This window comes from Capnocytophaga sp. oral taxon 326 str. F0382 (assembly GCF_000318295.1).
GTDB classification, from domain to species: domain Bacteria; phylum Bacteroidota; class Bacteroidia; order Flavobacteriales; family Flavobacteriaceae; genus Capnocytophaga; species Capnocytophaga periodontitidis.
The window spans coordinates 1-45965 of the sequence record NZ_KB291356.1; the positions used below are offsets into that span (position 1 = coordinate 1).

Here is a 45965-nt window from a genome sequence, read left to right on the forward strand (position 1 = left end):
GGGGATGGGGTGGGAGCGGTGGGAGAGAAACTCGGAGGGACTAGGAGAAACTTGGAGGGACTGAGAGGGGTGAGAGTTTTTTCGGGGGATGTGAGTGATGGGAGTTGTGGGAGTGGTGAGAGCTGCGGGAGTAGTGAGAGCTGTGGGAGCGGTGGGAACGGTGGGAGCGGTGGGAGCGGTGAGAGCGGTGGGAGTTGTGGGAGTTGTGGGAGGGATGGGATAACCCCCGACTCACTTACTCGGCAAGTTGCCGACAACCCCGAAGGGGGACTAGCCGGAAAATGAAGACTGAAGGTGGGAGGGTTGAGAATAAAAAATAATTTTTATTAGTAGAAATTTTAAAAATAGCTTCTTAGATATAAGTTATTTATAAAGGAGTACAACTATCTCGTACCACAGCTAAATTCTCTCAATGCTGATTTAGGTATACTCTTCCCTGTGCTATCGTAATATTTTACTCCTTGCTCATTCTCTACCTCAACTGCTAAATTAATTAAATGAGCGTTTTTTATCTTTCCACAATTCAGTTTTTGAAAGAATTGGTTATAAATATTTACCTCTTCTTTATTTTTAGTAATGATAAAAGTATCATTCCTAATAATAGTGTCATAGGTTCCCAAAAGAGCTTTATTCTTAAAAATGTCTATAATTTCATATTTCTTACCCTTAGGAAATACTTCAAAATAATCATCAAAATCACGAGTACTATAACGATAATTTTTTAGATTATATATTTCTGATGTGATTTTTCTAAAAGTGTACTTAGCTTCATCTATCAAAACTATTTTATCTCCCATAGGAATAAATACTTTCTCCAAATCTCCATTCTCCTTAATAAACAGATATATTTGTTTACTATCTTTTAGTTTTAGCACCAAAATAGCATATTGCTCTGTATCAAAAGTAAGCCAACGAGGTGTATCTTTATGATTATCAATAATATAATGACCAAAACCATAAGTGGGTATCTTATTAGCTATACGTGCCAACACTGCGGTATGATTATTTACCATTTCACAAATAATATGTCCCTCTTCTCTCTCTTCAGAGGATATTATTGTATCACACAAATACGTTTTTCCTACAAAATCCTGAAATGAAGTTTTACTTATATCTTTAGTAAATATTATTTCAGTATTGTCTTCTAAAATCTCTTCTTCAGAATACTCATCATCATCTTTCCTCCAATAAGGAGATAAAAAATTAAAGAAATTATCTTTTATGGGGTATTTAACATCAAAATCTAAATCTAAAGCCCTATAGTTTCCATTTCTTAATTTCTGGAAGAATGTATAATTACCACTATCATCATAAGCGATAGCATCTACTTCAGGTGCATTGAAAGCTGCTTGTGCGCAAAGGGTTGTAGAAAAAAGAGATAATAAAATAAATAGTATTTGCATATCACTAAAAATTAGGAATAAATATAAAAAAATAGCCAAAGAGACGAACTTTTGGGATTATTCATATCTTTGGCAAAGTGTAGATTGTTTTTATTCTTCGTCATCACCATCCCAGTATTCTAAAAACTCTTTAATGAGTTTGGCGGGATTGGCTTTTTTAGTCCAAAGAATTGGAGTTTCTTCAAAATCTTGCTGATGAATAATAATAGGAATATTACGACCGAATATTTTCTCTATTTCACCTTCATCTAACAATTGTTTGGCGAGGGCGATCACTTCTTTTATAAATTCTTTGCAAAATCTATCTCCTTTTTTGAGGAGTTTATCGTACAAATCCTCGTCTTCTTCAATAGCACGATCATTTTCTTCATCGGTGTAAAAGTGAGGGGTTTTGGCAAACCATTGTTTAAGCAGTTTATCTTTTTTACCTCCTATAGTTTCCATTTCAGTTTGTAACCAATAATCAAAATTCCACTTGGCTTCTTCTTTAGAGGCAGCATTGTAGCTTTCTTCTTTTACATTTGAAAGGGTGTTATAGCTCAGTGTAATTTTAGGGAATCGCAAATCGTCGTCGTCACAGGTGTAGCAAAAAGACAGTGCGTATACATCTTTTTTATCCTCCTCATTCACAATCTCTTGAATTGCATTTTTCAACTTCTCGTAACTCTTCTCTGTAAATTTTTTTCGTTCCTTTTCCACTATTAATATTGCTGTTTTAGTGTTATTTATTTGTAATGCTTTTTTTAAAATGATTGCAAAAGTAGTTATTTTATTTTACATAGCGCAATTTTTTTAACTATTTTTTTTCATTTTACACAATGAGTAAAGAAACGAACTTCTTAAGATAGTATTTTGTATAAATTCGTAAGTTTTAATGCTACTGTTTCATCAAAAGAGGTAGTATTTTTCACTTGTATATCGGCCTCTTTATGTTGAATAGCGAGCGTAAGTTGCAACATAGGATGAGTTATAGGGTTGATAAGTGCCATAAACTTTACATTAGTTGTTTTGACTAAGAAGAGTTTATGTTCTGTAATTTCCTCGGTGAGGTTTTTGATGATTTGCATCATACACACCCCTGGTGTGATAGGGTTGTTAGGAAAATGCCCTTCGAAAATAGGGTGTTGAGGATTTAGGGTAAGGGTACAGAGGTAATTTTCTGCATCTTGTTTTTCTAAGTTATTGAGGGTATAAAAATCTTTTAACATCTTTAACAATTGACAATTAAGAATTAACAAGGGGTTCTAAAACTATTTTAATGGTAAGGGTGTGGTGCTCTATGGTTATGTTGTTAGGATTGTATATAAAGGTAGTATACAACCTTTTACCTTGTATATTGAGTTGCTTTTGGAGTGTATCTTCTGAGGTAAACAGATAAACTGTATCATTCCCATCTTTGCTTTGTTCCACCACTATAGTGTTATTTATGTATTTTTGGGTAACCTGCCAATGGGTTTTCAGTAGGTGATTAAAGTCGGTATTGAAGGTACGAATAATGATTTTTCTATTGAGATCAGGAGTTATATAGTTGGTTTTTATCTTTCCGTTTTGGTTTTCAAAATCGAAAAGCGTGTTGCCAAAGTCGGTAGTGAGGGCTACTCGCCACGTATTGTCTGCGGTAATTTTAGCTGCTAAGAGTCCGCTAAAAGTGTGACCATAAGCAGTAATAGTAGCTCGATAGAGATACTCCTCCCCTACTCTTATGTGGGGATTGGCTATCGTTGTTGGCGTTGTAGCCATTGATTGGTATTCAGCAGGGAGGTTATAAGAAGGTGAGCAACTACCGAGCCATATAGCAAACAGACTACATTTTAAAATTTGCTTCATCAATTTTTGTATTTAGTTTTTTATTGCTGAATAGGATTTCGGTATAGTCTTTAGAAGGTTCAATGAGTTTTACACGTTCCACGACACTATCAACATCGAAATAAAGATGAATTTCACTCACATATTTTAAGAGAGTCTTATCCTTAGGCAATAGTTTTACCAATGTACTTTTGCCCGATTTAGCAAAGGTCATTGCAAATTCTTTCTCGTTGAACATATCACCACTGATAGAACTCACTATCAAGTTGTTTATTTTTTTGAAGACCTTATTATCGGCTTTTATCTGTGAGACATTACCTGCATCGTTCACCGTGATTTTATCTTTCTGAAAAATAATGCGATACTGGTAAGGTTTAGTGTATTGCCAATTCAGTTTATCGGGTTTAGCGAATGCCATTTTTCCAAAAGTCTCAATGTCCTTACTCATAAAATCCAAGTGTTTTTTCTGAGTAAAATCGGCTTGCATTGTTTGGATTGACTTGTTTTTAGCAATAGTTTGCGTTTTGAAGTCGCGTATTTGGGCTTCAGTAAGGGCTTGGGCACTGATTGTTAAAGGTGCAACACAAATAAGAAATATTAAGAGTTTTTTCATTCTAAATTGTTTGTAATTGTATAGTTATTTTCTTTGAGGTACTGCAATAAGCGTTCCAAAACGGTAAGGGTATGGGGCAGACGGTCGTGCATTAATATGATATTGCCATTGGTAAGTTTGCGCACAATGCGATGAAAAAGCTTATCTTCATTGAGTATTATAGTATCTAATGAGCGTACATCCCAGCCTATAGCTTTTTTAGCTGTTGCCCGAATTGCTCTAGCAACGGGTGGTGAGGTGATTCCGTATGGAGGTCGGAAATATGGGGTGACAATATCCAAGTGCGCCAATACTTCATCGGTATGGCGAATTTCGTTGGCAAGGGCTTTTGCGTGCAGAATATTTTTAGGCTGATGTGTAAAAGTATGGTTTGCCACTAAATGACCTTCAGCTTGCATACGTTTGACGACCTCTGGATACTTTTGTATTTGTTCACCTACACAAAAAAAGACTGCTTTGGCGTTGTATTGCTCCAAAAGGTCTAAGAATTGTGGTGTGAGTTCTGAGGGACCATCATCAAAAGTTAGTGCTATTGTTTTTGCTGGACGCCCCTTTAAGAAGTATTGTGTTTTAACAAAATAAGAGAGGCGGATATCGAATACGCCCCAAGAGGTAATGCCTAAAAATAGAATTACTAATAGAATATAGACATATAGGGGGGCTTGCCATAGGGGGCAAGTTCCTATGGCAATTACAAAAATAACAGAGGTGTAAAAGTGTTTATTCAATGGTTTAAATAGTGAATACTTTAGTTTTTCTACAATAAAAGTTGTTTTAGTATGGCAAAAGTAACATACATTTTACTTCCTTACAAATATTTGAGTTATTTTTTTCTCTAAGCGTAGGAATTTAGCTTTTATTAAGGGAATTTTATTTTTACTTTTTTCGATGTAAAATTTTCTTCGTTTGAAAATAAGTTGTACATTTGTCGCGAATTTAAAAACATTATTAACAGCATAAAACACTTACCTAAACTATTACTCTAAAATTATGAAAGATGAATTAGAAGAAATAGATAATGAGATACAACGTTTAAAACAAAAGATGTCTGATTATCTGAAATTTACCAAAGTTTTTGACGAAGCTCCTGAGAAAATAGAAATTCAAATCAACATTATGCTTGATGACTTATACAAATTGATAGAAAAACGCAGTGAGTTACAAAATAATGAATACTAATCTAAAAAATATCTAAAATGGAAACACTCAAAAAAGATTTACAAGCATTAATGCAATTTTCGGGCAGTGCTTTGTTTGACAGTAAGTTATTAGAATTAAAAAACACTTATACTACTACTGAAGAGCGTTCATTTATATACCATTTTTTCTTATCGGATATGGAAAGAACACATAATACTATTAAGGATATTTCTAAGCGATTAGAAACTATACGAGTAGCTGAAACGGCATAAGTAGTAGAAAGAAAACAGAATAACAATTACATAAAGACATAAATTAGCGTTTCGCTTTACAATTTCCTAACTTCAGAAAATACGACCATATTTTTTATACCAAGGAAAGTGAAGTGGAAATGCCTGCGTTATAAGCGTGGGCATTCCTTTTGCTTTTGGTATAAGCCTTTGGTCGGGCTTCTGAAGTTGAGCAATAAGGAATGTTTCACGTTTTTTTATGCGTTTATATGAATGATAAAGGCGGAAACCGAAAAGCCTGTAAGAGAGTAGGAATAATAAACTAAATTTTTTATTTAACAAATGAGAAAAGTAATTTTAATGGCAGTAGCTGTGTTGGTTGCAATAACTATTAGCAATTGCGGAAAAGAAACCGAAAAAGTAATTGAACGTGTAGAAGTTCAAAAAGGCAGTCAAATTCTTTCAGGTAATGATGTACCAACGACTTCATTAGGAGCTGTAGGAGACTATTATCTAAACAAAACTACAATGGAACTCTACGGTCCTAAAACAACTGAAGGATGGGGAAATGCCATAGGTCTAAAAGGAGCTCAAGGTGAAAAGGGAAAAGGTGGAGCAACTATTCTATCTGGAATTACAGCTCCTACTACTTCACAAGGAAAAATAGGAGATTGGTACATTGACACTCAAAACAAACATCTTTACGGACCTAAAACAGAAAGTGGTTGGGGCACAGGAATTAGCTTGATAGGCAGCGGCAGTGGTACTACACAAAAAGCAGATTTTTTAGTAAGTGACGATGGCACAACACTCTTGCAATGGAGAAATAAAAATTCTACAAGTATTGATATGACGGCTATCCCTGAATTGGCTACTGTTACTAAAATAGGGAATAGTGCCTTTTATGGTTGTGGAGATTTATCATCGATTAAACTTACTGAAAAAATAACTACTATAGGGCATTCAGCATTTGAAGATTGTGGTATAGAAGAAATTCGTTTACCTAAGAATATTACTTCACTTGGTCGTTATGTTTTTGAAAATACAAATATTAAGAATATTTATATAGAAGCAACTACTCCTCCCATACTTTATAATGCAAGAGGTGGCAATAATCCTTCTTTAGGAAAGATAGATTTTCAGTTGAAAAATGTGTATGTTCCTGCAAGTAGTTTAAACGCTTATAAGAATAATGCTCAATGGAAATATATTACTGATATAACAGGATATGACCCTAATACCCAACAACAAGTAGTAAAAGGTACTAAACTAAAAGCTATGCCTTAATTTTCATCAATAATAGAAACAGAAACTGCAACACCTACTTATTGTAAGTGTTGCTCTTTTTTTATTTCTTCAACAATACAAAACTAAAATCTTTGCCTCTATACGAATTTACTAATAAAATATATTGTATAGGGGTGGAGAGAGTGAGTTCGCAAATGGCAGGAAGGGTTTGCTTTTGTAGTACTTGGCAAGCCAACCAAAATCCGAAAGCTGAAGCTGTGTAATACTCACTACTCAGGGTTTTATAATGCAAGGTAGGGCGTTGCCAAGAACGGTTTTCAACTTCGCCAGTAAGTATCAAATCTATATTAGAGAGAGTAAGATGGTGGCGAGAAAGAAAGTCGTTAAGGGCTGTTTGTTGTTGATCGGGGGTGAGTTCATTGTACAAAGCTACATCTACAAGTTCTCCATAGGTATTGGGGGTAGCCTCTGTAGATAAAGCAAAGAAACTTGCGCCTTCTCCTTTTTGGTCAAGCCCTACTAAATCATATAAATACAAAGTGTGTGGACTGTGTTCATCTACACCTCCTACCAAAGCCGTATTGATAGTGTCTTGTTCCATTTGCATTTTAGCATCTAACAAAGCTGATTCAAATGATACAGCCCCATTTACATAGGTAAAGTTTTCTCCTTTGCACTGCAACAAAAGAGCTATTTGCCCTGCAACAGTATTGTGGGTAGATTGTATAAAAGCCGTGGGAGTAAGGTGTTCTTCATTATCGTTGATAAGCGCTGTAAGGAATTTTTCAGAATCTTGCAAGCACCCCATACCTGTACCCACCAAAATAGCATCGGGGGTAGTGATATGTGCTTCTTTAAGAGCTTCAGTAGCTGTAGCTATACCCATTTTTACACCTTTAGCCATACGACGACTAGCATTAGGGGCAATATATTCTTTATAAGAAGGTTCTTGAGCGTAACACACTTCCTCTGGAGTAACCTTTATGGCTTCATCGAGGAAATGAGGAGTTAAGAAAGTAGGTTGAGCCGATATGCAGGCTATTCCGTTGATATAAGACTTCATTCAATTAACAATTTACAATTTACAATATAATAATTAACAATTTAGGGGTTAGAAATTAGGAATTAGTATTAGAGTTCGGCAAAACTTGTGATGCATTTCTCACTCTCAAATACGATACCAGTCCTAACAACAGTACTATACCCACAACATAATAGATGAAGGTAGGGGTGATAATTTTGTCACCAGTGGCATAGCTGTGCATACCTGTAAGGTAAAAATTCACGCCAAAATAAGTCATTAGGATACTGCCAAAGGCAATGATACTCATAAAGTTGAACGCCCATCGTCCGCGCCAATAGGGTATCAAGCGCAGGTGTATCACCAAGGCGTAAATCATAATGCTAATCAATGCCCAAGTTTCTTTGGGATCCCACGCCCAATAACGTCCCCAGCTTTCGTTTGCCCACATACCGCCCAAAAAGTTGCCTATGGTAAGCATCACGAGCCCGACTGTAAGAGCTAATTCGTTTACGATAGTTAGTTCTTGTTGTATGAGGTTGATTTTATAAGCGTTCTTGCGAGTAGTGACTATCATCAGTAGGAGGTTGATAACACCTAAGAGCATTCCTAAAGCAAAAGGTCCATAACTACCTACAATCACAGCAACGTGTAGCATCAGCCAATAGCTATTGAGCACGGGTTGGAGGGTACCAATAGCAGGATCCATCCAATTCCAGTGGGCTATCATCAGTATCATAGCGGTTACAAAAGCCGTAGCTGCAACCGTAAGAGGGGAACGTCGCGAAAAGAAAAATCCTACCCCAATAGCCGACCATCCTACATATATCATACTCTCATAAGCATCGCTAAAAGGTGCGTGACCTGAAAGATACCAACGTACAACAAGTCCTACAGTATGCAGGATAAAACAGAGCCACAACAAGGCTATACCTATTTGGGTAAGTCTTCTAAAAATTTGTTTTGGTATAAAAATATGCCATAGTAATACTATAAATAACACTGTACCAAGATACAAATACGCTTGAAAGAGTTGTTCAAAAATGTTGATGCGATTGTACCATAATTCGGTTTGTATTTTGGCAGGTGAGGGCAATACCTCAGCCGAGTAAAACTCTTGTTGTAGTTTGATATTGTTGAGCACCTTATCAGCTTTGCTATAATCGCCTGTTTCAGTGGCTTGTTGTAGCAAAATAAGGTAAGCTGGTAATGCGTTTTTTACAAATTGTTTGTACAGTGGGTCGGTGATTTGGAGGGTGTCGTTTACGTAATCTAAGTGCGAAATCCACTTATGATTAGGGTCATTAGGCACAGGGAAGACCTTAAAGATATCGCCTTGTAATGCTCTGTTAAGCAACCCAATACGTTGGTCTACTTCCTTAAAATCTTTTTGAAATTGGTTAGGAGTATTTGTATTGTAAATATCTTTTAATAAAGGGGTGAGCTTGTACTGTCCATTTGCATCAAAAAAATCTTTGGGCTTCACCCATTTGGTTCCTTTGGGGACTCCCAAAAAGTGATGTAAACTGTCATTAGCTTTTTTCACATAGATAATGTCCGACTCATACCACGCTTGCGGACTGAGGAGCATAGAAAGCAAAACTTGATCGGAAGTTAAACCTTTATAAGTATCGTGTTTGCTAAGTTTTCGTAAGAGTTCTGAAGAGAAGGTATTCACAGGCTTAAAGCGCCCATCATCTTGAATGAGCATTGCACCAAATTTTTCAGCGTGCGCTTTGTTGGGTACTACCATAGGAGTTTGGGCAGTAGCCAAAGAGCCAAAACATAATGCCAAAACTATTGCAATTCTTTTAGCTTGTAGGTCTTTGAGTTGCTGATTGAGTTTCCTGAATCGGGATTTGCCTACAAACATAAATGCCAGCAGACTGCCGAAGAGCAGTATATAACCTACGTAAGTGATGAGGGTACCCCAAAAGTCGTGGTTTACCGATAGTATAGTACCTTGTTCATCGGGGTGAAAAGAAGATTGGAATAAACGATAACCTTGATAATTGAGAATATGGTTCATCTCAATATCATAAGGAAAAGTCTTCCCTCCCCCACTCACGGTTACTTTACTTTTAAAGGAAGCATAACTATTCTCGGTACCAGGGTATTTTTCGGCTATAAAATCGTTTAGAGTAAGACTGAAAGGCAACTTCTCTTCACGTGCTCCATAACTTAGGTGAAACTGCAAGCCGTTCAAATCTATAGTAGTAGGAGGGTGTTGCACACCGCGTTTGCCCATCACCGTTACTTCTTTGCGCTGATTGCCTGAAACAACTTCCAATACTAGGACATTCATCTCCTTGCCTATGGGTTTAAACGATTTATACGTAATACTAAAAGGTTTGCCTTTAAAGTCAGACGACCACTGATAATGATTAGAGGTATATGAAGAAAAAAGCACCTCTTTTTGTTTCTTTTTGCGCAAGAGAGCTCCTTGATAAGTGCCATCTACCATTACAGTGATATAAGTGCGATCGGAAAGGTAAGTATTTGTAGTTTCTCCTTCGCGTAGAGAAATCATACCTTCATCACCAAAATAACGCGTAACTCCAGCCCCTACGATGATAAACACCCACGAAAGGTGTAACACCAGCACTGCCCAATTCTCTCTTTTGAGCAATCGATAGCGAGAGATATTCCCTATAAAATTTACCACAAAAAGCCCCATTATCGCCTCAAACCACCAAGTGTTATACACCCAAATGCGGGCGGTATCGGTAGCGCAGTCGTTTTCTACAAAAGTTCCTACTGCCATAGCTATAGCAAAAGCAATGAAGAGAATTGCCATCAGCTTGGTAGAATAAATGAAAGATATGAGTTTCTGTATTGTCATAAATCAGGGGGCAAAAGTATAGATAAATTAGTAATTTAGCAATTTTTTCAAATAAAAACTACCCTATAATTCTTTGCTGTTTCATAAGTATTTACTAATTTTGCAAATTGAAAATGATAAAAAGACAATCGTTACATACGCGCATCTTCGCCTTTCTGCTACTTTTATGTATGCTGAAAGTTGCTTTTCCAGTGGGCGAATTCTTTCATAATCACCACACTAAGGAAGAGTTATGCGCTATAGCCACAGGCGATGAGTGCCATCACCAAGCACACTTCTCCGCTACCGACACTCATTTTGATTGTATCTTTTTACAACTTCACCAATTCTTTGCTCCTTCTTTTTTTACTTACCACTTGTGGGAGCAAACTATTTCAACTGTATTTTTCTTCATTGAAAAAGGCATCTCTCAAACTGCCTTTAGCATTCCTTCACGGGCTCCTCCTGCTAATTTATCAATGAGTCAATTTGCCAATTAGCAAATTGACAAATCGGCAAATTTGCTAATTTTCAAATTAAATTCTTATGCAAAAGATATTATCTCTTCTGCTACTCTTGTGTGCGCTTTCTTCTTTTGGACAAAGCCAATTACAACTGCAAGTAGAAGATACACACCAATTGCCTTTGGTAGGGGCAGTGGTGCACTTTATGGGCAAACACTACCTCACCGATAGCAATGGGAAAGTAACTATTGAGAAAACACCTAAAGGAACTTACCCTATCAAAATTACCTATCTCGGCTATCACGATTACGAAGCAACTATCAGTATACCTATTGCACAACCTTATAAAGTGGTGATGAAAGAAACTGTTAGTCAGTTAGATGCCGTAACGGTAGTGGGTTATGAAACTCCTATTAAAAGTGTAATAGGTTGTAAGCTCTATCCTATCGTTCGGTCAATCGGTAAAGAAGGCTTTCTAAAGTATTCAGGAGATGAACTGACTAAAATACTTACTCAAGTAGCAGGTATCTCAATGATACAAACGGGAGCTACCATTGCCAAGCCTGTCATTCACGGCTTGCACAGCAATCGTATCTTGATACTCAACAACGAGGTACGCCAAGAAGGACAACAATGGGGTGCCGACCACGCTCCTGAAATAGACCCTATGGTAGCTGACCAGATAACCGTGGTAAAAGGCGCGGATGCCGTGCGCTACGGATCCGATGCACTGGGGGGGGTAATTCTCATAGCTCCTAAAAAGCTACCCTATGGAGATGGCGTGCACGGCAGATTACTTCCCTCTTTCGCTTCCAACGGTAGAAAAACAGCCTTAACAGCAAGTGTAGAAGGTTCTGTACCTAATCTTCATTCGTGGGCGTGGCGCGTACAAGGTACGCTAAAACGCTCTGGCGACCTCAGTACCGCCAACTATTTGCTGAACAATACGGCTGCTCGTGAGGCTGACTTTTCGGTAGCTACAGGCGTACAAAAAAAACAAGGTACTGCCGAGCTGTTTTATAGCCGTTATGAGAATGAAAGTAGTGTGTTCTACGGGTCGCATATTGGTAATTTAGACGACTTATTGGGTAGGTTTGAAATCGGTAGACCTCTCACTACCTATCCGTTTTCGTACACTATCAACGCGCCTAAACAAAAGGTTGTGCATCACTTGTTAAAAGCTAAGGCGTTTTACTATTTGCCTTTTGGTGGCAAACTCACTGCGCAATACGCTTTCCAGAAAGATATACGCCAAGAGTTCAGCCTCCGCCGAATGGATAGAACGCGCATCCCTGCCCTCAATATGGAGCTCACTACTCACACCTTCGATATTGATTGGGAGCACAGCTATGAGCGTTGGCAAACAATGATAGGTGGTAGTTTCGGCAAGCAGGATAACTACAACCAACCGGGCACAGGGGTAGTACCTGTAATCCCTAACTTTGCCTCGCTTAGCTATGGTGCTTTTGGTATACAACGTTATGATTACCAAAAGTGGCTTGCTGAGGTAGGACTTAGGTAAGACTACAAATACCTCAATGCCGATGGCTATGATATGTACTCACAACGTTATGGAGGTGAACATCAGTTTCACAATATCACTTATAGTGCAGGGATGTTATACCGTTGCCATAGATGGATAGACCTTAGCACCAATGTAGGAGTAGCGTGGCGTGCCCCTCACGTAAACGAGCTGTATAGCAGCGGGCTACACCACGGAGCGGGCACTTATGACTTGGGTGATGAGACGTTGCAGTCCGAAACGGGTATCAAGTGGCTTACCAGCTTTGCTTACAAGCACCCCAAGTTATCGCTCAATGTAGATATGTACCTGCAATGGATAAAAAACTATATCTACGATTACCCTACAGGCGAAGTACGCACTCTATTTTCGGGCGTATACCCTATCTTTCAGTATACTCAAGCGGATGCTTTCTTTAGGGGGGTAGACCTTGAGGCAAGATTGCCACTGATAAAATGGCATCGCCTAAGCGACCACGAACTAAGTTATGAGCTAAAAAGTTCTGTAGTCTTTGCCAACGAGATGCAAACCAAGCGTTATTTTCCTTTTATACCTGCTCCGCGTGTGAGTCAGCAGTTAAAATGGAACGTAGACCGCAATGGACGGTTGCTAAGAAACTTTACCGTGGGTATAGGGCATACCTTTGTAGCCAAACAAACCCGCTTTGAACCTTCTCAGGAGTTAGTTTCCACCACCCCCGATGCCTATCACCTTTTTGAAGCTAATATAGGCACTACCTTAAAAATTGGCGACCAACAGACCTTAGGAATAAGAGTCTCCGCCGAAAACCTTTTAAACACCGAATACAAAGAATACACCAATCGTTTTAGATATTATGCTCACGATTTGGGTAGAAATGTATTCGTAAGATTAAATTATAATTTCTAATAAAAACATCAAAAATGAAAAGAATATCATATTTATTAAAAGCTACCAGCTTAATAGTTTTAGTAGCTTTTACATTCAGTAGTTGTAGTAAAGACAACACCCAACCTAAAGCTGCTACTGATGAAACCAAAGACAGAGGTCACGATATGCCCGACAAAGTGCAGTTTATCATCACCGACATAGGCACTAAGGAAGTACAAGAGCGCACCGCAAACAAATCACCTAAAGGAGTTGTATACGACATCAGTAGCCCTATACAATGGCAAGTAGGACACGAATACCATTTCGAAATTGTATATTACAACAACAATGTGCGTATGAACCACGAGTTTGTAACCGCCGAAATGACACCTATCCACCAACATTTCTTTCAGTTATTTCAAGGGAATTACCCCGAAAATAAAGACGGAAGAGATGCGATGGTAACCGCTATGAACAAAGCTGTAAGTTATGAATATCAAGATACCGATCCCGAAAATGGTACTTATGGCACACAAGGAGTAAAATTGCGCTTCCGTACTTGGGACAAAAAACACCCTGAACTACGTGACCCTATCGGTCTAAAAGGCATCTTTCACATCAAAGACGAGGCTACTGCGGGCGATTATAAGTTGCGTATCAAGTTAGCACACTTCCTTATTGCTAATAAACTCAACCCTCAAACCCAAGAAGAACGCCCTTACAACGTTGTGGAGTATTCTAGTGCCTTTCAATTAGACTCCGATATGACACTCCCTATACAAATTAAACAATAACCTTTTTAACATTAAAAAACGATGAAAAATATATACGACCTTTTTAAAATCTCATTGCTCTCAATATTTGTTACTTTTCTTTCTGTCTCTTGCAGTAAAGACGATAATAAAGTAACTCCTTCTACTACTCAATCTTCTACTACTATCGTTACCACAACTTCCACAACCACAGCTACTACCGAAGAGTTTGTAGCTAAGTGGAGTCGACTTGAAGTGCGTTTTACCAAAGGGCATTCTCACGGCTATTTCCACGGCAACCCCGACTACCCCGTGAAATACCTCAAAACAGTACAACGTTTCTATTTTGAGAACAAAAATGGTGTTATTACCCCAGCAAGCGATAATCCTACCGCCATCCGTTGGGAAGGAAGTAATGATCTAGCTGGAGTATCACTCTCTGGAATAGAACTTATCTTCTATGATAAAGAGGGTAAACGTATAAACTCACTGTTGACTACTGGTCAGGCTCCCAATCACTATCAATTCTTCTTTATCGCCGATAATTTCACAGCAGTAGCTAGCAATACTACCATCCCTACTCAAGCAGAAGCCTTACATTACAAATACCGCGATACCAATCCTGAAGAATTGTACATCAAAGGCGGTAATTATGATAAAAATCCAAACGCCCCTAAAGGAGTACTCCGTAGAGAGCAAATAGGATTGAAAGGATTCTTTGAAATCAAAAGAGCTTATGTAAATTTCGATTTGAAAATCGTATTAGGCTATTTCACTACCAAACCCGCTGAATTAACTTATAGTACCCTTCCTGCTAACAAAGTTATGGAGGTGAAAATCCCTATACACATTTACCACGATATCATAGCAGAAGATAAACAAATAGAAGATGCAGTGCGCGAATTTGGCGTGAGTAAAGCTGAAATCGAAAAAGACCAAAACGACATTATAGCTTCTGATCTTTCTCCTGAAAGTAGTGGTACTTTCTTGTAAAAACAAAAAAAATAAACAACAATACTTTGCCAAAGTTCATAACACAACAAACTTTGAACTTTGGCAAAGTTTTTTTATATGATTTCCTTCCTAAATTTTGCTGGTTCAAATAATTGTCGTACCTTAGCCGAAAATTTCTAATTTATTATTAACAACTTAAAACACGAAATAACAATGGGAAAAGGATTTTTTAAAGTACCTAAGGCTGTTAATGAGCCTGTAAAGAGCTATGCTCCCGGAAGTCCCGAGCGTGAAGCGGTGCTCAAAGCTTACAAAGAATTGTGGAACACCCCAGTAGATGCTCCCCTCTACATCGGTAGTGAAGAAGTGCGCACTGGCAACACTGGTGAAATGCACCCTCCTCACGACCACAAACACTGCTTAGGCATTTACCACAATGCCAATAAAGCTGAAGTAGAAAAAGCTATTTCAGTAGCCCTCGAAGCCCGCAAAAAATGGGCTGCTCTCGCGTGGGAAGAACGCGCCGCTATCTTTTTAAAAGCAGCTGACCTTATCGCTGGTCCTTACCGCGCCAAAATGAACGCTGCTACTATGATTGCACAATCAAAAACTGTACACCAAGCCGAAATCGACTCAGCTTGCGAACTTATCGACTTCTTGCGCTTCAATGTCGAATTTATGGCTAATATCTATAACGACCAACCCAACTCTTCTGAAGGAGTTTGGAATCGTGTTGAATACCGCCCACTTGAAGGATTTGTATATGCCGTTACTCCTTTCAACTTTACTGCTATTTCTGGCAATTTGCCCGCCAGTGCTGCCTTAATGGGTAATGTGGTAATTTGGAAACCAAGTACTTCGCAAATCTTCTCCGCTAATATGATAGTCGAAGTCTTCAAAAAAGCAGGCTTACCCGATGGCGTTATCAATGTACTACACGGCAATGCCGCTATGATTACCGACACACTACTTGCAAGCCCTCACTTCGCAGGCATTCACTTCACTGGCTCTACCAATGTATTCCAAGATATTTGGAAAAAAATAGGCAACAATATCCATAATTACCGAACTTATCCTAAAATCGTAGGTGAAACAGGTGGTAAAGACTTTATCCTCGCTCACCCAAGTGCTTGTCCTAAACAAGTGGCTACAGCTATTACTCGCGGTGCTTTTGAGTATCAGGGGCAAAAATGTAGTGCCGCCTCTCGTGTCTACTTGCCTAAATCAAAAGCTAATGAAACCTTAGCCTTCGTAAAAGAAGATGTATTGTCTTTCAAAATGGGTTCTCCCGAAAACTTCGAAAATTTCATCACTGCCGTTATTCACGAACATTCTTTCGATAAATTAGCTAAATATATCGACCAAGCTAAAAAAGATAAAGATGCCGAGATATTCGTCGGCGGTGGCTACGACAAGAGCAAAGGCTATTTCATTGAACCTACCGTGATTGTCACTACCAATCCTCATTATACCACTATGGAAACCGAACTTTTCGGACCTGTAGTAACCGTGTATGTATATGATGACTCTAAATGGGAAGAAACCTTGAAACTCGTTGATGAAACTTCAGCTTATGCGCTCACAGGAGCAATATTTGCTACTTGCCGTTATGCCATAGACGAAGCTGTGAAAGCCCTTGAAAACGCCGCTGGTAACTTCTATATAAACGATAAACCTACAGGAGCTGTCGTTGGGCAACAACCTTTTGGAGGCGCACGTGCCTCAGGTACTAACGATAAAGCTGGATCTGCCCAAAATCTGTTGCGTTGGGTATCGCCACGCCTCATCAAAGAAACATTTGTACCACCCGTAGACTACCGTTATCCGTTCTTAGGATAATAAATAAAATTTTAACTTTGCCAAAGTTCTCTGCCCGTGTGGTTCGCATCTTTGGCAAAGTTTCTCTTAAATTTATATAAAAAACAGTTCCTTTACAAACACTTGTATTTGTTCGGGGCTTAATTAATCATTAAACACTAAACATTAATCATTAAACATTAAATGGAATGGCTTTGGAATTTGATGACTAACCACGAAAGTGTCGCCTACACCGTAATAGTGTATAGCGTAGTCATCGCAGTAGGAGTTGCCTTAGGTAAAATAAAAATATTCGGCATCTCATTCGGGATCGCTTGGGTACTTTTTGCAGGTATCGCTATGGCCGAATTAGGCTTTACTATCAATTCTCACATACAACACTTCATAAAAGAATTTGGACTTATTCTATTTGTATATACCATCGGATTACAAGTAGGACCTGGATTCTTCGCTTCCTTCCAAAAAGAAGGTATCAAACTCAATTTATTAGCTGTACTCTCCATTGTAATGTGTATGTTTACAGTAATTGCTATTCACTACCTCACCCAAACTGATATGGGCACCTTGGTAGGAATAATGTCAGGCGCTGTAACCAACACTCCAGGACTCGGTGCTGCACAAGCTACATTAGAAGATGTATTCAAAGGCGACCCCACTACAATACCTTCCCTCTCTACTGCCTATGCAGTAGCTTACCCATTTGGAGTATTGGGAATCATATTAGTGATGTTAGGACTCAAAGCTTTTCTAAAAGTAAATGTAGAAGCCGAAAAACGCCTCAATGCTGTGCGCCATTCTAAAGATCAAGTAATTATCAATAGATTTGCTATTAAAGTTACAAACCCTGCGCTCTATGGCAAAAAATTAAAAGTCATCAGAGAAACTCTTGATTTTGATTTTACTGTTTCTCGTATGTGTCGAAAAGGCGAAATACTAATGGCTGATGCAACTACTGTTATTCAAGAAGGCGACATCGTACTGATAGTAGTCAATAAAAAAGAAAACGAGAAGTTTCTTACTCTAATGGGCGAAAGTGTTCCTATTCTCGACTATTTCCCCGACGAAAAAGAAATGCGTTACACCTCTCGTCGCATCAATGTTACCCAGCGTGCTATTTTCACTAAAACCTTAGCCGAACTCGATGTGCGCAAGCATTTTGGAGTAACGATTACTCGTGTATTCCGTGCAGGTATTGAGTTTGTACCTTCTGCTCATACCAAGTTGCAGTTTGGCGATACCATTACTGTAATAGGCGACGAAACTCATATACAACTCGTGAGCAAAGAGTTTGGTAACTCCAAACGCCGATTGCAAACCCCTCATATCGCCGAACTCTTTATGGGAATTACCCTCGGAGTACTTTTAGGCTGTATTCCTTTCTCTATCCCAGGAATTCCTGTACCTGTAAAATTAGGATTAGCAGGTGGCCCCCTTATCGTAGCAATACTTATCAGTAGGTATGGAGGTAAATTTTCAGTAACACACTATGTATCTCAAAGTGCCAACCTAATGGTGCGCGAAATAGGTATTGTACTTTTCCTCGCCAGTGTAGGCTTGGATGCAGGAGCTACTTTTGTAGAAACGATCTTGCATGGTCAAGGTTTATATTGGATGGGATTAGGCGCACTTATCACTCTTATACCCCTCATTATCACATCTTTGGCAGCACGTATCAAAGGAAAATTGGACTATTTAGAAATTTGTGGTTTGCTATCAGGTGCCTCTACCGATCCCCCTGCTTTGGCTTTTGCCAATGATATGAATAATTCCGAAGTACCAGCCCTCACGTATGCAAGTGTTTATCCACTTACTACCTTCTTGCGAATAATGGTAGCACAATTATTGATTGTATTTTTTGTGTGATGTTTCAAAAAAAGTTGTACTTTTGCCCTCTGAAAAAATAAAATATTATGTTTGAAGATATGATGGGAATGATGGGAAAACTCAAAGAAACCCAGCAAAAAATAGAAGAGGCTAAAGCACGTTTAAATCACGTATTAGTTGATGAAATTGCCGCTGATGGCAGTGTGAAAGTAACTATTACTGCCAATCGAGAAATTAAAAGCATTCAAATAAACGAGGCTTTATTAGAAGACAAAGAAGCCTTGGAGGATTATTTGATTATCACACTCAACAAGGCTATTGCCAAAGCTACAGAAATCAATGAATTAGAATTAGCTAATGTAGCCAAGCAAGGACTTCCGTTTAACTTTTAAAAACACTAAATCTATGGGTAAAATAATAGCTATTGCAAACCAAAAAGGAGGCGTCGGAAAAACTACTACCTCCGTGAACTTAGCTGCCTCATTAGGCGTATTAGAAAAAAAAGTATTACTCATTGATGCCGACCCACAGGCAAATGCTACTTCTGGCTTAGGTATTGATGTAGATTCTATTGAACACGGCACCTACGAGCTCTTAGAGCACACTATGGAAGCTAAAGATATGATTGTTCACACTAGCTCTCCCAATCTCGACCTTATCGCTGCCCATATCAACTTGGTCGCTATCGAGATTGAGTTAGTTGATAAAGAACAACGTGAGTTTATGCTCAAAAAAGCCTTAGAATCTATCAAAGATGAGTATGATTATATCTTAATTGACTGTGCTCCTTCCTTAGGGCTCATCACTCTAAATGCTCTTACAGCTGCCAACTCAGTGATCGTGCCTATCCAATGCGAGTACTTCGCTCTGGAAGGATTAGGCAAACTCCTCAATACTATTAAAAGCGTACAAAAAACCTTCAATCCCGATTTAGATATCGAAGGCTTATTGCTCACTATGTACGATGCACGCTTGCGACTCTCTAACCAAGTAGTAGAAGAGGTTCAAAAACACTTTAGCGATATGGTATTCAAAACCATTATACAGCGCAATGTACGCCTCAGTGAAGCTCCAAGTTTCGGCGAAACCATTATCAACTACGATGCTACCAGTAAAGGGGCTACCAATCATATCAACTTAGCTCAAGAGATTATCGATAAAAATAAAACTGCATAATGACGAAACCTGCTAAAAAACCTGCCTTGGGGAGAGGTATTTCAGCCATTTTTGGCAATAGCCCCGAAGTGGCTATCAATTCTATAAAAGATAAGAACGCCGATAAAATCGTAGGAAATATCATAGAACTCGAACTCGACCTGATAGAAACAAACCCCTTTCAACCTCGTACTTCTTTTAACGAAGAAGAACTACAAGGGCTCGCTTCCTCTATTAAAGAATTGGGGGTCGTCCAACCTATCACCGTACGCAAACTCGACGGCGAAAACAAATATCAGCTCATATCGGGCGAACGCCGTTTCAGAGCTTCCAAATTAGCTGGACTCAAAACAATCCCAGCCTATATCCGCATCGCCGACGACAACGAGTCGCTTACAATGGCTTTGGTTGAAAATATCCAACGCCAGGATTTAGACCCTATAGAAATTGCACTTTCTTACCAACAACTCATCGAGCAAGTAAACCTCACTCAAGACCAAATGAGCAAACGCGTAGGTAAAAAACGCTCTACAATCACTAACTATCTGCGTTTGCTGAAGCTCGCTCCTATCATTCAAACAGGCATACGCGACGGCTTTATATCTATGGGACACGGACGTGCGATTATCGCTATAGAAGACCCCGAACAACAAGCTGAAGTGTACCAACGAATCATTTCCGATAACCTATCAGTACGTGATACCGAAGAGTTAGTGCGCCGCTTGCAAAACCCCGAAACACCTAATGTGGTAAGTATTCAAATCCCTAAAAGCAATAGTAAAACTGAAGTACCTACTTATATCAAAGAAAATATGAGTAGCTTTAATCATTTTTTTGGCACCAAAGTTGCCGTAAAAATGAACAAAGATGGAAAAGGTAGCCTTACCATCCCTTTTACTTCAGAAGAAGATTTCAAACGTATTCAAAGCTTATTACACAAAAAAGATGAGTAAAACATTTGTTTTCATAATGGCACTCCTTTCCGGAGTGGGTATTTCGTACGCACAAAACAATACAGAGGAAGTGGTAGAAGTACCCTCCGATTCTATACAAGTAGCCGTTATGCAAGACAATATGAAAAAAGTTCCTTGGAATACCGACCCTCTTTCTCCTGCAAAAGCAGCTTTCTATTCAGCTGTCGTACCAGGCTTAGGGCAGATATACAACAAAAGTTACTGGAAAGTACCTTTGGTGTATATCGCTATCGGAACCCCTATATACTTCTATATACAAAACTCTAAGGAATACGATCGTTATCTCTCCGCCTACAAACGTCGTCAACAAGGATTTACCGATGATGAGTTTTATGGCAATCGCCCTGATGGACAGCCGCGCCTCAGCACCGACGGCTTGCGCCGAGGCATACAGTTCTATCGCCGTAATAAAGAACTTTCTATTCTTATAGGAGTAGGCTTATACGCCCTAAACATCATCGAGGCAAATGTCGATGCTCATCTCAAACAATTCAATGTAGATGAACGCCTTACCTTAGAACCTTTCATCCAACACAATTTCTTTACTGAACCTCAATTTGGTTTAACGCTTACCTATAAAACTAAGAAATAATAATGAACACACAAAACCTATTAGAAACCTTGCGCCACATCGTTGGCGCAAAATACGTTATTACCGACCCCTCAAAAACTGAACGTTACCGCACTGGATATCGTTTTGGTACTGGCAACGCAATTGCCGTTGTGCGTCCCGCTACTTTGTGGGAACAGTGGCAAGTACTCGAAGCCTGTGTTGAAGCCGATGTGATTGTAATTTCTCAAGCTGCCAATACAGGAATTACAGGTGGGTCTAACCCTTTTGGCAACGATTACGACCGCGATGTGGTAATCATCAACACAATGCGTAACGACAACATTCAGCTTATCAACGAAGGGGAACAAGCTGTATGCCTCACTGGGGCTACACTCAACCATTTAGAACAAGAACTAAAAGTATACGATCGCGAACCTCATTCTGTAATTGGCTCTTCTTGTATTGGAGCTTCAGTAATTGGAGGTGTGTGCAACAACTCTGGTGGATCTTTAGTACAACGTGGCCCTGCTTATACCGAAATGGCTCTTTTTGCCCAACGCAATGCCGATGGTAAATTAGAGCTCATCAACCACTTAGGCATTGATTTAGGAAGCTCTCCTAAAGAAATTCTCACTAATCTCCAAGAAGGCAAATACCAGCAAAAGGACATCCATTCCACTGACAAAAAAGGACACGACCACGACTATTGTAACCACGTACGCGAAATCAATGCTAATACCCCTGCCCGCTTCAATGCCGACCCCGCTCGCTTATTCGAAGCCTCAGGTAGTGCAGGTCGTTTAGGAGTTTTTGCTGTCCGTGTAGATACTTTCCCTGCCGAGAAAAAAACTGCCGTATTCTATATAGGTACTAACAATACAGCTGTACTCACCAAACTGCGCCGTGATATGCTTGGTACTTTCGAAGAAATCCCTATCTCTGGCGAGTATATCCACCGTACTGCCTTTGATATCGCTGCTAAATATGGTAAAGATACTTTTTGGTATATCAAAAATGTCGGTACTGAATACCTCCCTAAACTCTTCTCTCTCAAAGCGTGGGGTGACCGCGTAGCCAAAAAACTACCTTTTATGCCCAACCATTTCAGTGAAAAATTCTTACAATTCACCTCTAAATTAATGCCTCAACACCTTCCTAAAATATTGTGGGATTACCGCAACCAATATGAACACCACCTTATTCTAAAAATGGGAGGCAAAGGGGTAGACGAAGCACGCGCTTATTTGCAAAAAGAATTTGCCGATAGCACTAAAGGGGCGTTTATAGAGTGTGATGCCAAACTCGCTCAAGCGGCAATGCTCTTGCGCTTTGCAGTAGCTTCAGCAGCTATTCGCTATCGTTCAGTACACGAAGATGAGGTAGAAGATATCGTCGCTTTAGACATCGCTTTGCGCCGCAACGACGAGGATTGGTTTGAAAAACTCCCTCCTGAACTCGATGCTAAAATTCTTCACAAATTGTATTACGGACACTTTATGTGCCACGTATTCCATCAGGATTATGTAATTAAAAAAGGTTACAATTGTGAAGAAATAGAAGAAGAGATGCTGAAAATATTAGATACACGCGGCGCTCAATACCCCGCCGAGCATAACGTCGGACACTTGTATCACGCTAACGACGACCTGAAAAAATTCTACAATTCCCTTGACCCTACCAATAGCTTTAACCCCGGTATTGGTAAAACTTCTAAGAAAAAAGATTGGAAATAAGTAAACACACTATCTTATTAAAAGCTGTTTGATACTTTCGGACAGCTTTTTTTATGAAATTACCTCTTTTATGATCTGTTGATTTACAAACATTTAGAATCTATTAGACGATTTTATACCTTTTTTAGACAACAAAAGGAATCGTTTATGCACGTTATTTATACTTTTGTGTCATCAAACGATACAAAAACAAACAACCATTGTATGAAAAGAAATCTATTTTTATCAGTTCTACTATTATTAGTGAGTTGGAGTTATGCACAACAACGCACCATTCGTGGAACTGTCAGCGATGCTACTACTAAGGAGCCTTTGATGAGTGCTTCAGTAGTAGTGAAAGGAACTACCAAAGGTGTCAGCACCGATATGGATGGTAAATACTCCATAGATGTAGCGGTGGGACAGACCTTAGAAGTCTCTTTTATGGGGTATGTAACCCAGAATGTAAAAGTAACAGCCAATACCCCTGTGCCTTTGCACATTGCTTTGGCTGATGAACAAAAAAAGCTCGAAGAAGTTGTAGTTGTGGGGTATGGAGTTACTAAAAAACGTGACTTAGCAGGTGCTATCACCTCTATTAAAACAGACGATGTGAAAGCTGGGGTAGTAGCCGATATGTCGCAGATGCTCAAAGGGCGTGCATCAGGTGTACAAGTACGTCAGAATTCATTAGAACCTGGTGGTAATGTATCTATCCGTGTACGTGGTGCTTCTTCAGTGAGTGCCGATAATGAACCCTTATATGTAATCGACGGATTTCAAACCGACAATATGTCGCAAATTAGTATAGACGACATCGAGTCTATAGAAATCTTAAAAGATGCTTCTACCACTGCTATTTATGGCGCTCGTGGTGCCAATGGGGTCATCCTTATCACTACTAAAAAAGGTAAAGAAGGTTCTTTCAATGTAGAGTATTCTAACCAAACGGCTTTTAAAAATATGTATAACCCTTGGGATTTACTCGATGCTGGTGAAACCATTGCTCTTACTCGCCGCCTATATAATGAAACTGGGTTAGCTAAATATAATAAATGGACTGCTGCTCAAGCTACTTACCGCGGTAAAGGTACCGATTGGCTCAAAGAAACTACTCACGATGCTTTTACTGTATTACATCAACTTTCAGTATCAGGAGGTACCGACCGCCTTTCTGCTTTTATGTCGGCTAATTACCTCACTGAACCTGGTATATTGCTCAATACTGATTATAGCCGTTACGGCGGACGTGTGAATTTACAGTATAAAATTAGCCCAAAAGTAAGAGCTGGAGCTAATATGAACTTTTCCCAGTCTAAAAAGAAATTCTTAGATATGGGTACTATCTCTTCCGATAAAAATATAATGTACCGTATTTTTAACTTAGAGCCTTGGAAAAACAAAGAAGGTTTTGATGTCTTTGGAATTAAAGCTCGTCGTCCAGCAGTGTTCGAAGAAATGAATGGAGCTCAACTCTATCGCCACTTCAATACGATGTATGCTACCGCTTATGCCGATATTGACCTATTGCCTTCTCTTACTATCAACGGTCGTTACACTTATGCTTACGACCATCTAAAAACCGAAAAATACTATGACCGCTCTACCTCTATCGGTCAAGCTTATAAAGGTCAAGCCTTCCTTAGCCACGAAGAAAACGTAAAACACCAAATTGAAGGTGTTGCTACTTATCACCCTAAAATGGAAGGTAAACACGATATAAAAGTAACCGCAGGTACTTCTTACATTTATCAAAGGGGCAAAGGTGATGAAGTTCAAGCCTATGGTTTCGCTTCTGATGTCTTCTCCTTCAAAAACATCGGCGCTGCCCAACACTTAGATTGGATAGGCTCCGGAGAATCTTCTATCAAAAAAGGTTCTGTTTTTGGTCGTGCCGAGTACATTTTTAACAACCGTTATATCCTAAATGCTTCTGTTCGTGCCGATGGTTCTTCAGTGTTTGGAGCCGACTATCGTTGGGGAATTTTCCCCGCAGGCTCTTTAGCTTGGCACTTAGGCGAAGAAAAATTTATGGCTTGGACAAAACCCGTGATTTCTCGTATCAAATTGCGCACCAGTTACGGACTTAGCGGTAATGATGGTATCCGATTTGGACTCTCTCAATACCAATATTCTGTACGCGATGTGTACATAGGAGGTACTGAAGGCACTAAAGGTATGTATCCTTCCAACCCCTATAATCCAAAACTCCGTTGGGAAACTACCGCACAATGGAATGCCGGTATTGATTTGAATATTGCAAGTGTTGAACTCAGCTTTGATTACTACATCAAGCGTACTCACGATTTGTTAAACCCCGACCCTATTCACCCTTCTGGTGGTTTCCCTAACTATGTAAACGATGGCCGCCGTTTCGAGTATACCGCTATGATGGTAAACGATGGTGAAGTAGAAAATCGCGGATATGAAATAGCTATCAAATCTACTAATATTAATAAAAAAGGATTTACGTGGAATACCGCTTTCAATTTTGCTCACAACCGCAGCGAAGTGTTAAAACTCAATGATGGCAAACCTCGTTTCCAATACATACGCCCTCACGGTTCTTATGAAGAAAAAGAATATATGATGCTCAAAGAAGGTGAACCGCTCAGTGCTATCTATGGTTATGTGTTCGACGGTATTATCCAGCAAGGAGAACAATATGCCCCTCAAATCAAATCTGTGCCTGGTGATCCTAAGTTTAAAGACCTTAATGGCGATGGTAAAATAGACGAAAACGACCGTACTGTACTAGGAACTGGTATCCCTAAAACTATCATTGGGCTCAACAATAGCTTCACTTATAAAGATTTTGACTTCTCTTTCTTCTTTGAAGCTTCTTTAGGTGCTAAAATGCTCAACCTTACACGCATCTACCTCGAAGATAACAATCGTTTAGCCGCCTCATCCGATCGCTGGACTCGCGCTCACGCTTCCAATAGCGTTCCTCGTAACGGCTATCAAAAAAATGACGGTTTGCTTTATGGCTCCTATGTAAACTCTCGCTTCGTAGAAGATGCCGATTTTGTAAAACTCCGCAATATCGAATTAGGGTATACTTTCAATGGTAACAAATGGAATATGAAAACCCTCAAAACAATGCGTATGTTCGTAGGTGGTCAAAATCTGCTCACCTTTACTAAATATCAAGGTTTTGACCCCGATATCAGTACCAATGGTAGCAGTGCCATCGCACAAGGGTTAGATTTGAACTCTTATCCTGCTTATCGCACTATCAACTTTGGAGTGAAATTAACATTTTAACACTAAAAGAAAATGAAAACGAATTACAAACTATATATCTTAGTAGCTGCCTTAGGCTTATCATTTACAGCTTGTGAACTAAAAGAGGATCTCTCCTCTGTTTACAACGTAAATAATGCCTACACTACTGAAGAAAACGCTCAAGAAGGGGTAAATGGTATCTATAGATATTTAAACTCTGCCACTCACCCAAGTACCTTCTACATCAACGACCTTTCTACCGATGACGGATTCAAAGAAGGTAACGACTTCGAAATTTTAAATAATAATGGGCTTACAGGTAACATCCAATTATTAACAAGCTATAATGGCAATTGGCAAATGATAGGTTGTGCCAATACTGCTATTGATAATATAACAATGATACCCGAAACCCGTTTTAAAACCGCCGATAAGAAAGTAGAACTTTTAGCCGAAGCTCACTTTATGCGCGCTTTCGCCTACTATCAGCTCACTAACACTTTCTACCGTGTTCCTCTAATTACCAATGGTTACTATGCTGCTACCGCTAATCCTACTTTAGCTACTGTAGAAGAACTCGATAACCAAATTGAACAAGACTTGCTTATCGCAACTAATAATTTACCTCTAGAGTGGAGTGTAAACGGAAGTGATGCTGGTCGACCTACCAAAGGGGCTGCTTATGGTTACTTAATGCGTCTCTATATGCGTAAAGCAGGCCGCCTACGCGAAGAAGGTAGTGATGCTACTGCTGCTTGGCAAGCGGCTTTAGTTTATGCTAACCAAGTAATCGCTACTGGTAAATACACCTTGCTCGCGCACCCCTTCGATCCTTTCGACCCACGTACACGTGCTTCTCTTTACAACAGCGAAATTATCTTTGCAGTGCGTAGTAGTGAATCAGTACCCTCAGGAGCTTCCGATTTAGCACTCTATTTCACTTCTTGGGATTACAACAAAGGTTGGGACATCTTCAATGTGCCTTTAGAACTCTATTGGCAGTTTGATAGTAGCGACGAACGACTAACCCAATTTATCAAAGGCGAATTTTTAAATGTTAATGATGCCAATCAAAAATATGTCGCTCCTACTTTAACTCAAATGGGCACCCTCAACAACGAGGCTTCAAGCCCTCGTATTACAGAGCTCGCCAATGTGTATACCGATAAGTATTTCTACGAAAAAGCAGGTACTTACAATTATAATACACCCAACAACCTACCTCTATTGCGCTATGCCGATGTACTGCTCTCTAAAGCCGAAATACTCAATGAACTCAATGGCCCTAATCAAGAATCTGTAGATTTGATAAACCAAATACGCCAAAGAGCTTTTCAAGGTAGTTCTCACAATTACATCTTGGCTAATTTCCCTACAAAAGAAGAAATGCGTAGCAAATTGTGCGACGAACGCCTCTTTGAATTTAATATGGAAGGCTTGCGCCGTATCGACCTTATCCGTATGGGCTTGTGGAAAGATCGCTTAGATAAGTATATGGACACTATCAAACAAAAATTAGAAATTAAACAAACTAATCTCAATGCGAGAAGAGACCCTAATGTAGTAAAAAAACCTTACGACTTAAGCCCTCAATGGAAAGTATATCCTAAGTTCAACAGTCCTCTAAAAGTGTACGATATGCGTCGTTATTACCCTATACCAAGCGTATATAGCAATAAATTTCCCGACTTGCAAAATAACCGCTCCTTTAGAGAACAATAATTTTAAACATAACAAAATATGAAAACCTATACTAAACCTATACTAATAGTTGCAGCGATACTCAGCACCATCAGCTGTAGTAAAAGCGATGTTGACGGGCGTTTTAGTGAGAACCCTAAAAGTGAGATAGGCACACCTCAAACAGGCTCCGCTGATACTGCCAAACAAATCAAATGGAATTTCGACAACACCAACGATTGGATCAATGCCAGTCAAGGTGAAAATGCCAATGTTTCACAAACCTCTCTCGAAAGCAATACACAAGCTGAAGACGGTAAAGTAGTGAAAATCTATACCGAAGCCAATACGCAACAACGCAAAAAGCTCAAAACCAAAAAACAATACGGTGCTGGGCTCTATACTTGGCGTACCTATATTTCCGACTTGGGAGCCACTGAACGTGTGAGCATAGGTTCTTGGTTGTGGAATAGCGACAAACACGAACTCGATTTTGAAGTGGGTTCTGGTACCGCTAAAGAACGTGAAACCCTTAAAACTTCCGATGATGAAGTGATTGCATACATCACCAGTCAAGATAATCCTTTTGTACAACAAAAAATAAAAATCAAAAAGAATGCTTGGCATACCTTTAAAATCGACTTGCAATTAATTGGCGATAAATATTTTGCAACTTGGATTATCGATGAGATAAAATGTGCCGCTCAACAGCTTAACTACGGCCAAGAACACCCTTTCCACATCTTCTGTAGTACCGAAAACCTTAAATTTATAGGTGATAACTGGCCTTACCAAGAAAACTATGGTTTGTGGGATTATGTAACTTATACCCCTTATTCTTACTCTATAGCCCCTGTAGAACCTTCTACACAAACAAATCCAATAGACGAAACCCCTGAACCCGATAAAGGAGAAGTAAAACGCTGGGATTTCAATACTTTCCCTAATGATTGGGGCAAATGGACAAATGTAGGAGCCGACGGACCTGCCTTTAGCAAATTAGATAACGGCAAATTAATCCTTACCACCAATTCTTATTGCAATGTGTCAAAAGCATATTACAAACCTCAAGTAGGATATGGTAAATACACTTGCTCTATCCGTTTGCCTGAAGTAAACGAGTCGGCTAAAATACAAATGGGAATGATTCTCTATTTCTATACCGATACCCCAAAAACTATAGAACGCTTGTTCCAAATGGTAGCTCGTTATGGAAAAGATGAAGACCGCACTCGCCTCGGTGCTAAACAAGGTGAAATGCTCTTGTTTATCGCTTCTGCCGAACCTGGTTTGTCAAGCTACAAACAAGTCTTACAACCTAATAAAGATTATAAATTCACCATCGAATTGAAAAAAGCAGGTAATAAATATGTAGCGGTATATTATTTAGATGATAAACCAATACAAACACTTAAAACTAACTTTGGTGAAGATGACTTTAAGTTTGAATTAGGTATCAGTGCCGAATCTAATAGAGGCGATTGGCTACCTGGTAATAAACTGGAAGATCCTACTAAAAAATATAACGCTACTTTCAACTTTATTGAATATACCGCCTATTAGTAGTGAATCAATGTTTATCTCTATAAATGGCAAATTGATTTTTTCCAAAAAGGGGCTATCCTCTCTCATAGCCCCTTTTTCTTAAAAAAGAAAACTAATAAAATTATATGAAACAACTAAACCTATTTTTAACTTTTGCTTTTTTGAGCCTTTGTGCGAGTTGTAGCAAACAATCAAATGATATTCCTGAAGTAACCATTGATAAAACCAAAGTAATGCTATGGGATTTTAAATCTCTCAATGGTTGGTTATTAGGCAATCAGGATGAGGATTACCCGCAAGGAAAGGACAAAGAAACTTATGCTAAAGCAGTAAGTGATTCTTACGCCAAAGATGGATGGGCTATGAAAATATGGACAAAAGCTTATACTGAACAACGCAAAAAACAAAAAACAGTACACCGTTACGGGGCTGGTATCTACACTTGGCGCACCTACATTCCACCAATGGAAACTGGTGCGTGGGCAAGTATAGGCTCTTTCTTGTATAACAGTGAAGGACACGAAATAGATTTTGAAGTAGGCTCAGGTGATGCTAAACGCAGAAAGAAATTAGGCGCAAAAGAAGGTCAGGTCGTAGTGTTTATGACCAGCCAAAATAATCCTTGGGCTCAAAATGCTGAAGTACTTATAGATAGTGACCAATGGCATACTTTCCAAATAAAATTAACTATCAACCCTCAAAATAACCATTACATTGCTACGTGGCTCATCGATGGAGTACAACACCTCCAGAAAGAACTCAACTACGGACAACAATATCCTTTCCGCATCTTTTGCAGTGTAGAAAATATAGATTTTATAGGCGACCACATCCCTACTAAAGACCATTATGCTTTATGGGATTATGTGATGTATGAACCTTTTACTAATGCTATTGAACCTGTAAATCCTGATAATGAATAACGCTTTCCCTCATTAAAACAATTGAAAAAAACTTAAATATAAACCTAAATAAATATGAAAAAATCGATTATTATTTTGTTTATAACCATAGGAGTAGTTTTAATCTCTTGTAAAAAAGATGATAACATCGCTACTTATCAAGGCTCCCTAACTGATTTTTCGGTTGCTTTGAGTGGAACAAATTTCCTTCGTGCCGAAGTAACTGCTACTTTTAGCAGTGAAACACCTTTCCGCATTTTCTATTGGGAAGTGAACCAACCCTCACAAGTACAACACACCAATACTTATCAAGGAAAAGGAACTGAACACAAAACTCTGCTATTTCTAAAACCCGAAACCGAATACGCTTGCAAAATTAGCTATGGCAACGGCTTAGAAACTGAAGCAAAACACTTTAAAACTAAAAGTGTACAATCATTTTTGCCAAATGCTACTCTGCAAGAGGACAAACTAAAAGACCCCATCAAAGGATATCTGTTAGCAAACGACCGCAAATCAAATAATATTTACCTAATGGATATGAACGGAACTGTAGTGTGGTATGAACCCGTACCCGATACTCCTGCCGTAGTGAACTACAACCCTGATACACAACAATTCTATTTACTCACCGATGCTCCTTCCGAAGGGCTCTTTGTGTTCAACGCTAAAAAGCTAAAAATAATAGACCTTTTTGGCAATATTGTGCTACAAAAAGAGTTCGCTTCTATCCCCGAACTGAGAAACCGCGAAGTACATCACGAATGCCGCCCTCTACCCGATGGCAATATAGGTTTAGTAACCTATATTCACCAAACAGTAGACCTCAGTAGCAAAGGTGGCTCTCAAACAGATACCGTTACAGGCGACGGCTTTGTGATTATGAATACCCAAGGGAAAATCGTAAAAAAATGGAGCTGTTTTGACCACCTAAATCCACTTGACCACCCTAATATCACAACTAAAAAAGTGAAAGAAGACTGGATTCACGCCAATTCTATCGACCAAGATAGCGAAGGCAATTACTATATGACCACCAATCGCGATAGCGAGCTCTGGAAAATCAACGGTAAAACAGGCGAATTGGTGTATCGCGTGGGTAAAAATGGCACTATTAAACCTACCGAAAACCTCTTGTCTCACGGTATCCATTGTGCTGTGGTACAAGCTCCTAACGAAGTGTTAGTGATTGACAACGCACGCGAAAACAAAACTACAGGGTCAAGAGCACTTATCTATAAAGTAAACGAACATAGTAAAACCGTAAGTGTACCTTTGGAAGTTGCCTTGCCTAAAGGACAATTTTCAACCACTCGCAGCAATGTTCAATTCATAGATAACCAGCACGTACTTTTTGCCTTGAGTACTCAAAAACAAGTGCTCATTACCAACAGAAATACCACTCCTGAAATACATCGCACACTATTGTTGCCACAAACTTTTTATCGCGTAACCTATATACCAACAATCCAATATTAAACAATTTTCCAATGAAAAAACTTTTATTCAGCACGCTTGCCTTGTGTTTGATGGCTTGCTGTAAAGAAACAAAACCTGTAGTGAATTATGAGGTAATTCCACTACCACAATCTATTGAATACACTGAGCAAGAGCCTTTTCAATTAGATGCCAAAACGGTTATTACTTATCCGCAAGGCAACGCTTTACAGGAAAAGAACGCTTCCTTTTTAGCTTCTTATATCCAAGAACTTTCAGGAATGCCTATAAAAACACAAGCTGGAGTAACCAATGGCAAACGCATTGTATTGAAAACCGATTTGCAAAACGCAAACCAAGAGGCTTATCAGCTCACTGTAACAAGCGACCAAATTACTATTGATGGTGCAAGCCCTGCCGGTGTGTTCTACGGTATTCAAACTTTGCGCAAATCTATTGATGTAACCCACCCTAAAGCCTTAGTTTTTCCAACCGTAGTTATAAACGATGCTCCGCGCTTCGCTTATCGCGGAATGCACTTTGATGTGAGTCGCCATTTCTTTACTGTAGATTTCATCAAGCAGTATATTGATATACTCGCACTGCACAACCTCAATAAGTTCCATTGGCATCTCACCGACGACCAAGGTTGGCGTATTGAAATAAAAAAATATCCTCGCCTTACCGAGATAGGTTCAATGCGTAAAGAAACGCTTATCGGACATTTGCTCAAAGATAAACCCCATCAATTCGACGGCAAACCCTATGGCGGATACTACACTCAAGAGCAAATAAAAGAAATCGTAAAATACGCTCAAGACCGCTATATCACCATTATCCCCGAAATTGATATACCTGGGCATACCCTCGCTGTACTCACCGCTTATCCTGAGTTAGGTTGTACCGGTAAAGATTATGCTGTAGGCACCAAATGGGGAGTGTTTGACGATGTGCTTTGTGCTGGCAACGAGGCTTCATACAAGTTTTTAGAAGACGTTTTTGATGAACTTACCGAACTTTTCCCTTCTAAATACATTCATATAGGAGGTGATGAGTGTCCCAAAACACGTTGGAAAGAATGTCCTAAATGTCAGGCTAAAATCAAAGCTTTAGGTTTAAAAGGCGATGGAGAACACACCGCCGAGCAACAATTGCAAGGTTATGTAGTATCACGCATAGAGCAATTCCTAAAAAAGAAAGGCAGAGAAGTAATTGGCTGGGACGAGATTTTAGAGGGTAACAACATCTCACAAGATGCGATTGTAATGTCGTGGCGAGGCACCGAAGGGGGGATCGCAGCTGCACAACGCCACAACCGTGCTATTATGACCCCTCACTACAGTTTGTATTTCGATTATAATCAAGGGGAAGACCCCAGTAAAGAACCGCTTTCCATAGGTGAATACCTTCCCGTAAAAAAGGTGTACGACTACGAGCCTATCGACCCTAAACTCACTCCTGAACAAGGTAAATACATCTTAGGAGCACAAGCTAATTTATGGACAGAATACATCGCGAGTCCTGCACACGCTCAATATATGCTTTTACCCCGATTAGCTGCCTTAGCCGAAGTGCAATGGACAGCTCCCGAGAAAAAGAATTTTCCTAATTTCCTAAAACGTTTGGGGAACCTGCTAAACTATTATCAGTTAAAAGGTTATCACTACGCCAAACACATAATGGGAGTTACCCCAGTAATCCAACCAGCTGCCAATAAAGACGGCATTCAAGTAGAGCTCCTCACTGTAGGTGATGGCAAAGTGTACTACACTACCGATGGCTCTACCCCCAATGCGAGCAAAACACTCTATACCCAACCTATTAAGTTGAGCAATGAGTTACTACTCAAAGCTGTTGCTGTACATAAGGATACTGTAAGCGGAGTATTTAGCTATCAATCCTTATTCAACAAGGCTACTTACAAAAAAATACAATTACTCACCGAAACCAACCCTAAATATACTTTTGGAGGAGCTACAGCCTTAGTCGATGCCCAAATAGGTGAAGATTCTTATATCGATGGACATTGGGTAGGCTTCCCTGGTCGTGTAGGAGTAGAAGCAGTGATTGATTTGGGTAAAGAAGAAGAAATCAGCAATTTAAAAGCAGGTAGCTTAGCCGATACCCCTAACTGGATATTCCCCGCCTCAGAAGTTGCTATTTATAGTTCCCCCGATGGCAAAAACTTCCAACTCATCGCTCAGCAACCTTTGAAGATTGCCGAAAAAACCGACCCTATCAAGCGAGTACCTATCAGTTTGAACTTTGCTAAAACTAAAACCCGTTATGTAAAAGTAGTGCTTAAAGGTACTATAATCCCCGAATGGCACGAAGGTAAAGGCACCCCTGCCCTACTCTTCGTAGATGAAATCCAACTGAATTAATTTTGAAAGATACATTTTTCATACGTAATATTGCTTTTATTTAAAAATTGTGTAATTACACAATGGGGGCTGCCAGATAAAATCCGGCAGCCCCCTTTTACTATCCCCTAAAAACCTGTGTCACCTGAAACCTGACACCTAACATCTCTTTTACTTTGCCAAAGTTTATCTCCCTCCGCAACACTTACTAACTATTGATTTTTAATCACTTACGATTTCACTACCAAAAATAAATGTTAAAATATTTGTATAGCGTAAAAATTGTTCATACTTTTACAGCCGAATTAGACAACTGAGAACAATTTAAACATTATTCAATAGTGTTTAAATAACTATTAAAAGACATAAATAATATTAGCGTTTCGCTTTACATTTTCCTCCCGTAGAAAACGACCAATTTTTTTAAAAGTGCAGGAAGAGTAAAAGTGGAAATGCCTACGTTACAAGCGTGGGCATTCCTTTTGCTTTGCACTTATAGCCTTTGGTCGGGCTTCTACGAGAAAGCAAAAAGGAATGTTTCACGTTTTTTTTATGCAGTAGAATGAATATAATGTTAAAAACAAAAATACTATGAATGATTTTATAGCCAAACTATTAGACCATAAACAACCTATGGAAATAACTCCAGAAAGGACTTCTGTAGTTATGATAAATTTGAAAACAGCTCGTCTCTTATGTGGTAGAAATATAGAAACAGGAGATAAACTAACTGACAAAGACAAAAAAGTTTTAGAAATTCGGGAAGCACTTTGGAAAGAAGGTTTAGGTTATTCCTATTTTTCGGGCATTATGTGTTATCTTGTCTTGTTAGAGCAATTAGGACAAATCTTTAATCCTTCTACTACTCAGGAAAACGCTATCTACAAAGTTTTAAAAACTTACAACAATGTAGCAAATAGTGATGAAAATTATACCTTAGTAGGACTTAGAAATGCTTTAGCTCATAATGGGGGCTTGGTTAGCAAAAGTGATAATTACCCTAAAAAATTTGTACTTAGCTTAGAGGAAAGTAACAAAGTGGTTGAACTTCCTCAAGAGAATTGGGATAACAACTATTCCAATAAAAGTGAAGACTACAATACAATTATTTATGTAAATAATTTTATCAATTTAGTAGAAGACATCTTTAGAAGAGTCAAAGAAGATGCAATAAATGGAAGTCTTACTTCTATAGATGAACAAGAAATAAAATCAAGATTTACAGTAATTAACGGATAAAAAATAACTTATGGAAATTATAGTCATAATTTTACTAATAGCAATGGTTGTTGTTATGTATGGTATTTTTCAAAATTTATTTGGCTCTTCAGAAGAGATTACAGTAATAGAAGAAATACCCTCTCCTCCTAAGGATTTAAAGGAGGTAATGGCTCAAATGCAAAGTGAAAAACTTTTTAAACAAGCAATATCTTTAACAGAACAGAACAATTACATTGAAGCATTACCTATTTTAGAACAAGCCGCTAACTTAGGGAATGTAGAAGCTATGTGCCTATTAGGTGATTTGTATAGTGAAGAAAAGGGAGTTGAATGTGATTTACAAAAGTCTTATGAGTATTACGTTCAAGCTGCTGAAAAAGAATTTCCAAAAGCACAATACAAATTAGGTATGCTGCTATTTGAAAAGAATGACACATATAAAGCTCAACTCTGGATAGAAAAATCTGCCCAAAATGGATATCCCGAAGCTCTTGAAATTTTAAAAAGAATGGGGATTAATATAACTCCCATAAGAAAAGATGAAACAACCTTAGATAGCTTAGATAGAGGGAGCAATAGTATTGGGAACAATAGTATTGAAAATATGCGTAATAGAGGATTACTTAGCAATGTTTTTGTATCTACTCTATTGTTAGGTATTACTCTTTGGATAGTATTTTTTATGTTAGGGCTACTTGTTCTAAACTCAACTAATTATGATAATTATATTTATAAAAACGACTCTTATATAAGAGAAGAGGCAGCTGTAATAGCTTCTATCACAGCTCTTATAGGAAGCGCTGTTGGTTTGATATGTATGATTATTGCTTACTTTAAACCAAAAGTATCCTCTTTTGTTTATGCTATAGTAATATTTTTATTAGCATGGGTACCAACATTAGTAATATTCTTTATAAATTCAGGCTTTTCACACGAGGATGACACTATGGGATTTTTTGGGCTAACTTTTGTCTATATAATATCGTTGGTTATTATAAGTATGTTTATCCATTTATCTAAAAGTAAAAAACCTATCATAAATTTTTAAGATATGAAAAAGATATTACTATTTTTCAGCTTTTTCTACATAGTTTTGCTCTCAGCACAAAAAGTAAACATAGATCTACTCACTGAAGATGCAACAAAAGGTAATGTAGAAGCTCAGTTTTATTTGGCTACACTTTACTATTTAGGAGGAGATGATGTAGAAAAATCTCCCGAAGATGCCGTTTATTGGTTTGCCAAAGCAGCAGAAAAAGGAAATGCACTTGCTCAACTTGGGTTAGGTGAATGTTATCGAGAAGGTGTAGGAGTAGAGCAATCCCATTCAAAATCAGCTTATTGGTACAGAAAATCAGCACAACAAGGTAATTATAGTGCTCAATTCAATATTGGTTATTACTATAGCGAAGGGATTGGTGTAGAGCAATCTGATAGTAAAGCTTTCTATTGGTGGAAAAAAGCGGCAGAACAAGGAGATGCAAAAGCTCAGAATAACTTAGCTGCTTGCTATTATCTTGGAAAAGGAGTTGAAAAGTCTAAAAGTAAAGCTATATTTTGGCTACGTAAGGCTTGTGAAAACTTCAATGACAAAGCTTGTGAAATGTTAAACCAAATAAAATAAATATCATAACAATGAAAAAAGTATTGTTTATCTGCATGTTACTTGCTTTGGTTTCTTGTGAATCAGAAGAAACTAAAATCAACAAAGCAAAAGAAGTTGTTAGTCTTTTTGCAAGTAATACCGCGTTTGAAAATTTAGAAAAGTTGCCTCTATACTATCCTGATATAAAAAAAATTGAAGGACGTTTTTTGGCACTAAAAGATTTTCAATTATTAAATGCTGTACTAAATGAGAGAACAATTTCTGTAATAGGAAAAGCTCAAGGAAATGAAGTACTTTTCGAAGTTGAAAAGAAAAACGGAAAGTATATTATTACAAAAACCAAAGGGCTTTCTATGTTTGTATATTCTGAACTTTACAAATACTGCAAACAAATTGGTTGTATAAAAGATGATAACTACGACATTGAAATCTCTAAAATTTGCTTTGAAAAACGATTTGAGTTTAATAGCTTAGTGGAGAGCATTAAAAGAGAAATCGAACAAAATGTTCGTTTGGAAAATCACACTGTTCAAGGTGGATATGGATATGTTACAGGGAATATTACCTACAAAAATTACTCAAATTTTACGATCCCTCGTGATACATACAATTTATATGTTGAGTATCTTAACAGCAAAGGAAAAGTACTTTTTAAGGAAAAAACTGTTGAATTTACTACACTAACTTATGGTGAAAGTAATACAACTTGGGTATCGAAAGATGTTCAAGGAGCAAGCAAAATAGCTGTTTCATTAGAAATAACAAACACTGATTTTATTGAAAAAATACTAGCCGAACACGCAAAGGGAAGCGATTGTACCTATTCTAATAACCTATAAAATTAAGAACAATGAAAAAAATATTATTTTTAATAGTGTGCTTTTTGCCTTTTGTTGTAGCTTGCACACAAGAAAATAAAATAAAGAATGATCTAACTGAACTCGAATTGAAAGATAAGGTCAAATCCTTAAGAATTATCAATTATGAACCTATTGATAAATTTGGGGAGATTACAGCAGGAGAAAGATTAGAAGGCAATAGATCTTATAGTTTTAATGAACAGGGATTTATATTGTCTTTTGAAACTTTCGGAAAAGATGGAGAAATTAAAACTTCTCAAAAAATAATTTACAACGAACAAAATAAGAAAAGTGAAATACGTACTCTAAATATAGTTGATTTAGGAGATACAAAAATAAATTTTGAAAGTAAATCAGTCTACAAATATAATTCAGAAGGTAATAATGTAGAGATACTTACTTTTGCAAGAGATAAAGAAACAGCTAAAGAAGAGTATCAGTACAATTTAAAAAATGAAAAAATAGAAGGAAGAACAATATTCTTTCAAGATGATGGGAAAGAAATATTTGGAGGAAAAGAAATCTATAAGTATGATGATAAAGGCAATTTGATTGAACAAATTGGCTACTCTTCTAACGGAGATGAAACTACGAGAAGTCTTTTTGTCTACGATCAAAAAAATAATAAAGTAGAAGAGGCTTCTTATAAACAAAACACTTTGGAAGAAAAACGATTTTTCAAGTATAATAATGAAAATAGAAAAATAGAAGAGTTAGTTAATCTATCCAATTCTAAATATAAGTTGGTATTTTATTTTCAATATGATAATAATGGAAATGAATTGAGTTCTGAGGGAGTGCTTAATATGAACTTAGAAAATAGAATTCTTAGAAAAGATTCCTATAAGTATATTTATGATGATAAAGGGAATTGGACAGAGAAAATCATCTATGAAAATGGCATAGCTAAGTTTATCACAAAAAGAATTATTGAATATTACTAAAAAATACACTTATGAAACTAATATTTTTTTTGTTGAGCCTTATGGCTTTGGTAGCTTGTGAGAGCAAAAGTAGTAAAACTGACTGGGATAAACAGAATTTAAAAGGCAAGGTGAAATCTATAAAAGAAACACCTTATGAAGCTATAGGATATTCAGGTGAATATCACAAGGGAAATTTAGCTCCAAGAGGCTTTGCTAATAATGAATTTTCTTTTGACGAGACAGGAAAATTACTTAAAGAAATCTCCTATAATAAAAATGGGGGAGTCTTTAATGTTTATACTTATAATTATGATAATAAAGGACTGTTATTAAGCAAAGACACTTATGACAGCAAAGGAAATCTCGAAGAAAAATCAGTTTATAAACATGATCTTCAGGGTAATATAACAGAAGAAAACTCATATAATACTAATGGGAAATTAAAATCCAATAATTATTATATCTATAGATATGATGAAAAAGGAAATCAAGTAGAACGTTATCTATTCGTTTATGCAACAGATGAGGAAGGTAATTTTTCCTTTGATAAAAATGGCACTGCGAAAATTGAAATTATCTATAAAGAAGAAAATTCGTATGACCAAAAAGGAAATAAAATAAAAAGCACAATTCAAGATCTCTTTCTTGGTAAAACAGAAATTTCCTATGAGTATGATAATAGAGGCAACTTAGTTAGAAAAATTGAAGCAGGTGGAGTATTGGACGGAAAAGAAAACGTAACTTGTAAATACAAGTTTGACAGTAAAGGCAATTGGATAGAAATGACTAAGACAATAACATCTCAAGGGCACAGTAAAAATTTAATCATAGAACGGAATATAGAATACTATTAGCAATGAAAAAAATAACTTTACTCCTCACCCTATTTTTAACTTTGATTGCTTGCAACCAAAGAAAAAATTATTACAACGACAATAGCACTGATGGCTATGAGGAAAACTCTACTTATGAAAAAGAAGAGAAATACCCTGATGGTACTTATGAAGCTGAAGTAGAAGTTTACAATCCTGACACGGGGCACGAAGCTACTTATACATTAGATGTAGAAGTGGAAGACGGAGAACTTACCAAAATATATTGGAATAATGGTGGATGGTTAGATGATAGCCATTTCTCTCCTATAGACATTAGCGATGGTTCAGCCTCATTTGAGGATGATAGAGGTCGTGAATACAAAGTTGAACTCAATTAAATTCTACTCTAATGAAAAACCTCTTTCTTATCATTACCCTATTCACCTCCTTATCTCTCTTTTCACAAGTAAGAAAAGAAGTAGAAAATGGTATTTGGGTAACCTTCCCTAAAAATCCGCAGTACAGTGTGGCACAAGGGGCGCGACAGTATATCGCACAAACAGACAACGCGGTGTGTATGGTGCAGAGTGTAGACCTACCTCAACGCTCTCAGTACTTAGTTGCTGAAAGAAACTTTTCAGAAACTCAAAAAAAAGAGGTAGCGGATAGTTTTCTCAACAACTATACTCAAGGGGTGATGGCTTCCTCAGGCAATACTGCACAAATAAGCTCTATCAAAAAGGGAGCTCACTATGGTAGAAAAATAAACTACTCCGCTGTGAATCCCGCTACGGGTGAGGTTACCCAGCGCAGTAGTATAGTGCTTTTTGTCCGTGCTAAAGTAGTGTCGGTAGAATGTATAGCAATGAACAACAGCTCCAAAGCTACTACCGAGATGAATAGCTTTTTAAACTCTATTACTGTGAGATAGTATTTTACAAAACATTTAAAACTTTGCCAAAAGTCATAGCCTTTATTGCTACAACTCTTGGCAAAGTCTTTCTTACTTCTTATCTTTTATCTCTTACCTACCCCCTGCTCTCCCATTCTACTTTTCGCGATACGTACATCACAATAGCTAAAATGGTAAATAAACCGATACTGCCCACTAATAAAGCATAGTTTTCAAGCTGAATAATCACATAAATAAAGCCGTAGAGTGCTGCCAACGAAAGTCCTATAAAAATAGGAAACTTCTTGTTTTTCAGTATAGAAACGGAGTACAAACTGATAAGTCCTATCGTCATTAGCGATGATATAAAGTAAGCAAACGAGAAACTACTGTGTTCAGTAATAGAAATAAGTAAGGTATAGAATAAGATAAGGGATAAACCTATCATTGAGTATTGAAAGATATGAATTTTTATCTTGCTGATACTTTGTATCAAGAAGAATATCAAGAAAGTGAGAAATATCACCAAATAACCGTATTTAGTAGCGCGTTCATTCTGTTGATATTGGTCTACAGGAATGATAAAATCTACATCATAAGTGTATTGCGCAATGCTTGGCAAACTTCCAAACGATTGTTGTGCAAACGGACGATTGATGTGCAACACCTTCCACGAAGCGTTAAACCCATTGGTATTTATCTGTTTAGTGTAAGGCAAAAAGCTACCTGTAAAGCTGGGGTCAGCCCAATTGGAAGTAAGTGTGCCCTCGGTCGTCTTCCCGATAGGTACAATAGCTATCTTCTTGCTACCATCGTACTGCACCGTAAAACTAAACGACGGGTTAGCCAAAAACTCCTGATAGTTGATAAAACCTGTTTCAAGTGAGGACACCTCATTAGCTTTACTCTCATAGTCAGAGTAATAATTTTCATTATCACTTTGCTCATAGATAGGTTCAAAAGCGTAAGTCTTACCCCCTAATTGAATGCTTACCCCGTTTTTAATACTCGCAAGGTTAGTAGTACGGATGAGAATTGTAGCCTTATCCCAACTGATATCCTCATTAGCAATTCCTTTAGTTGTAAAGTTAGGAGCTACATAACTACCTGTAAAATCCATAGTTGCATTAAACACCACCGACTCATAGTTATTGCGCTTCTTCACTTCAGTTTTTACATTCGAAGTATTTTTCAATTCCTCGGGGAAGAAATAAGCATATTGAGTTTCAAAAACATTTTTGTTCTTGTCGCTATACACCTTATAAGGGATTTTGAGAATAGGCCCATAGAAAAAGACCTCACGCCCCCACTTGCTATCAATCTCATTGATAACCTCCTGCTGACGTTCTTTGCGTTCTCTCACTAAGTTTTGCACTAATAAGAGCGGAATGAGCAATACCAAAGTAAGTGCCCCAATAAGCATCAAACGAAAAGTGTTTGATTGCCATACATTAGATGTTGTTGATGGTTTTTCTGGATACATAATATTTAAATTTACAATTAATAATTAACAATTAATAATTAACACTAAAGCGCTTTGTAATTCAAAGTGTGTTTGTAAAAAAGAAAGGAGTTAATATTCCTCCTTTACGGATCGTCCTCCTTCGGGGGTTCGGGGGCAAATTGACAAATTTGCAAATTTGCTAATTTACTAATCTGCTAATTTTCCAATAATCTTCTCAAGTGCATTCAAATGTTCTTGGAAAGCCTCTCGACCCTTTTCTGTTACTTTATAAGCTGTATTAGTTTTGCGTCCTATAAACGATTTTTCAATAGTGATATACTCTTCAGCTTCCAAGGCACGGGTATGGCTTGCCAGATTGCCGTCGGTTACCCCTAAGAGTTCTTTTAGGGTATTAAAGTCGGCACTGTCATTGACCATCAACACCGACATTATTGCTAAGCGAATGCGGTGGTCAAAAGCCTTATTGATATGTGCCAAAAAAGTCTTCATTTCTATCCATCCCAACCTATATCAGTGATTTCTTTATCGTCAAAATCTATTTCTAACGAATGGTCAGGGGTGAAAATATCCCCAGCAGATATATGAGCAGCGACTCCTGTACTCCAAACATTCATACGACCTCTATATACCTCTAAAGTATCATACCAATTATCATCAGCTTGAGGTGTATATTCAGCACAATGCTCATTGTAATAGCTAATGAGTGTCGCTTTAGCATCCGAAAGCCATTCTAAGTATTCCTTTATTTTGTTAAAACAGTTTTCTATAGGAGTATCTTTGTTTATAAAGAATGAAAAATCCTTTCCTTCTATCTCTTTGTTAAAAATTACTACTTTTTTCGCTGAAAGGATATACTCAATATCCAAACTAAATTCCTCTACTTTCTTAAAATCACCAATTTGAAAAGGTTGCTGTTTTTGCTTTGCTCTCAGTTTGCGAATATCCTTGATACAAAAAGTATTTTTATGCGTTTTGGCTTTATCTTTCAAAACCAATAGTTTGCTTTTCTCCTTATAATTAGTAGTGTCGGCAATGCGTAAGAAAGTCTCATAAGCCGAAAGGTGGTATTCTAATAAGGTGTAAGTATCAGCGAGGATACGCTCTTCCTCTTTAGTGCGCTGGGTTTTAGCTTGCAAATCGTACAACAAATCGTACAATGCGATAGCTCCCTCGTGAGAGCCTCCTGCTTTGCGAAAAGCATTAGAAGCATCGATATAGCGTTTTAAGATTTCAGTCATAGTATCATACTTTATTCCTTTTGTGGATTGTCCCCCTTCGGGGGTTCGGGGGTTCGTTCATATTTGAAGTGCATAATGCCTCCATAGAGAATATGGCATACGCCAAAACCTAATGTCCAGAACAAGAGTCCGTAACCAGGGAAATATACAGCTAATAAGCCTAAAATAATTTCGGTAATACCGAGATAATGCACATCACCAAAGGTGTATTTACTCACGTTCACACACGCCAAACCATAGAAAATAAGCGTCATAGGAGCCAACAATCCGTAGTACTCATTTTTGATAAGCAACACACTGAGCAAGCCTCCCGTGAGTAGTGGAATCATAAAGTTATACAATGCTCTTTTAGCAGTAGGTGTTACTAAAGTTTCACCATTGCGTTTGGCTTTGCGCACTGAAAACAAGTAAGCTGTGAGAATAGAAGCTACAAGCACCGCTAAAGCAATAGCTATAATAGCTTTAAAGGTTTTGCTTTCGATATACACATACGGATAATAGTTATAATGGTGCTGCAATAATACATACACTCCTGCTGCTCCCATAAGAGCATACACTCCTGCCAATACCCCCGAAAGTCCGCTAAGCGAAAGAAAAAGGGTAGATTTACGCATCATTTGGCGTATTTCACGTAGATCCTCTAAATATTTATTTTCTTCCATAGTGAAGCACTTTGTGTTGCAAAGTAACTACTAATAGTTGTAACTGCCAAATATTTTTGAAACAATTTGTAAAAATATTTTTCTAAATACTGATTTTGAATAGGTTATAAAATTAAAAACTTTGCCAAAGGTTGTAGTAATGTGTTACAACCTTTGGCAAAGTAAAAATATTGATATGTACAATTAGAATTGTACGATGATAAACTCACTTCGGCGGTTAGCTTGGTGTTCCTTTTCGGTACAAGGAACGCCATTAGAGCAACCATTTACCAATTGCGTTTCACCATACCCTTTACCTGTAATTCTGTTTTTATTAATACCGTGACTTACAATCCATTTGATAGTAGATTTAGCGCGGCGCTCAGAAAGTGCTAAATTGTATTTATCAGAACCACGGCTATCTGTATGCAAGCGTACATCTACTTTCATTGTAGGGTGTTCTTTCATTATAGCTACTATTTTAGCCAATTGTTCTGCAGCATCTTTGCGGATATTAGCCTTGTCATAATCAAAATAGATATTTTCTATCTTCAATACTTTAGCTAAATCAGTACCTACCTCTATTTTAGGGGTTGCTGGAGGAATCGGGGTGAGCAATACCTCTGCAGTTACTTTTTGGGTGCTATTGAGAGCTACTGATTGTTGTCCGGATTGGTATTGTTCTTTTTCCGATTTGAGTAGCAATTGCAAATCACCACAATCGGCGGTGTAGAGAAGGGTAAAGTGTCCTTCTTCATCGGCGGTAGTTTCTTCTAACAAAGTGTTGTTAGCTCCCCATAGCGTTACTTTTGCCATTGGTATAGTTTGCTTAGTATCAGCATCTTTTACCACCCCTGACAAGCTGTATTGACAAGTAAAACGCAAAGGTGTATGCTCATAAAAGCTATAAATATCATCGCTTCCTTTTCCTTCAGGGCGGTTAGAAGTGAGATAACCTATCTTAGTTTTACTATTGATAACATAACAAAAATCATCTTCAGCACTATTGGCGGGACGCCCTATGTTTACAGGTTTAGTAATAGGGTTACCTTCTTCATCTAATTTCACTGCATAGATATCCAAACCACCCAAACCAGGAAAACCATCAGATGAATAGTAAAGGATATTATCGTCTGACACGAAAGGAAAAGACTCGCGTCCTGAAGTATTGATACGATCACCTAAGTTTTCAGGTTTGCCATAACCACTTTTGAGGATTTTAGCGCGATAGATATCTGAAGAGCCTAAAGTACCTTTCATATCCGATGAAAAGTAAATGTACTTACCATCGGGACTGAGAGCAGGGTGTGCCACGCTGTGGATATTACTATTGAAAGGCAATTCTTGTACATCACCCCATTTGCCATGTTTATCTTTAGTTGCTTTAAAGATTTTGAGGAGCACGGTTTGGTCTCCATTAGTTTTCACTTCGTTGTTGATGAAGTTGTTACGAGTGAAATACATTGTGTTGCCATCTTTGGTAAAGGCAGCTGTTGATTCATTGAATTTGGTGTTGATACCGTTCAATTTAGCTTTTTTAGTAGCTTTCAAGCTATCGGTATTGGCTTCGTAAAGGCTATAGAAATTATCCCCTGTCCAATCGGAACGGCGCTTGAGGAATCCGCTTTTAGAAGTAGCATATACGATGTTATCACCATAGAAAGCTGTGCCATATTCCGATTTTTTAGTATTGATTTCTAACAAATTGAGCTCCATACGCCCTGAATTGCGTTTTACTTCCGCTTGATAATCTCTATTTTTGAGAAAAAGGGCAGCACGCGTATCTTGTTTGCCAGCCAATTCAACAAACTTATCCATTATCTTATCAGATTTATCGTAATCGCCCACAGTTTTGAGAGTTTGGGCATAACGATAGTAATATTCAGGTTTGATATTGAAAGGCTTGTTAGTTTTAGCATCTTTGCCTTCAAAAAGCTTGGCATACCACTTATTAGCTTGTTGATAATCGGCGTTGTAGTAATAAGCATTACCGAGATTTTCTAAAAGTTCTTGAGGTTGAGTACCTCTTTTGGCAATACTCTCATAAGCGTTGATAGCCTCTACATAATCTAAGTTTTTATAATGTTGAGCTGCTTTTTTGAGAGCATCTTTTTCATTTTGGGCATAGCCTATTTGTAGAGCTATTAGTGTAATAGCTAAAAGAAATTTTTTCATAAGTTTAATTTTCTTTTTTATTTTATGCTTGAATTTTTCTTTTGATGTTAGAAGAATCGAGGAGATACGATTTTTTTATAGGTTTTTACCAATTCATAACGCAAGAAGATTT

40 protein-coding genes and 1 pseudogene are annotated in these 45965 nt (G+C 38.0%); 28 read left to right on the forward strand and 13 right to left on the reverse strand.

Annotated elements, in window-relative coordinates; genetic code table 11:
• Positions 1–383 precede the first annotated feature (383 nt).
• The 6 genes from HMPREF9073_RS00195 to HMPREF9073_RS00220 all read right to left on the reverse strand — a co-directional run bounded on the left by HMPREF9073_RS00195 (position 384) and on the right by HMPREF9073_RS00220 (position 4550).
• Positions 384–1442, reverse strand: a complete 1059-nt coding sequence (locus tag HMPREF9073_RS00195) for a hypothetical protein (protein ID WP_232212832.1) — start codon at positions 1440–1442, stop codon at positions 384–386.
• Between the two features lie 51 nt (positions 1443–1493).
• Positions 1494–2102, reverse strand: a complete 609-nt coding sequence (locus HMPREF9073_RS00200) for a hypothetical protein (protein ID WP_009411967.1) — start codon at positions 2100–2102, stop codon at positions 1494–1496.
• 140 nt (positions 2103–2242) lie between these two features.
• Positions 2243–2611 carry a 3-hydroxyacyl-ACP dehydratase gene (locus tag HMPREF9073_RS00205; RefSeq protein WP_034554974.1) on the reverse strand — a complete coding sequence of 123 codons (369 nt, stop codon included), beginning with the start codon at positions 2609–2611 and terminating at the stop codon, positions 2243–2245.
• Between the two features lie 16 nt (positions 2612–2627).
• Complete coding sequence (locus HMPREF9073_RS00210) at positions 2628–3230, reverse strand: hypothetical protein (protein ID WP_009411969.1); 603 nt, start codon at positions 3228–3230, stop codon at positions 2628–2630.
• On the reverse strand, positions 3208–3822 hold the full coding sequence (locus HMPREF9073_RS00215; protein WP_009411970.1) for an outer membrane lipoprotein carrier protein LolA: 615 nt from the start codon (positions 3820–3822) through the stop codon (positions 3208–3210). The genes HMPREF9073_RS00210 and HMPREF9073_RS00215 overlap by 23 nt, the downstream gene beginning before the upstream one ends.
• Positions 3819–4550, reverse strand: a complete 732-nt coding sequence (locus HMPREF9073_RS00220; RefSeq protein WP_009411971.1) for a polysaccharide deacetylase family protein — start codon at positions 4548–4550, stop codon at positions 3819–3821. The genes HMPREF9073_RS00215 and HMPREF9073_RS00220 overlap by 4 nt, the downstream gene beginning before the upstream one ends.
• 262 nt (positions 4551–4812) lie before the next feature.
• Here HMPREF9073_RS00220 and HMPREF9073_RS00225 point away from each other — a divergent pair, with 262 nt between their 5' ends.
• From HMPREF9073_RS00225 to HMPREF9073_RS00240, 3 genes are all read left to right on the forward strand, one after another.
• Complete coding sequence (locus tag HMPREF9073_RS00225; protein ID WP_009411973.1) at positions 4813–5001, forward strand: hypothetical protein; 189 nt, start codon at positions 4813–4815, stop codon at positions 4999–5001.
• A gap of 17 nt (positions 5002–5018) precedes the next feature.
• Positions 5019–5234 carry a hypothetical protein gene (locus tag HMPREF9073_RS00230; protein ID WP_009411974.1) on the forward strand — a complete coding sequence of 72 codons (216 nt, stop codon included), beginning with the start codon at positions 5019–5021 and terminating at the stop codon, positions 5232–5234.
• 300 nt (positions 5235–5534) lie between these two features.
• Positions 5535–6479, forward strand: coding sequence for a leucine-rich repeat domain-containing protein (locus HMPREF9073_RS00240; protein ID WP_009411976.1), 945 nt, complete (start codon positions 5535–5537; stop codon positions 6477–6479).
• A gap of 61 nt (positions 6480–6540) precedes the next feature.
• On the opposite strand, the gene HMPREF9073_RS00245 is transcribed toward HMPREF9073_RS00240, so the two are convergent.
• Together HMPREF9073_RS00245 and ccsA are read right to left on the reverse strand one after the other, a co-directional pair.
• Complete coding sequence (locus tag HMPREF9073_RS00245; protein WP_009411977.1) at positions 6541–7503, reverse strand: beta-ketoacyl synthase N-terminal-like domain-containing protein; 963 nt, start codon at positions 7501–7503, stop codon at positions 6541–6543.
• Between the two features lie 55 nt (positions 7504–7558).
• Positions 7559–10258 carry a cytochrome c biogenesis protein CcsA gene (gene ccsA, locus HMPREF9073_RS00250; RefSeq protein WP_083866066.1) on the reverse strand — a complete coding sequence of 900 codons (2700 nt, stop codon included), beginning with the start codon at positions 10256–10258 and terminating at the stop codon, positions 7559–7561.
• Between the two features lie 215 nt (positions 10259–10473).
• On the opposite strand from ccsA, the gene HMPREF9073_RS00255 reads away from it, so the two are divergent.
• The 25 genes and pseudogenes from HMPREF9073_RS00255 (at position 10474) to HMPREF9073_RS00375 (ending at position 40373) form a co-directional block, all read left to right on the forward strand.
• A complete protein-coding gene (locus tag HMPREF9073_RS00255) occupies positions 10474–10782 on the forward strand; it encodes a hypothetical protein (protein WP_009411979.1) in 309 nt (102 codons plus the stop codon).
• A 46-nt stretch (positions 10783–10828) separates the two neighbouring features.
• A pseudogene (locus HMPREF9073_RS00260) lies at positions 10829–13156 on the forward strand (TonB-dependent receptor).
• Between the two features lie 14 nt (positions 13157–13170).
• On the forward strand, positions 13171–13911 hold the full coding sequence (locus HMPREF9073_RS00265) for a hypothetical protein (RefSeq protein ID WP_009411982.1): 741 nt from the start codon (positions 13171–13173) through the stop codon (positions 13909–13911).
• 21 nt (positions 13912–13932) lie between these two features.
• Positions 13933–14862: a hypothetical protein gene (locus tag HMPREF9073_RS00270; RefSeq protein ID WP_009411983.1), complete on the forward strand. Its 930-nt coding sequence runs from the start codon at positions 13933–13935 to the stop codon at positions 14860–14862.
• 174 nt (positions 14863–15036) lie between these two features.
• Positions 15037–16662, forward strand: a complete 1626-nt coding sequence (pruA, locus tag HMPREF9073_RS00275) for an L-glutamate gamma-semialdehyde dehydrogenase (RefSeq protein WP_009411984.1) — start codon at positions 15037–15039, stop codon at positions 16660–16662.
• A gap of 162 nt (positions 16663–16824) precedes the next feature.
• Positions 16825–18504 carry a putative transporter gene (locus HMPREF9073_RS00280; RefSeq protein ID WP_009411985.1) on the forward strand — a complete coding sequence of 560 codons (1680 nt, stop codon included), beginning with the start codon at positions 16825–16827 and terminating at the stop codon, positions 18502–18504.
• A gap of 47 nt (positions 18505–18551) precedes the next feature.
• The gene (locus tag HMPREF9073_RS00285; protein ID WP_009411986.1) at positions 18552–18857 is read left to right on the forward strand and encodes a YbaB/EbfC family nucleoid-associated protein; all 306 of its coding nucleotides are present in this window, start codon (positions 18552–18554) and stop codon (positions 18855–18857) included.
• 13 nt (positions 18858–18870) lie between these two features.
• On the forward strand, positions 18871–19641 hold the full coding sequence (locus tag HMPREF9073_RS00290) for a ParA family protein (protein ID WP_009411987.1): 771 nt from the start codon (positions 18871–18873) through the stop codon (positions 19639–19641).
• Entirely contained in the window at positions 19641–20573 is a 933-nt protein-coding gene (locus HMPREF9073_RS00295) for a ParB/RepB/Spo0J family partition protein (protein ID WP_009411988.1), read from the forward strand. Before HMPREF9073_RS00290 ends, HMPREF9073_RS00295 begins: the two co-directional genes overlap by 1 nt.
• Positions 20566–21186 (forward strand): DUF5683 domain-containing protein, encoded by a 621-nt coding sequence (locus HMPREF9073_RS00300; protein ID WP_009411989.1) that lies wholly within the window; start codon positions 20566–20568, stop codon positions 21184–21186. The genes HMPREF9073_RS00295 and HMPREF9073_RS00300 overlap by 8 nt, the downstream gene beginning before the upstream one ends.
• Before the next feature lie 2 nt (positions 21187–21188).
• Positions 21189–22880, forward strand: coding sequence for a D-lactate dehydrogenase (gene dld, locus HMPREF9073_RS00305; protein ID WP_009411990.1), 1692 nt, complete (start codon positions 21189–21191; stop codon positions 22878–22880).
• 204 nt (positions 22881–23084) lie between these two features.
• Complete coding sequence (locus tag HMPREF9073_RS00310) at positions 23085–26126, forward strand: TonB-dependent receptor (RefSeq protein ID WP_009411991.1); 3042 nt, start codon at positions 23085–23087, stop codon at positions 26124–26126.
• Positions 26127–26138: 12 nt separating this feature from the next.
• Complete coding sequence (locus HMPREF9073_RS00315; protein ID WP_009411992.1) at positions 26139–27809, forward strand: RagB/SusD family nutrient uptake outer membrane protein; 1671 nt, start codon at positions 26139–26141, stop codon at positions 27807–27809.
• Positions 27810–27827: 18 nt separating this feature from the next.
• Complete coding sequence (locus tag HMPREF9073_RS00320; RefSeq protein ID WP_009411993.1) at positions 27828–29330, forward strand: hypothetical protein; 1503 nt, start codon at positions 27828–27830, stop codon at positions 29328–29330.
• 107 nt (positions 29331–29437) lie between these two features.
• Positions 29438–30235 carry a hypothetical protein gene (locus tag HMPREF9073_RS00325; RefSeq protein WP_009411994.1) on the forward strand — a complete coding sequence of 266 codons (798 nt, stop codon included), beginning with the start codon at positions 29438–29440 and terminating at the stop codon, positions 30233–30235.
• Between the two features lie 54 nt (positions 30236–30289).
• Positions 30290–31693, forward strand: coding sequence for an aryl-sulfate sulfotransferase (locus HMPREF9073_RS00330; protein ID WP_009411995.1), 1404 nt, complete (start codon positions 30290–30292; stop codon positions 31691–31693).
• A gap of 11 nt (positions 31694–31704) precedes the next feature.
• The gene (locus HMPREF9073_RS00335) at positions 31705–34035 is read left to right on the forward strand and encodes a family 20 glycosylhydrolase (protein WP_034554976.1); all 2331 of its coding nucleotides are present in this window, start codon (positions 31705–31707) and stop codon (positions 34033–34035) included.
• A gap of 570 nt (positions 34036–34605) precedes the next feature.
• A complete protein-coding gene (locus HMPREF9073_RS00340; protein ID WP_009411997.1) occupies positions 34606–35253 on the forward strand; it encodes a hypothetical protein in 648 nt (215 codons plus the stop codon).
• Positions 35254–35263: 10 nt separating this feature from the next.
• Positions 35264–36283, forward strand: coding sequence for a tetratricopeptide repeat protein (locus HMPREF9073_RS00345; RefSeq protein WP_009411998.1), 1020 nt, complete (start codon positions 35264–35266; stop codon positions 36281–36283).
• Positions 36284–36286: 3 nt separating this feature from the next.
• Positions 36287–36859: a tetratricopeptide repeat protein gene (locus HMPREF9073_RS00350; RefSeq protein WP_009411999.1), complete on the forward strand. Its 573-nt coding sequence runs from the start codon at positions 36287–36289 to the stop codon at positions 36857–36859.
• A gap of 11 nt (positions 36860–36870) precedes the next feature.
• The gene (locus HMPREF9073_RS00355; RefSeq protein WP_002681419.1) at positions 36871–37680 is read left to right on the forward strand and encodes a hypothetical protein; all 810 of its coding nucleotides are present in this window, start codon (positions 36871–36873) and stop codon (positions 37678–37680) included.
• 11 nt (positions 37681–37691) lie between these two features.
• Positions 37692–38645, forward strand: a complete 954-nt coding sequence (locus HMPREF9073_RS00360) for a hypothetical protein (RefSeq protein ID WP_002681423.1) — start codon at positions 37692–37694, stop codon at positions 38643–38645.
• An 11-nt stretch (positions 38646–38656) separates the two neighbouring features.
• Entirely contained in the window at positions 38657–39481 is an 825-nt protein-coding gene (locus tag HMPREF9073_RS00365; protein ID WP_009412000.1) for a hypothetical protein, read from the forward strand.
• 2 nt (positions 39482–39483) lie between these two features.
• The gene (locus tag HMPREF9073_RS00370; RefSeq protein ID WP_009412001.1) at positions 39484–39840 is read left to right on the forward strand and encodes a hypothetical protein; all 357 of its coding nucleotides are present in this window, start codon (positions 39484–39486) and stop codon (positions 39838–39840) included.
• Between the two features lie 11 nt (positions 39841–39851).
• Positions 39852–40373 carry a hypothetical protein gene (locus HMPREF9073_RS00375; protein ID WP_009412002.1) on the forward strand — a complete coding sequence of 174 codons (522 nt, stop codon included), beginning with the start codon at positions 39852–39854 and terminating at the stop codon, positions 40371–40373.
• Positions 40374–40470: 97 nt separating this feature from the next.
• Here HMPREF9073_RS00375 and creD read toward each other — a convergent pair whose 3' ends face one another.
• The 5 genes from creD to HMPREF9073_RS00400 all read right to left on the reverse strand — a co-directional run bounded on the left by creD (position 40471) and on the right by HMPREF9073_RS00400 (position 45853).
• Positions 40471–41817 (reverse strand): cell envelope integrity protein CreD, encoded by a 1347-nt coding sequence (gene creD / locus HMPREF9073_RS00380; protein WP_034554979.1) that lies wholly within the window; start codon positions 41815–41817, stop codon positions 40471–40473.
• Positions 41818–41985: 168 nt separating this feature from the next.
• Positions 41986–42288, reverse strand: a complete 303-nt coding sequence (locus tag HMPREF9073_RS00385; RefSeq protein WP_009412004.1) for a transcriptional regulator — start codon at positions 42286–42288, stop codon at positions 41986–41988.
• 2 nt (positions 42289–42290) lie between these two features.
• A complete protein-coding gene (locus HMPREF9073_RS00390) occupies positions 42291–43037 on the reverse strand; it encodes a hypothetical protein (RefSeq protein WP_009412005.1) in 747 nt (248 codons plus the stop codon).
• 11 nt (positions 43038–43048) lie between these two features.
• Complete coding sequence (locus HMPREF9073_RS00395; RefSeq protein ID WP_009412006.1) at positions 43049–43699, reverse strand: DUF308 domain-containing protein; 651 nt, start codon at positions 43697–43699, stop codon at positions 43049–43051.
• Between the two features lie 183 nt (positions 43700–43882).
• Positions 43883–45853, reverse strand: a complete 1971-nt coding sequence (locus tag HMPREF9073_RS00400) for an OmpA family protein (protein WP_009412007.1) — start codon at positions 45851–45853, stop codon at positions 43883–43885.
• Positions 45854–45965 lie beyond the last annotated feature (112 nt).

What these genes read in the sequence shown, in the direction of transcription:
- HMPREF9073_RS00225 (WP_009411973.1), top strand. Translation starts at nt 4,813, where the DNA reads ATGAAAGATGAATTAGAAGAAATAGATAATGAGATACAACGTTTAAAA.
- HMPREF9073_RS00360 (WP_002681423.1), top strand. Translation starts at nt 37,692, where the DNA reads ATGAAAAAAATATTATTTTTAATAGTGTGCTTTTTGCCTTTTGTTGTA.
- HMPREF9073_RS00340 (WP_009411997.1), top strand. Translation starts at nt 34,606, where the DNA reads ATGAATGATTTTATAGCCAAACTATTAGACCATAAACAACCTATGGAA.
- HMPREF9073_RS00230 (WP_009411974.1), top strand. Translation starts at nt 5,019, where the DNA reads ATGGAAACACTCAAAAAAGATTTACAAGCATTAATGCAATTTTCGGGC.
- HMPREF9073_RS00390 (WP_009412005.1), bottom strand. Translation starts at nt 43,037, where the DNA reads ATGACTGAAATCTTAAAACGCTATATCGATGCTTCTAATGCTTTTCGC.
- HMPREF9073_RS00335 (WP_034554976.1), top strand. Translation starts at nt 31,705, where the DNA reads ATGAAAAAACTTTTATTCAGCACGCTTGCCTTGTGTTTGATGGCTTGC.
- HMPREF9073_RS00400 (WP_009412007.1), bottom strand. Translation starts at nt 45,853, where the DNA reads ATGAAAAAATTTCTTTTAGCTATTACACTAATAGCTCTACAAATAGGC.
- HMPREF9073_RS00280 (WP_009411985.1), top strand. Translation starts at nt 16,825, where the DNA reads ATGGAATGGCTTTGGAATTTGATGACTAACCACGAAAGTGTCGCCTAC.
- HMPREF9073_RS00315 (WP_009411992.1), top strand. Translation starts at nt 26,139, where the DNA reads ATGAAAACGAATTACAAACTATATATCTTAGTAGCTGCCTTAGGCTTA.
- pruA (WP_009411984.1), top strand. Translation starts at nt 15,037, where the DNA reads ATGGGAAAAGGATTTTTTAAAGTACCTAAGGCTGTTAATGAGCCTGTA.
- dld (WP_009411990.1), top strand. Translation starts at nt 21,189, where the DNA reads ATGAACACACAAAACCTATTAGAAACCTTGCGCCACATCGTTGGCGCA.
- HMPREF9073_RS00355 (WP_002681419.1), top strand. Translation starts at nt 36,871, where the DNA reads ATGAAAAAAGTATTGTTTATCTGCATGTTACTTGCTTTGGTTTCTTGT.
- HMPREF9073_RS00345 (WP_009411998.1), top strand. Translation starts at nt 35,264, where the DNA reads ATGGAAATTATAGTCATAATTTTACTAATAGCAATGGTTGTTGTTATG.
- HMPREF9073_RS00300 (WP_009411989.1), top strand. Translation starts at nt 20,566, where the DNA reads ATGAGTAAAACATTTGTTTTCATAATGGCACTCCTTTCCGGAGTGGGT.
- HMPREF9073_RS00365 (WP_009412000.1), top strand. Translation starts at nt 38,657, where the DNA reads ATGAAACTAATATTTTTTTTGTTGAGCCTTATGGCTTTGGTAGCTTGT.
- HMPREF9073_RS00255 (WP_009411979.1), top strand. Translation starts at nt 10,474, where the DNA reads ATGCTGAAAGTTGCTTTTCCAGTGGGCGAATTCTTTCATAATCACCAC.
- HMPREF9073_RS00265 (WP_009411982.1), top strand. Translation starts at nt 13,171, where the DNA reads ATGAAAAGAATATCATATTTATTAAAAGCTACCAGCTTAATAGTTTTA.
- HMPREF9073_RS00310 (WP_009411991.1), top strand. Translation starts at nt 23,085, where the DNA reads ATGAAAAGAAATCTATTTTTATCAGTTCTACTATTATTAGTGAGTTGG.
- HMPREF9073_RS00320 (WP_009411993.1), top strand. Translation starts at nt 27,828, where the DNA reads ATGAAAACCTATACTAAACCTATACTAATAGTTGCAGCGATACTCAGC.
- HMPREF9073_RS00295 (WP_009411988.1), top strand. Translation starts at nt 19,641, where the DNA reads ATGACGAAACCTGCTAAAAAACCTGCCTTGGGGAGAGGTATTTCAGCC.
- HMPREF9073_RS00210 (WP_009411969.1), bottom strand. Translation starts at nt 3,230, where the DNA reads ATGAAGCAAATTTTAAAATGTAGTCTGTTTGCTATATGGCTCGGTAGT.
- HMPREF9073_RS00215 (WP_009411970.1), bottom strand. Translation starts at nt 3,822, where the DNA reads ATGAAAAAACTCTTAATATTTCTTATTTGTGTTGCACCTTTAACAATC.
- HMPREF9073_RS00325 (WP_009411994.1), top strand. Translation starts at nt 29,438, where the DNA reads ATGAAACAACTAAACCTATTTTTAACTTTTGCTTTTTTGAGCCTTTGT.
- HMPREF9073_RS00245 (WP_009411977.1), bottom strand. Translation starts at nt 7,503, where the DNA reads ATGAAGTCTTATATCAACGGAATAGCCTGCATATCGGCTCAACCTACT.
- HMPREF9073_RS00375 (WP_009412002.1), top strand. Translation starts at nt 39,852, where the DNA reads ATGAAAAACCTCTTTCTTATCATTACCCTATTCACCTCCTTATCTCTC.
- HMPREF9073_RS00370 (WP_009412001.1), top strand. Translation starts at nt 39,484, where the DNA reads ATGAAAAAAATAACTTTACTCCTCACCCTATTTTTAACTTTGATTGCT.
- HMPREF9073_RS00240 (WP_009411976.1), top strand. Translation starts at nt 5,535, where the DNA reads ATGAGAAAAGTAATTTTAATGGCAGTAGCTGTGTTGGTTGCAATAACT.
- HMPREF9073_RS00290 (WP_009411987.1), top strand. Translation starts at nt 18,871, where the DNA reads ATGGGTAAAATAATAGCTATTGCAAACCAAAAAGGAGGCGTCGGAAAA.
- HMPREF9073_RS00350 (WP_009411999.1), top strand. Translation starts at nt 36,287, where the DNA reads ATGAAAAAGATATTACTATTTTTCAGCTTTTTCTACATAGTTTTGCTC.
- HMPREF9073_RS00285 (WP_009411986.1), top strand. Translation starts at nt 18,552, where the DNA reads ATGTTTGAAGATATGATGGGAATGATGGGAAAACTCAAAGAAACCCAG.
- ccsA (WP_083866066.1), bottom strand. Translation starts at nt 10,258, where the DNA reads ATGGCAATTCTCTTCATTGCTTTTGCTATAGCTATGGCAGTAGGAACT.
- HMPREF9073_RS00395 (WP_009412006.1), bottom strand. Translation starts at nt 43,699, where the DNA reads ATGGAAGAAAATAAATATTTAGAGGATCTACGTGAAATACGCCAAATG.
- HMPREF9073_RS00385 (WP_009412004.1), bottom strand. Translation starts at nt 42,288, where the DNA reads ATGAAGACTTTTTTGGCACATATCAATAAGGCTTTTGACCACCGCATT.
- creD (WP_034554979.1), bottom strand. Translation starts at nt 41,817, where the DNA reads ATGTATCCAGAAAAACCATCAACAACATCTAATGTATGGCAATCAAAC.
- HMPREF9073_RS00205 (WP_034554974.1), bottom strand. Translation starts at nt 2,611, where the DNA reads ATGTTAAAAGATTTTTATACCCTCAATAACTTAGAAAAACAAGATGCA.
- HMPREF9073_RS00270 (WP_009411983.1), top strand. Translation starts at nt 13,933, where the DNA reads ATGAAAAATATATACGACCTTTTTAAAATCTCATTGCTCTCAATATTT.
- HMPREF9073_RS00330 (WP_009411995.1), top strand. Translation starts at nt 30,290, where the DNA reads ATGAAAAAATCGATTATTATTTTGTTTATAACCATAGGAGTAGTTTTA.